Here is a 56,525-nt window from a genome sequence, read left to right on the forward strand (position 1 = left end):
GCGGTCTTCCTGATGCTGCTGATGATCCTCAACCGCACCCCGCTCGGCCTGCAAATGCGCGCCGTGACGCAGAACCGGCGCATGGCCTCGGCCATGGGCATCCGCACGCCAATGGTCGACGCGCTCACCTTCGGCCTGGGTTCAGGCATTGCCGGGCTCGCCGGCGTCGCGCTCAGCCAGATCGACAATGTCTCGCCCAATCTGGGTCAGGGCTACATCATCGATAGCTTCATGGTCGTGGTGTTCGGCGGGGTGGGCAATCTCTGGGGCACGCTGGTGGGCGCGCTCACCCTGGGCGTCGCCAACAAATTCCTCGAACCCTATGCCGGCGCCGTGCTCGGCAAAATCCTGATCCTGGTCATGATCATCCTCTTCATCCAGCGCCGGCCCCGCGGCCTGTTTGCCCTCAAGGGAAGGGCGATCGAGCAATGAGCGTGCAGCAAAAGAAAGCCCCCTCACCCGCCCTTCGGGCACCCTCTCCCACGAGGGGAGAGGGGTGGCTCCGGAGATACGGAAGCCACGGAGTTCCCTTCTCCCCTTGTGGGAGAAGGTGGCGCGCAGCGCCGGATGAGGGGTTCTCAGCGAGCCAGGGAGCAAAACAATGATCACACAAGCCCTGTTCCGCGCCCTCGACACCAAAGCCTGGTGGCTGATCGGCATTCTGCTTGCCGCAGCCATCCTCTTTCCGGCCGGCAATCTCCTGCTCTCGCCCGGCCAGTTCGGCTATGTGCCGACCTATCTGGTGTCGCTCTTCGGCAAATATCTCAGCTACGCCATGCTGGCGCTCGCGCTCGATCTGGTCTGGGGCTATTGCGGCATTCTTTCGCTGGGCCATGGCGCCTTCTTCGCGCTGGGCGGCTATGGCATGGGCATGTATCTGATGCGCCAGATCGGCCCGCGCGGCGTCTATGGCAATCCCACGCTGCCCGATTTCATGGTGTTCCTCAACTACAAGGAACTGCCCTGGTATTGGCTCGGCTTCGACAATTTCTGGTTCGCCATGCTGATGGTCGTGCTGGTGCCGGGCATCTTGGCCTTTGTCTTCGGCTTCCTCGCCTTCCGCAGCCGCGTCACCGGGGTCTATCTCTCCATCATCACCCAGGCCATGACCTTTGCCTTGCTGCTGGCCTTCTTCCGCAACGATATGGGCTTTGGCGGCAATAATGGCCTGACCGACTTCAAGGACATTCTGGGCCAGCCCATTGCCGCGCAAACCACACGCGTCTCGCTCTTCGCCGCGACCGCCATTGCACTGGCGCTGTCGGTCTTCGTCTGCTCGATGATCGTCAATTCCAAGCTGGGCAAGGTGATGGTCGCCATCCGCGACGCCGAAAGCCGCACGCGGTTCCTCGGCTATCGCGTGGAATATGTGAAGCTTTTCGCCTTCACCGCCTCGGCCATCATGGCGGGCATTGCCGGCGCGCTCTACGTGCCGCAGGTCGGCATCATCAACCCGTCCGAATTCGAGCCATCCAATTCCATCGAAGTGGTGATCTGGACGGCAGTGGGCGGTCGCGGCACCATTATCGGGCCGATCATCGGGGCCATCCTGGTCAATCTGGGCAAATCCTATTTCACCAGCGCCCTGCCCGAATTCTGGCTCTTTGCCCTGGGTGCGCTGTTCGTTTTCGTCACCCTGTTCATGCCCAAGGGCATTGTCGGGCTGATCGGCCAATGGCGCACCATGACCACCAAGCGCGAACAGGCCCCGCCCAATGCGGCACTCCAGCCAAGCTCGCCCGAGACCTCGCAAGCCGCCGAGCGCGGCGAAGACCCTGCGACCATGCTGGTCGAGGGTGCCCAACCCAAGCCCGCGGAGTAAGACCATGGCCAAGGCCAGCGACACCATGCTCTATCTCGACGGCGTCTCGGTCGCCTTCGATGGCTTCAAGGCGATCAACAATCTCTCGATCATCGTGCGCCCGGCCGAAATGCTGGCGATCATCGGCCCTAACGGCGCCGGCAAGACCACGATGATGGACATCATCACCGGCAAGACGCGTCCTGACTCGGGCGAAGTGCTGTTCGACGGACGCACCGACCTGACCAAGCTCGATGAAGCCGCCATCGCCAATCTGGGCATTGGCCGCAAATTCCAGAAACCCACCGTGTTCGAAAGCCAGACCGTGTGGGACAATATCGAAATGGCGCTGAAAAAGCCGCGCGGGGTCTTTGCCACCCTGTTCTATTCGGCCAGCGCCGACGACATCGCCCGCATTGATGAAATCCTCGACACCGTCCGTCTCTCAGCCCGCAAGCACGACTTCGCCGCCAATCTCAGCCACGGGCAGAAGCAATGGCTCGAAATCGGCATGCTATTGGCACAGGACCCTAAATTGCTGCTGGTCGATGAGCCGGTCGCCGGCATGACCGACAGCGAGACCGTGGAAACCGCCAAACTGCTCAAGCAAATCGCCACGGCCCGCTCGGTCGTGGTGGTCGAACACGACATGAGCTTCGTGCGCGACCTCGGCTCCCGCGTCACGTGCCTGGCCGAAGGGTCAGTCCTCGCCGAGGGGAGTCTCGAACAAGTCAGCGCCAATCCGGTGGTGATCGAACGCTATTTGGGACGCTGACATGACCGCTCTCGCAATCCAGTCCATCGACCTGCATTACGGCGCCGCCCAGGCGCTCAAGGCGGTGTCGCTTGAGTGCAAGCCCAATCGCATCACCGCCGTGCTCGGCCGCAATGGCGTGGGCAAATCATCGACGCTGCGCGCCATCACCGGCATCAATGCGATCTCGGCGGGCGACATCACCTTCGGCGATCAGGTGCTGAAAAAGTCCCCACCCTATCGGCGCGCGCGCATGGGCATTGGCTATGTGCCGCAGGGGCGCGAGATTTTCCCGCTGCTGACGGTCAAGGAAAACCTCGAAACCGGCTATGCCGGGCTCAAGCGGGCCGACCGCAACATTCCTACCTACATTTTCGAGCTGTTCCCCGTGCTCAAATCCATGTTGAGCCGGCGGGGCGGCGACCTCTCGGGTGGCCAGCAACAGCAATTGGCCATTGGCCGTGCGCTGGTCACCCGACCCAAGGTTCTGGTGCTGGATGAGCCCACCGAGGGTATCCAGCCCTCAATCATCAAGGATATCGGCCGCGCGCTGCAATTCCTGCGCGACGAAAAGGGCATGACCATCCTGCTGGTCGAGCAATTCCTCGATTTCTGCCGCGAAATCGCCGACGACATCTATGTGATGGATCGCGGCGAAATCCAGCATTCAGGCCCCGCCAGCGATCTCGATCTGCCGGAGGTGCGGCGGCATTTGATGGTCTAGAAACGCAAACGCCCGGCACAAGTGCCGGACGCCTCTTTTTCAGGGATGCAGAACTCTCGATTACATGGCAGATACCAGACCTGCCTCCACGCAGGCTTCGAGCGTCAAAGTGTCGAGGTCGACAGCAGTGGTGGCATTGGCAGCTTCATTGGGCTGCGGGGCATCCGGAGTGGCAGCATCACCGGCGTTTTCGGTGGTTTCATCACCGGCTTTGGGATCGGCCAGCGATGCGGTATCGTCAGCAGTCTTGAGTTCGTCGCAGCGTTGCTGCACGGCAGGAAGATCAGCTTCCGAAACGGCCGCTCCGTTGATCATGGTCTGGGCGAAAGCCGGACCCGTGAAAGCAAAAGCGGCGGTAAGCGCAACGGCCGAGAGAGTAGTTTTGAGGTTCATTTTTCTTTTCCTATCAAAATTATCTGAGGCAGAGCCTGTGCACCCACCAGAAACGCCGTCCCGTGCAAATCGTTGCCAATGACCCTGTGAAAATGCAGCGCGCGCGCGGCATTGGTCGGTTGACGACCAAGCTGCGCGACGACGCGACGCATCTGCAAACCCTCTATCAGGAGGGCTGCGCCAAGATCCGGCTGCCCCATACGCATGACCACAGTCTGGACGCCGTGCTGATCAATACGGCGGGCGGCCTGACCGGTGGCGACCACATGCGCTGGGAGGCATATATTGCCCCCGGCACCCGCACCACCATTACCACTCAGGCCTGCGAACGCATCTATCGCTCGACCGGCGCCACCGCGCATGTCGAAACCCAACTCACAGTCGGCGCCAGCGCGCATCTCGACTGGCTGCCGCAGGAAACCATCCTTTTTGCCCAAAGCCGCTTCGAACGCTCGATCAATATCGATCTGGCACCCGATGCCACGCTTACGGCCATCGAAGCCGTGCTGCTGGGCCGCGACGCCATGGGCGAGGACGCCCGTGACGCCCTGTTCCGCGACAATTGGCGTATCCGGCGCAATGGCAGGCTGGTGCATGCCGAAGCCACCCATATCGACGGCTCCGACCTCAGCCGCGACAATCCCGCGCTCCTTGCGGGCGCCCGCGCCTTTGCCACGATTTTGCATTTCGGCCCCGACCTGGCGCGCCGCCTCGAACAGGTCCGCGCACTGCTGCCGGAGGGGGCGACGGCCGCTGCCAGTGTCAGCGGTGAACGTCTCGTCATACGAGCCATGGCAAATTCCGGGCTTGCGCTTCGCCGCATGATCGTTCCAATTCTTGGCGCATTGGCTCGCGCCGGCACTCTGCCGCGTCTCTGGCATCTTTAGGACATCTCGATGAATCTCACTCCGCGCGAAAAAGACAAACTGCTGATCGCTATGGCGGCCATCGTGGCCCGCAAGCGGCTCGAGCGGGGCGTCAAGCTCAACCATCCCGAAGCGATCGCGCTGATCACCGATTTCGTGGTCGAAGGCGCTCGCGACGGCCGTCCGGTGGCCGAACTGATGGAGGCCGGCGCCCATGTCATCACCCGCGATCAGGTGATGGAGGGCATCCCCGAAATGATCCATGATATCCAGGTGGAGGCCACCTTCCCCGACGGCACCAAGCTCGTCACCGTCCACCAACCCATTCGCTAGGAGCCCGGCATGATCCCCGGTGAAGTCATTCCCCAGTCCGGCGATATCGAACTCAATGTCGGTGCGCCCCAGATCACCATCGAGGTGGCCAATACCGGCGACCGACCGATCCAGGTCGGCTCGCATTATCATTTCTACGAAACCAATGCCGGGCTGCGGTTTGACCGCGAGCAGGCGCGCGGCATGCGGCTCGATATCGCCGCAGGCACTGCAGTGCGCTTCGAACCGGGCCAGACCCGCGAAGTCCGGCTCGTGCCATTGAGCGGCAGCCGCACCGTTTACGGCTTCCGCCAGCAGATCATGGGACAACTCTGAGACAATGACTGAACAGACCAATACCGATACCCGCCTTGCCGACCTGCGCCAGCGCCTCGCCGCTGTATTGCGGGACCTGACCGAAGCCGGCGTCGACGATGGCGAAGCCATGTATCTGCTCGGCGGCTCGACCGTCGGCCTGATCGACCGGGGCGGCGCCAAGGATTGGCGCGGCTTCAAGACCGGCCTACCCGCTGCCGATTTTGCCCGTCTGCTCAAGCAGATCGAAAAGGAAGGCAACCAGCTGGTCGCCGATGGCAAGGACAAGGCAGCCTATGCGCTACAGGCGCTTGCCCTGTCTTTGGTCGCCAGCCGCCAGAACGACAAAATGCTGCACGAGGGCGAGCAATTGCTCGATACCGTCATCGCCGCCAGCGTCGCCCAATATCGCAAGCACGCCAAGCCCGCCGCGTCCAAGGCCCACTAAGCCGGAGTTACCATGCCAGCCCGCATTTCCCGCGCCACCTATGCCGACATGTACGGCCCGACCACCGGCGACAAGGTGCGCCTGGCCGATACCGAACTCTTCGTCGAAGTGGAAAAGGACTTCACCATCTATGGTGAGGAGGTCAAATTCGGCGGCGGCAAGGTGATCCGCGACGGCATGGGTCAAAGCCAGCGCACCCGGGCCGAGGGTGCGGTCGACACTGTCATCACCAATGCGCTGATCATCGACCATTCCGGCATCTACAAAGCCGATATCGGCCTCAAGAACGGCCTGATCGCCGCCATCGGCAAGGCCGGCAATCCCGATACCCAGCCGGGCGTCACCATCATTATCGGCCCCTCGACCGAAGTCATCGCCAGCGAAGGCCGCATCATCACGGCGGGCGGGTTCGACGCTCATATTCACTTCATCTGCCCCCAGCAGATCGAGGAAGCCCTGATGAGCGGGGTGACCACCATGCTCGGCGGTGGTTCGGGCCCGGCCCATGGCACGCTGGCCACCACCTGCACCGGCGCCTGGCATGCCCAACGCATGATCGAGAGCTTTGACGGCTTCCCGATGAACCTGGCGCTGGCCGGCAAGGGCAATGCCTCCCTGCCCGCGCCGCTGGCCGAAATGGTGCTGGCGGGGGTGTCCTCACTCAAGCTGCATGAGGATTGGGGCACCACCCCTGCCACCATCGACAATTGCCTGTCGGTCGCCGACGAATTCGACGTCCAGGTGATGATCCACACCGATACGCTCAACGAGAGCGGGTTCGTCGAAGACACGATCGCCGCCTTCAAGGGCCGGACCATCCATGCCTTCCACACCGAAGGCGCCGGCGGTGGCCATGCCCCCGATATTCTGCGGGTGGCGGGCCTGCCCAATGTCATCCCGTCCTCGACCAACCCGACCCGGCCCTATACGCAGAACACCATCGCCGAGCATCTCGACATGCTCATGGTGTGCCACCACCTGTCCTCGTCCATTCCCGAGGACGTGGCCTTTGCCGAAAGCCGCATCCGCAAGGAGACCATCGCGGCCGAGGATATCCTGCACGATATCGGCGCGCTCTCGATCATTTCCTCGGACAGCCAGGCCATGGGCCGCGTCGGCGAAGTGATGATCCGCACCTGGCAAACCGCCGACAAGATGAAGAAGCAGCGCGGTCGCCTGCCGGAGGAAACCGGCGAAAACGACAATTTCCGCGTCAAGCGCTACATTGCCAAATACACCATCAATCCGGCCATCACCCATGGCATGAGCCAGCATATCGGCTCGGTGGAAGTGGGCAAACGCGCCGATTTGGTGATGTGGAGCCCGGCTTTTTTCGGCGTGAAGCCGGAAATGGTGCTGCTGGGCGGCTCGATTGCGGCGGCGCCCATGGGCGACCCCAATGCCTCAATCCCCACGCCCCAGCCGATGCATTACCGGCCCATGTTCGCCTCGTTCGGCAAGCTGCGCACCAGCTCCTCGGTAACCTTCGTGTCCCAGGCCGCCTATGACGATGGCCTGCGCAACAAGCTGGGCGTCGAAAAGCATATGCTGCCCGTGGGCAATACGCGGGGCGGCATCGGTAAGTCCTCGATGATCCACAATTCGGCAACGCCCTTTATCGAGGTCGACCCCGAAACCTATGAAGTGCGCGCCGATGGCGTTTTGCTCACCTGCGAGCCGGCAACGGTGCTGCCGATGGCCCAGCGTTACTTCCTGTTCTAGGCGATTGCGCTTGGCGTAGAACGGGATAGTCTTGGCCTTGCGGCAATGGGTCCGCTCGGATTGGGGCATCCAGAATGATCTACGTCTTTGCACTGCTTATCGGGGTGGTTGCGGGTCTGCGGGCCATGACACCATTGGCCGCCATCAGTTGGGCGGCTTATCTGGGTTGGATCGACTTTGCCGGCACCCAGCTCAGCTTTATCGGCGCGCTGCCGACCGTCATCATCCTGACCATTCTGGCCATCGGCGAGCTGGTCACTGACCAATTGCCCAAGACGCCCAGCCGCAAGGTACCGGTCCAATTCGGTGCCCGCATCGTGCTCGGCGCCCTGTGTGGCGCGCTGCTGCCGGGCAATTGGATCATTGGCGCCATTCTCGGCGCGGTCGGTGCCGTCATCGGCACCTATGGCGGCGCCGAGGCGCGTTCCCGCCTGGCGGCGTCCTTCGGCAAGGACCAGCCAGCCGCATTGATCGAAGATGCGGTAGCCATCATCGCCGCGTTGCTGATCGTTTATCTCGTCTAAATCGCTCAGCCGATCCAATTTCCGCCGCCTGCATGGTCCAATCTTGGCGCTGGACAAGCGAGGAGTCAGCGCCAAAATGATCTTCATGAAGACGATTCTCACAGCATTGCTTCTGACCGGCGCGGTAACGGCCGCACACGGCGTCGAGGCGTCGTTGTCGCTCACCTTGGGCACCGATGCCTCGGCCGATATCCAAAAGCGCACCGTGCAATATGAATGTGGAACCGGCGTGCCGCTGACGGTCGATTACATCAATGCCTCGCCCAATTTCCTGGCGCTGGTCAATGTGCCCGAGGAAACCGAAAAGCTGGTCTTTGCCTCCGTCGTATCCGGCTCCGGCGTGCGCTATGTCTCGGGCCAATGGGCCTGGCTGACGGAAGGCGCCGAAGCGAGCCTGCATGACACGACACTGGGCGAGGACGCTCCGGCAGTCAGCTCCTGCTCCGAAGCCAGCAACGCACCCTGAGCCGATATGGACCCGCAGCCGATCCACCCAGAGCTGTTCCCCCATATCCGCATCGTCATGGGCATGGTTATCGGCCTTGGCATCACCCGCCTGCTGATGGGTGTTGCCGGGCTTATCCAGCATCCCAATCGCAACAGGCCTTCTACCGTCCACCTGCTCTGGGTGGGTTCGATCCTGGTGGAACTCGTGCTGTTCTGGTGGTGGGAATTTGCCCTGTTCCAGATCAATAGCTGGTCGTTCGGGCTGTTCTTCTTCCTCATTTTCTACGCCGTCACGCTGTTCCTGATGGCGGCTTTGCTCTTCCCCGACAACATCACCGAATATGCCGGCTATGAGGATTTCTTCCTCAAGCGGCGCAAATGGTTCTTCGGCCTATTGGCGGCGACCTTCGTGTTCGATTCCATCGATACGCTGATCAAGGGCGCCGAACATTGGGAACGCTTCGGGCCGGATTATTTCCTGCAAGTGCCGTTCGGCCTGGTGCTCTGCGCGCTGGGTATCTGGTCGGCCAGTCGGCGGCTGCATGTGGCCATACCGGCATTGCACATCGGCTATCAGCTCTATTGGATCATCAAGGTCTTCAATACCATGACCTGACGCGCTAGGGTGGACGCGGGCCGGGAAGCCTCGCTATCGTCGGAAAGTTCTTCATGCTTCGTGCCGTCTCCATCCTGCCGCCAGACCATGGGCAGGGCACCCCTTTCGACCTCGTTGTTCTCGAACATGACGAACGCCGCCTGCGGCGCAAATTGCTGCGCCTGCGCGGCGGCGCCGAGGTGATGGTGGACTTCCCCCAGACCATTACACTCGAGCACAAAAGTGCGCTTCTGCTCGATGATGGCCAGCTGGTGGAAATCATCGCCGCCGAAGAATTGCTCTATGAAGTGCGCGGCCGCGACACCGCCCATCTGGTGCGGCTCGCCTGGCATATCGGCAATCGCCACACTTCGGCGCAGCTCGAAGCGGACCGCATCCTGATCAAGCGCGACCACGTGCTCAAAACTATGCTCGAAGGCCTGGGCGCGACAGTGAGCAATGTCACCGAGCCCTTCTATGCCGAGCATGGCGCCTATCACAGCCATAGCGATGCCGGCCACGCGCTGCTGGCGCGATGAGCGATCTGCAAAAGCTGCTGACCTGGCTGTCGCCAGCCTTTCCCGTAGGCGCCTTCGCCTGGTCGGCGGGGCTCGAAGCCGCCATCGTCAAAGGCGTGGTGATTGACCGCGCAAGTACCCAGCAATGGATCGAGGGCATCCTCGCCCATGGCGGCCTGCGCACCGACGCCATCCTCTTCGCCCATGCCCATCGCGGCAGCACGCACGCCACAGCCCTGCACGACCTAGCCGATCTCTGCCTCGCTTTGACACCCGCCCGCGAGCGGCACGACGAAACTACCATAACCGGCGACGCCTTCGCGACGGCCGCAAAGGCCTGGCCGTCACCCGTGCTGGACATCCTGCCGCGCCCCTGTCCCTATCCCATCGCGGTCGGGGCCATCGCCGCCAGCCACGGCATCGAGCTGCAGGCGGCGCTCACGGCTTACCTCACCGCCACGGTGCATGCCCAGGTGTCGGTCGCCGTGCGACTGATCCCCATCGGCCAGTCCGATGGCCTTGCCATCATGGCCGCGCTGGAACGCCCCATTTCCGAAATGGCTGTGCTGTGCGAGCATGCGACGCTGGACGATATCGGCTCCATCGCCTATGCCGCTGATATCGCCCAAATGGCCCATGAAACCCTGACGACGAGAATTTTCCGCTCATGAGCATGCTGATTTCCGCATTCATGTTCATCGCCTTGCTGGCCGTGTCCTTTGCCCATCTGCTCTGGTCCTTCGGCCGCACCTGGCCCATTCGCGACGAGAAGCTGCTGGCCCAGACCGTAGTCGGCTTCCGCGACATCGAACGCATGCCGCCGCGCCTCGCCTCCTTCGCCGTGGCCGTGGCAACGCTGGCCGCCGGCATCCTGGCGCTGGCCCTGGCCGATCATGACAGCGGCGGCACGACGCTGACCCTGCTCGGCATTCCCGTCGCTGCCATATTCCTCGCCCGTGGCGTCATCGGCTACACGCCCTGGTGGGCCGGCAAGACGCCCGAGCCCAATTTCCGGCTGAATGACAGCCGCGTCTATTCCCCCCTCTGCCTGTTGCTCGGCGCAGGCTTTGTCGCACTCACCCTCATGAGGCTGCTATGAAATCGCTAAATGGTCCCCTGCGCATCGGCATTGGCGGCCCCGTCGGTTCGGGCAAGACGACGCTGTGCGAAATGCTGCTCAAGGCTTTGCGCGACCGCTATTCCATGGCCGTGGTCACCAATGACATCTATACCCGCGAGGACGCGCTGATCCTCGCCCGCGCGCAGGCCATTTCCGAAGACCGCATCGTCGGCGTCGAAACCGGCGGCTGCCCCCACACCGCCATCCGCGAAGACGCCTCGCTCAATCTCGCCGCCATCGACGATCTCAACCGCAAATTCCCCGATCTCGACATCATCCTGATCGAGAGTGGCGGCGACAATCTGGCCGCGACCTTCTCGCCGGACCTGGCGGATCTCACCATCTATGTGATCTCTGTCGCCCAGGGCGAAAAAATCCCCCGCAAGGGCGGCCCGGCCATTTCGCGCTCCGACCTGCTGGTCATCACCCATACCGATCTGGCGCAATATGTCGGCGCCAGCCTTGAGGTGATGGAAAGCGACAGCCAGAAAGTGCGCGAAGGGCGGCCCTATGTCTTCACCGACCTGCTGCGGCGCGAGAGCCTCGACCAGATCATCGGCTTCATCGAAAAGGCTGGCGGCTTCACCGATGCGGTAGCCGCCGAATAAAACGGCGCCGGACCCTGTGCAGCGGTCCGGCGCCATTATCAGCCCACAAGGGACGGTGCGGGCGACAGCCACAAGCTGCGCGCCCGCCGCGGCAAATGTTCGGGCAATTGATGGAATTGTCCGGGCGCAATTACGGCTTTGCGATGGTCAGCCCTGATACCGCGGCAGAGCGTATTTCACGCCCTGACCAGCGCCACCACGGAACGCGGCGTCAGCGTGGCCGTGCCCTCGGAAAAAGCTATCTCCGCACTGCTGTCCGACTGGATGCCAACCGCCCAGTTCCCTTCCGGCAGCCGCGCCACTACCGGTTCGGTGCGGCGATTGAACCAGACCAGCACCTGATCGTCCTTGTTGGTCAGCTGCATGCCCAGCACCGAGGCGGCTGAATCACGCCAGTCGCCCTCATTCATTTCGCGGCCATCGGGATGCAGCCAGGCCACGTCGCGCACGCCATTCTTGTCCTGGCCGGTGAGGAAATGGTCATGCGTCAGCGCCGAATGCGCCTTGCGGAAACCATTCACGGCAGCGACGAAATTCACCAGTTCGCCATCCGCCGCTTCCCAATCGAGCCAGGTGATTTCATTGTCCTGCGCATAGGCATTGTTATTGCCCTGCTGGGTGCGGAACATTTCGTCGCCCTGCTGCAGCAGCGGCGTGCCGCGCGACAGGAACAGCGTCGCCAGCAGCGCCCGCACATCGCGCTTGCGTGCCGCATTGATGGCGGGATCGTCCGTCTCGCCCTCGGCGCCGCAATTCCACGATTGATTGTGGTTGTGGCCGTCGCGATTGCCCTCGCCATTGGCGTCATTATGCTTGTCGCTATAGCTGACCAGGTCGCGCAGGGTGAACCCGTCATGCACGGCCAGCATATTGACGCCATTGCTGGGCTTGCGGCCCGCACTGTCAAAAATCTCGGCCGAGCCGGCAACCTTGCCGGCCAGCGCACCGATCTTGCCGTCTTCACCGCGCCAGAAGCCGCGGATTTCGTCGCGATAGGTGTCGTTGTGCTCTTTGAATTCCTTGCCGAACTGGCCAAGGTGATAGCCACCCGGACCCGGGTCCCATGGCTCGGCCACCAGGATGCACTGGCTCAAGACCGGATCGGCTTTGATCTTCTTGAGCATTTCGGCGTTCGGATTGAATCCCGGCTCGCGGCCCAGCACGGTGGCCAGGTCGAAGCGGAAGCCGGAAACCCCCATTTCCTCGACCCAATAGCGCAGGCTGTCGATCACCAGCCGCTGCGTCGCAGGATGATCGCAGCGTAGCGTATTGCCGGTGCCGGTATCGTTGACCAGATGCTGTTTGCCGTCGACTTCGACGAACCGGTAATAGGTCTTGGCGTCCAGCCCCATCAGGCTGAGCATGGGGCCGTCGGCATCACCCTCCCCGGTATGGTTATAGACCACGTCGAGGATCACCGAGATGCCGTTCTTGCGGTAGAGATCGGTCATGTTCCGCAATTCATGCGGCCCCCGCGGCGCCAGGCGCGGATCGATGGCTGAATAAACTACCGGATTATAGCCCCAGGCATTGGTCAACCCCAATGCCGGCAAATGTCCCTCGTCGATCCAAGCGGCCGTCGGCATCAATTGCAGTGTATCGACGCCAATGAATTTGAGATGGTCGATCACCCGCTGCGTGGTCAGCGCCGCCACGGTGCCGCGCAACGGCCCCTGCACGCTGGGATGGCGCATCGTATAGCCGCGCACATTCATTTCGTAGAACAGTCCCGGCGCCTTCTTGCGCGGCAGGATCAATTCGTCATTGGGCGTAACGACAATGGCCTTGGGCACCAGCGGCGCGGTATCCACCGCCTCGGCGCGATCCAGCCGCAGCCTGGGCGAGCGCACGAACACCCGGTCGAGCCGCTTGGCATAGGGATCGACCAGCAGTTTTTGCGGATCAAAGAACAGGCCCTGGTCGGGATTGTATTCGCCATCGGCCCGCAGCCCATAGCGCGTGCCAGCGCCCAGTCCGGTAACCAACCCGGCATGGATGTGGTCGCGATGCACGTCCAGCTCGAAGCGGTCGGTTTCCTCGTCCTGTTCGTTGTAGATCGATACCCAGATCGCCGAGGCGCTTTCGGAATAGACGGCGAAATTGACGCCGTCCGCCACAAGTGTTGCACCAAGTCGATCCGTCGTCCCGCCATTGGGGACCAGTTCTGGTTTCATGGGTCGTCCAGTATCAAGGCATGCCGCGAGCACCGAAACCGGTCCTCGCGGGATACATGCAACTATAAAAATCTAGAGCCGGCGATTTGATTTCGTCAATTCGCCGGCGAATGTCGTCATTTCGCCGCGGCGTTCAGGTGATGACGCTCGGCTGCTCGCGGCCGGTGCGCTGCTTGATCCCCGCCAGGGTCTCCGACAGCGCGATCAGCGGCTCCAGCGCCAGCTGGGTATCCAGGTCATGCCGTCCGTCGGCGGCTTCGTATCGTTCAAGGTAGAGCCGCAACGTCGCGCCGACCGTACCCGTTCCACTCAGCCGCAGAACAATGCGCGATCCATCAGTAAAACCGATACGGATACCCTGCTTGGCGCTGGTCGAACCATCCACCGGATCGTGATAGGTGAAGTCATCGGCATAGGCGACTTGCAGGTCTTCCCCGAAGGTCTTTCCCGCCAGCGCCGGCAATTGCGCACGCAAGTCATCGACCAGCTTGCCGGCAATGGAAGCATCGACCTCTTCATAATCGTGGCGGGTATAGTAGTTGCGGCCATAGGTGGCCCAATGCTCGCGCACGATCTGGTCGACGCCCTGCTTGCGCGCGGCAATGATGTTGAGCCAGAGCAGCACGGCCCAGAGCCCATCCTTCTCGCGCACATGGTTGGAGCCTGTGCCGGCACTTTCCTCGCCGCAAATGGTGACACGACCGGCGTCCAGCAGATTGCCAAAGAACTTCCAGCCGGTCGGGGTCTCATGCATCTCGATGCCCAGCTTCTCGGCCACGCGATCGGCCGCGGCGCTGGTCGGCATGGAGCGGGCAATGCCGGCAATGCCAGCCTTGTAGCCCGGCGCCAGATGCGCATTGGCGGCGAGCAGTGCCAAGGAATCCGAAGGCGTCACGAAGCGGTTCTTGCCGATGATCAGGTTCCGATCGCCATCGCCATCCGAGGCGGCGCCGAAATCGGGGCCTTCTGGCGTCATCAGCAGGTCGAACATGTCCTTGCAATAGACCAGGTTCGGGTCAGGATGGCCCTTGCCGAAATCGGGCGATGGCGTGCCGTTGACCACACTGCCCTTGGCCGCCCCGAGCTTGCCTTCGAGAATGGCATGGGCATAGGGGCCGGTAATGGCATGCATGGCGTCAAACGTCATGGTGAAGCCCGAGGCAAACAGCGCCCGGATCGCCGGAAAATCGAACAGCGTCTCCATCAGCGCCGCATAATCGGTCACCGGATCGATGACCTCGACCACCATGCCGCCCACTTGCTGGGTGCCGATCTGGCCCAGCGCGATATCGGGCGCATCAACGCTTTTGTAGCTGTCGATCACCTTGGTCCGCTCGAACACCGCATCGGTGATCTTCTCAGGCGCCGGCCCGCCATTGGAAATATTGTACTTGATACCGAAATCGCCATCCGGTCCGCCCGGATTGTGGCTGGCCGACAGAACCAGCCCGCCATACGCCTTGTTATGGCGGATGACGTGGCTGGCGGCCGGCGTGGACAGCAGGCCGTTCTGGCCGACCAACACCTTGCCGAAGCCATTGGCCGCAGCGATGCGGATGGCCTTCTGAATGGCCGCGTCATTGTAGAACCGGCCATCGCCGCCGATCACCAGCGTCTGCCCCTCAAAGCCCTCGAGGCTATCGAAGATGGCCTGGATATAGTTCTCGACGTAATTGGGCTGCTGCCACACAGTCACCCGCTTGCGCAGGCCCGATGTGCCAGGCTTCTGGTCACCAAATGGAGTGGTCTTAATCGTCTGAACTGTCATCTGTCTTCTGCCCGATAAGGGTGGCGTAGAGATCGGCATAGCGTGCTGCGCTGGTTTCCCAGGAGACGTCCGACTTCATTCCCCGCCGTTGGATTTTCTTCCAGAGCTTGTCATTGGCATAGAGCCGGACGGTGCGCCGGATGGCTTCATACAGCGCATGCGCGCTGCCGGCGTCGAACATGACGCCGGTTGCAACTTCGGCGGCAATTGCGGCCGGATTGGCATCGATCACCGTATCGGCCAGCCCGCCAATGCGGCTGACCACCGGCACGCAGCCATAGCGCAACCCATAAAGCTGGGTCAGCCCGCAGGGCTCGAACCGGGACGGGATCAGGATTGCGTCGCACCCTCCTTGCATCAGATGGGAGAGATCTTCGTTATAGCCGGTGATGATCGCGACCTTCCCCGGATGGCGGGCCGAGGCATAGCGGAAGCCGTCTTCCAGATACCCCTCGCCCGACCCCAGCACGGCGAGCCGCGCGCCCAGATCGACCATTCCGTCCACGATCTGCAACAGCAGGTCCATGCCCTTCTGGTCGGTCAGCCGGCTGACCACGCAGAACAGCGGGCCATCGACGCCATCAAGCCCGAAGCGATCGGCCACGGCCAGCTTGTTGGCGCGGCGCTGGTGGATCGTGTTGATGCCATAGGGTTGCACCAGCGCTTTATCCGTCGCCGGGTCCCAGGCGGTAATATCGATGCCGTTGAGAATGCCCAGCACCGTATCGGCCCGGCCATTGAGCAGGCCTTCCAGCCCCATACCGAATGCCGGAGTGCGGATTTCATCGGCATAATTGGGGCTGACGGTGGTGACATAGTCAGCGCATTCCATGCCCGATTTGAGATAGGAAATGCCGCCGTAATATTCGACGCCATTGACCCCATAGGCATGCGGCGGCAGCCGCAGCTGCGAGAAAATCTCGGGCCCGAAAAAGCCCTTGAACGCCATGTTATGCACCGTCATCACCGTTTTGACGCGGTCGGATGGACCATATTTGATATAGGCGGGGGCCAGCCCCGCCTGCCAGTCATGCGCATGGATGATCTGGGGCAAATAGCCCTCCACCAGCCCCTGCCCTAGCTCGGCCGCCACCCAGCTCAGGGCGGCAAAGCGCTTCCAATTGTCCGACCAGTCCCAGCCATCGGGGCTGACATAGGGATTGCCCGGCCGGTCATAAAGCGCGGGCGCTTCGATAACGATGATATCGAGGCCCGCCACCCGGCCGGCAATGAGCTTGGCCGGCACGCCGAACAGGTCGGCGATCTCAGCCACCACCCGCCCGCCAGTCAGCTTGCCCATCACCGCCGGATAGCCCGGCACCAGGGTGCGCATGGTAATGCCGCTTTGCGCCAAGGCACCGGGGAGCGCCCCGGTGACATCGGCCAGACCGCCGGTCTTGATCAGCGGATAGAGCTCGGAAGCAACCGAGAGGACTTCGATCATCGGCTCGCCAGATATTTGTTGATCATGGCCTGCGTGATCAGCGTCACCCCGTCATCGGTGCGCCTGAACCATTTGGCGTCGAATTCGGGATCGTCACCGACCACCAGTCCCTCGGGAATATTGACGCCGCGGTCGATCACCACCTTCTTGAGCCGCGCATTGCGTCCGATATCGCAATAGGGCAGCACCACCGCCTCATGCAGTTCCGAATAGGAATGCACGCGCGAACCGGTCGAGAGCAGCGTGCGCTGCAAATGCCCGCCCGAAATGATGCAATCGCCCGAGACCAGCGAATTGACCGCCGAGCCGCGCCGCCCATCAAAATCATGCACGAACTTGGCCGGCGGCGTGATCTCGGCATAGGTCCAGATCGGCCAGTCGCGATCGTAAAGATCGAGCTGCGGCTCGATATCGGTCAGATCGATCGAGGCCTTCCAATAGGCGTCGATCGTGCCGACATCGCGCCAATAGCTGACTTCTTCCTTGCTCGAGCGGACACAGGAGCGGTTGAAGCGATGCGCCCAGGCCGTGCCGTTCTTGACGATATAGGGAATGATATCCTTGCCGAAATCGCGGCTCGAGCCCTCCGTCGCGGCGTCGCGGCGCAATTGCTCCATCAGGAACCGCGTCTCGAACACATAAATGCCCATCGACGCCAAAGCCATGTTCGGATTGTCCGGAATACCCGGCGGGTCCTTGGGCTTTTCCACGAAATCGACCACCCGGTCGCGCCCGTCGACCGCCATCACGCCGAAGCCGGTAGCCTCCATGCGCGGCACTTCAAGGCACCCGATCGTTACATCGGCGCCGGTGTCCACATGCTGGCGCAGCATGATTTCATAGTCCATCTTGTAGATATGGTCGCCAGCCAGGATCACGATATAGCGGGCGCCGTAATCCTCGATAATGTCCATGTTCTGGTACACGGCGTCGGCCGTGCCGGCATACCACATGTCCTCGGCCACCCGCTGGCTGGCGGGCAGCACGTCGAAGCTTTCGTTACGTTCCTGGCGCAGGAAGTTCCAGCCGCGCGACAGGTGGCGGATCAGGCTGTGGGCCTGATATTGCGTCGCCACCGAAATCCGGCGAATGCCCGAATTGATCGCATTCGATAACGCAAAGTCGATGATGCGGGACTTGCCGCCAAAATACACCGCCGGCTTGGCGCGCCGGTCCGTCAGTTCCATGAGTCTCGTGCCGCGCCCCCCCGCAAGCACATAGGCCATGGCCTCGCGGGCCAATGGTGATGGAATTCTATAGTCTGCCATTTCTAACCCTCCACGCGTCGCCCGGATTGATCCGGGACGTATCCCTCACACCCGATCATTCGGGCTCGAATTTCAAGAACAGCGTCGATAACGGCGGCAGATATAGCTCTGCCTCCGCCGGCCAATGCCGCCCCTCAACGGCATGAGCCTCCACGGCACCCTGGTTGCCCGTGTTGGATCCCGAATACCAACCGGCATCGGTATTGATGCGCTCGATCCACTTGCCGACAAGCGGCATGGGCACTTTGTACCCATTGCGTGGCACTGGCGTGAAATTGGAGACGACCAAAACCGGATCGGCCCCCGGCGCCTTGCGCAGCCAGGCGAGCACCGAATTGGCGTGATCATTGCCGATCACCCATTCAAAACCGTCCGGCTCGCAATCGCGCTCATGCAAAGCGGGCAATTGGCGATAGGCCAGGTTCAGGTCCGCAATCAGCCGGCGCGTGCCTTCATGCATCCCGGCATCGAGCAGATACCAATCGAGCGATTTGCCATCGGCCCATTCCTCGCGCTGCGCGAATTCCTGGCCCATGAACAGCAGCTTCTTGCCCGGATGCCCCCACATGAAAGCGTAATAGGCCCGCAGATTGGCAAATTTCTGCCAATCATCGCCCGGCATTTTCTCCAGCAGCGAGCCCTTGCCATGCACCACTTCGTCGTGGCTCAGCGGCAGCACGAAGTTTTCCGAGAAGGCATAGACCGCGCCAAAGGTCATGTCGTTGTGGTGGAATTTGCGATGCACCGGCTCGCGGCTCATGAAGCGCAAAGTGTCGTTCATGAAGCCCATATTCCACTTGAAGCCAAAGCCCAGTCCACCGGTATAGGCCGGCTGGCTGACGCCGGGCCAGGCCGTGGATTCCTCGGCAATCATGAACGTGCCGGGATGCAGCCGATAGGCTTCCGTATTCACCCGGCGCAGGAATTCGACGGCTTCCAGATTCTCGTTGCCGCCATGCTGGTTGGGCACCCATTGGCCGGGTTTGCGCGAATAATCGAGATAGAGCATGGAAGCGACCGCATCGACGCGCAGGCCATCGATATGGAATTTTTCCAGCCAATAGAGCGCGTTGTTGACGAGGAAGCTCACCACTTCCTTGCGCCCGAAATTATAGATCGCGGTGTTCCAGTCGGGGTGATAGCCCTGCCGCGGATCGGCATGTTCGTAAAGCGCGGTACCATCGAAATGGGCCAGGCCATGCGCGTCGGTGGGGAAATGCGCCGGCACCCAATCGAGGATTATGCCCAGCCCCGCTTCATGGGCGGCATTGACGAAGCGGGCAAACGCCGCCGGATCGCCAAATCGCGCCGTGGGCGCATAAAGCCCGGTGGGCTGATAGCCCCAGCTCGGATCAAACGGGTGCTCGCTGATCGGCAGCAGCTCGATATGGGTGTAGCCCATGTCGGCCGCATAGGGCACCAGCTGCTCGGCCAGCTGATCATAGGTCAGGAACCCGCCATCGGGCCGGCGGCGCCAGCTGCCCAGATGCACCTCATAGATCGACATCGGCGTCCGCCGCCAATCGCGGGTCGCGCGTTCTTCGATATATTTGGCATCGCTCCAGGTGAACGGGGTCGGATCAGGCACGACCGAAGCCGTGCGCGGTCGCAATTCGGACTGCCGCGCAAAGGGATCGGCCTTGAGCGGCTGCACCACCCCGTCGGGCCCCACGATCTCGAATTTATAGAGCGTGCCGGTCCCCAGGATCGGCACGAACACTTCCCAGATGCCGGTCTCGAAGCGATTGCGCATCGGATTGCGCCGGCCATCCCATTCGTTGAACGGGCCGACCACGCTGACGCGTTGCGCATTGGGTGCCCAGACCGCGAAATGGGTGCCGTGGATGCCCTCGAATTCCATTTCGTGGGCGCCCAGCTTATCGAACAGCCTGAGATGGCTGCCCTCCCCGATAAAGTAATCGTCCATCGGCCCCAGCACGGGACCAAAGGAATAGGGATCATAAACATCCCATTCGCCACCCGCATTCTTGGCGCGGTAGCGGATCGGCTGGCGGCGGTCCACCGTCACCTTGCCTTCAAAAAACCCGCTCGGATGACGTGGGAACAAATGCCCCAGCTCGGTACCATCCAGCGTGAAGGCCGTCACCATTTCGGCATGGGGAATGAACGCGCGCAGCACCCAATTGCCCTCCACCTCCTGCAGCCCCAGAAAGGCGAAGGGGTTGGAATGGCGGCCATTGACGATTGCGTCGACGTCCCTGGTATCGGCTTGCCAGATTTCCTTGGTCACACGCACGTCCCCCCGTGAACCGCCTGCGGGCCGATGGCCCTGCGGGTTCTAAATCCAAACATCAAGCGAGCCCGATCTTGTCCGTCGGGTGCCTCGCGGCTCACAATCATGCCGGCGTCGCCCCGACGCCCCAAATATCCTTCGCATATTGCCGTATCGTGCGATCCGAGGAGAAGAACCCCACGCTCGCCGTGTTGCGGATGGCCACGGCGTTCCAGTGCCGCTTGTCATTCCACAGCGCATCCACCTCGGCCTGGGCCGCGACATAGGCATCGAAATCGCGCGCCACCATGAACCAGTCATGGTCATAGAGCCCGCCGATCAGATCGCGATAGCGGTTCGGATCATCGGGCGAGAACACGCCCGAGGAGATCGATTCCAGCGCTTCCTTGAGCCGTGGCGAGGCTTCGATAGCGTCCTTGGGCAGGTCGCCCTTGGCCCGCTTCTCATTCACCTCTTCGGTGGAGAGCCCGAAAATAACGATATTGTCGGCCCCCACTTCCTTGTGCATTTCCACATTGGCGCCGTCCATCGTCCCGATGGTGATGGCGCCATTGGCCATGAATTTCATATTGCCCGTGCCCGACGCTTCCATGCCCGCGGTCGAAATCTGTTCGGACAAATCAGCGGCGGGAACGATCACTTCGGCCAGGCTCACATTGTAATTGGGCAGGAACACCACCTTGAGCAGGCCACGCACCGCTGGATCGTGATTGATGACCTTGGCGACATCATTGATCAGCTTGATGATGAGCTTGGCGTTCCAATAGCCCGGAGCCGCCTTGCCTGCGAAAATCTTAACGCGCGGAACGTATTCGCGTTCCGGATGCGCACGAATTTCGTCATAGGCGGCAACGGCTTGAATGATGTTGAGCAGCTGGCGCTTATATTCGTGGATGCGCTTGATCTGCACGTCGAACAGCGCGTCCGACGACACAGTGATGCCCATCCGGTCCTTGATCAACTTGGCCAGGCGCTGCTTGTTGGCGGTTTTGACGGCAGCAAATTGCGCCTGAAATCCCGGGTCCTCGGCATGTGCCTTGAGGCCCTGTAGCAGGTCGATATCGTCGAGAAACCCCGTACCGATCCGCTCGCCAATCAGCTTGGTCAGCGCGGGATTGCACTGCATCAGCCAGCGGCGCGGCGTAATGCCATTGGTCTTGTTGTTGATGCGGTCGGGATAGAGCTTGTGCAGGTCGGAAAACACCGTCTGCTTCATCAATTCGGTATGCAGCGCCGACACGCCATTGATCGAGTGCGAGCCCACAAAGGCCAATTGCCCCATGCGCACCCGGCGGCCGCCAGCTTCGTCGATCAGCGACACATTGGCGATCTGCGCATCGTTGAACTTGGCGCGCTGCCGCGCCTCGGCCAGCACATCGGCATTGATCTGGTAGATGATCTGCATATGGCGTGGCAGCAGCCGCTCCAGCAGCGCCACCGGCCAGCTTTCCAGCGCCTCGGGCAACAGCGTGTGGTTGGTATAGCCAAACGTGCCGCGCGTCAGCTTCCAGGCATCGGCCCATTTGAGCCCATTGTCGTCGATCAGGATGCGCATCAGCTCGGCAATCGAGATCGAGGGATGCGTGTCATTGAGCTGGATGGCCACCTTGTCGGGGAGCGACCCCAGGTCGCCATATTGCTGCAGATGCCGCCGCACGATGTCCTGCAGCGAGGCCGAAGAGAAGAAAAACTCCTGGCGCAGCCGCAATTCCTGGCCGGCCGCCGTTGAATCGGCGGGGTAAAGCACCCGCGTAATCGCTTCAGCCCGCGCGCTTTCTTCCAGCGCGCCGATATGGTCGCCCGAATTGAACTTGTCGAGCAGGATGGGATCGATCGGCTGCGCGCTCCACAGCCGCAACGTATTCACCCGCGCCCCGCGCCAGCCCACAATGGGGGTGTCAAAAGCCACCGCCAGCAGATGGTCATTGGGCCGCCACTCCTGCCGCACGCTGCCATCGGGATCGGTGACCGGCTCGACATGACCGCCAAAACCGATCTCATAAGCGCTTTCGCGGCGCTCGAATTCCCAGGGATTGCCGTGCGCCAGCCATTCCTCGGGCAGTTCGACCTGCCAGCCTTCGCTCATTTCCTGGCGGAACAGGCCATGCACATAGCGGATGCCATAGCCATAGGCCGGGATTTTCACCGACGACATGGATTCGAGGAAACACGCGGCCAGCCGGCCGAGGCCACCATTGCCAAGCGCCGCATCAGGCTCGAGATTGATCAGGTCGCCCAGATCGACATTGAGGTTCTTGAGCGCTTCCTGCACCGGCTCCATCAGCCCGACATTGCTCATGGCATCGCGCATGAGCCGGCCGATCAGGAACTCGAGGCTGAGATAATACACCCGCTTGTTGGAGGTCCGCCACGTCTCGCGCGAGGACTCCATCCAGAGGTCCATCACCCGGTCGCGCACCGCCAGAATAGTTGCCGCCAGCCAATCATGTGGCCGCGCAACAATCGGGTCCTTGCCGACAGAATAGATCAGTCTTTCGAGGATCTCGCCCTGGATAGCCTCAACTGTTGCTGCAGGGCGTTCGGGGGTAGGCGCGTCGTAAACGATTGGCTTTTGCGGCATATCGCAATCCAGTTTTCATGACGAACAGTTCCCCTCTGTTGTGCTCAAGCATTGCACTTAATTTGGGCAGGCGGAAGCCCCCTCGCGCAGCCCTTCCATGTCTAGGACGCAGGCTGCGTGCTCTTGGCGATGGTGTCCTCCACCGCCTCCTCCGACAACACCACCCCGCCTTCGCGAGCCTGGTCGCGCGCATTGCTGAGCAGCAGGCGGCTGCCCTCCAGTTGATCGGCGCCCGCCAATTGCATTTCGAAGCGCTGCCGGTCGCGATCGCGCACGCCCTCCACCACTTCGGCGGCTTCTTCTTCGCTTGCGCCCAGCATCTTGATCACGTCGCCGCCGAAGGTCAGCGCGGATTCGAACATCTCGCGCAGCTGATATTCCACGCCGACCTTGATCAGTTCCATGGCATGGCCACGATCGAACGCCCGCGCCATCACCCGCACCAGCGGGAACTCATCGCGTAGCAATTCGGCGATACGGGTGGTCTGCTCCTTCTTGTCGGTGCAGATCAGGATCACGTCGGCCGTGCCGGCACCCGCCGCATGCAGGATATCGAGCCGCGTGCCATCGCCATAATAGACCTTGAAGCCGATCTGCGCGGCGACCCGCACCATCTCGGTATCATTGTCGATGATCGACACCGAATGGTGCATGGCCAGCAGCGGCTGGCTGGCGATCTGCCCAAAGCGCCCAAAGCCGATGATGAGGATTTTGCCCGACAGGCCATCGGCCTTTTCCACGCCCTCCATCGACTGCGTCTCCTCCTTGGGCAGCACATAGCGCAGCCCGATGATGAAGAATGGCGTCAGCACCATCGAGATGATGACGGTCGCGGTAAAGATCGCATTGGTCGGCCCGTCGATCAGCCCGGCGGTCGCGGCAGTAGTATAGAGCACGAAGGCGAATTCGCCGCCCTGCCCCATCAGCACCGCGCGCTCCAGCGCCTCGCCATGGCTCGACTTGAGGGCGCGCGCTATGGCATAGATCGCCCCTGCCTTGACCAGCATGTAGGCCGCCACGCTGACGGCGATAATGCCCCAGTTCTGCAGCACGATCGCCAGATCGAGCGACATGCCGACGGCAAGGAAAAACAGCCCCAGCAGGATGCCGCGGAACGGCTCGACATCGGCTTCGAGCTGGTGACGGAAGGTCGAAGTCGACAGCAGCACCCCGGCGAGGAACGCCCCCATGGCCATGGAGAGCCCGCTGACCTGGAACAGCAAGGCCGCCCCCAGCACCACCAGCAGCGCCGCCGCGGTCATCACCTCGCGCAGCTTGGTCGAAGCCAAGAGCGAAAAGAACGGATTCATGATGCGCCGGCCAAGGAAAATCAGCAGGCCGATGGCGCCCAGCGCGATGGCAATGCCGGTCAACCGGCTCACCAGCGTTTCTTCCCCGCCCGTCGGCGCCAGAATGGCGACCACAGCCAAAAGCGGCACGATGGCGAGGTCTTCGAGCAACAGGATGGAGACCATGCGCTGCCCGCTATCGCTCGACAGCTCGCCCCGCTCGCCCAGAATCTGCATGACGATGGCGGTCGAAGTCAGCACGAAACCCATGCCGAAGACGAAGGCCACGGCAGGCGCGAAGCCAAGCAGAATGCCCACCCCGGTCAGCAGCAGCCCGCAAACCGCCACCTGGATGACGCCGAGCCCAAGTATCTGCTTACGCAGCGACCACAGTCGCGATGGCTCCATTTCGAGCCCGATGATGAACAGGAACATCACCACGCCCAATTCGGCCAGATGCAGCACCGACGCCGGATCGTTGATGACTTCGAGACCCGATGGCCCCAGCAGCAGCCCCGCCGCCAGATAGCCCAGCACCGAGCCCAGCCCCAGCCGCTTGAACAGCGGCACGGCAATCACCCCGGCGGCCAGCAGCGCCACGACCGGCAACAGATCGATGCCATGCGATGCGGCTTCTGCCGCGTGTCCAACCGCTTCGCCTGCCACCATGCTCTCCCAATATGAACCAGGCTATGCAGTGTTCCGATCTGCCCCCGCGCGTCAAGCAGGGCGCGTGCAAACCAGCTTCACGCCGCCGGCTCCGCCCCGCTTGGCGCGGTGCCGTCTGGGGGCTGCATGCGCTCGTTCTTGCGCTTGCTTTCGGGCTTTTTCTGCTCCTCGGCCTGCTCGCGAATGGCCACCGCGGCATTGGCCAGCAACTCGTCGCGGTCGGTCATATTCCGCGTGCGCCGCACCGGGCGCTTGGGCATGACGGGCTTGCTCGGCACCGCATGACTGAGAATCGAATGCGCCATCAACAGCGTCGGCACGGCAACCAACCCGCCCACCGGCCCCCAGGCCCACAGCCAGAAAGTGATCGACAGAAAAATGATGAAGGGGTTGAGCGTCATGGTCCGCCCGATGAAATGCGGCGTCAGGATTTGCCCCTCGACAAAGTTGATCGCCACATAGCACCCCACCGGCAGCAGGATGTTTTCGAGCCCCGTCTGCGTACCCAGTCCCACGGCCAGCAGCACCAGGATCATCACACCCTGCCCCACATAGGGAATGTAATTGAGCACCGCCGCCATGGCGCCCCACAGGATCGGCGAGGGCATGCCAATGGCCCACATGGCCAGCGTTACCGCGCAGCCGACACAGAAATTGATGAAGGTGATCGACAGCAGAAACCGGCTGACCTTGGTTTCCACATCGAGAAACACATGTGCCGTGCGCCAGCGCATTCGCCGGCTGACACACAGCGACAGTACAGAGACACGGATATGGTCCCGCGTCGCCATGAAGAAATAAAGGCTGGCGAGAAAGATCAGCACCTGCGCCCCGATGGCCGGCGCCAACATGGCGAGGCCAATCACCTGTCCGCCATCCTCCACCGTCACCGCCATGGCCGAGGCGCTGCCGAACACCGAGGTCAATTGCTCCTGGAACGCGGCTACCGATTCCATCGGTTCGCGCAGCGCCGAAATCTCGTTTTGCAGCTTCTCCCAGATCGTCGGCGCCCGCGCCACCCATTCCGACAGCGGCACGGCAAACAGCGCCACCCCGCCGAAAATCACCGTCAGCAACAGCAGTACGACCACCCCGGCCGACAGTGCCGGCGGCACGCCGATAGCCTCAAGCCGATCCGCCACCGGGCCGAACATCAGCCCGATAATGATCGCCAGCGTGACCGGCGCCAGAATGACCCGCCCTTCCTGCAACACCACCAGCAGCACCGCAAAACCGACCAGGACAATAGCGATGCGGGCGGCATTGCCTAATATCCGCTCGAACTGGCTCTCATCCAGATCACTGCTTGCAACCGTTCGCGGCGAGCGGGCCATATAGCGTTCCAATAGCGGGGGAATTCCTGCCAACCACCAACGTTGGCTTGCCGCAAACGTTCCTTTGTACAACCCGCATATCCCCAGTCGACCGGCGCCATGACCGCCGCTACCATCGCGCCGGTTTTCAACGCGCCAAGGTTCCGACATGTCCCGCAAAATCATCATCGACACCGATCCCGGCCAGGACGATGCCGTCGCCATCCTTTTGGCGCTGGCCTCCCCGGATGAGCTCGATGTGCTGGGCGTGGTGGCAGTCGCCGGCAATGTCGGCGTCGCGCAAAACGCCATCAATGCCCGCAAGGTGGTTGAACTGGCCGGCCGCAGCGATATCCCGGTCTATGCCGGCTGCTCCCGCCCGCTGCGCCGGCACCTGGTCACCGCCGAGCACGTCCACGGCGAAACCGGCCTCGATGGCCCCAACCTGCCCGATCCGCAAATGCCACTGCAGACTCTGCATGGCGTCGACTACATCATCAATACCCTCATGGCGGCCGAGCCCAAGACCATCACGCTCTGCACCCTCGGCCCGCTGACCAATGTCGCCATGGCGCTGATCAAGCAGCCCGCCATTGCCGAGCGCATCGCCGAAATCGTCATGATGGGCGGCGCCTATTTCGAAGTGGGCAACATCACCCCCGCCGCCGAATTCAACATCTATGTCGATCCTGAAGCCGCCGACGTGGTGCTGCGCTCCGGCGTGCCCGTCACCATCCTGCCGCTCGACGTGACCCACCAGATCCAGTCGACGCCCGAGCGCCTCGCCGCCATCAAGGCCATCGGCAATGCGTCCGGCGCGGCGGTCCACGCCATGCTGACCTTCTCGGAAACCTTCGATCTCAAGAAATACGGCTGGACCGGCGCCCCCCTGCACGACCCCACCGTCATCGCCTATCTGCTGCAGCCCGACCTCTTCGAAGGCCGCCACTGCAACGTCGCCATCGAAACCGCGAGCGAGCTGACGGTCGGCATGACCGTGGTGGACTATTGGCACGTCACCGGCAGGGTCAAGAATGCGAATTATCTGCGCAACGGCAATGCTGACGGGTTTTACAAGCTGCTGACCGAACGGTTGGCTCGGCTGCCGTAAGCACCCCAGCGCCTACCCACAGCGTCATTCCCGTCCCCAGCGTCACCCCCTTCCCACAATGTCATTCCCGCGAAAGCGGGAACCTCTGTTTTCTTCTCCGACATCGCCAACAGAGGTTCCCGCTTTCGCGGGAATGACACCGTGGTTGTTGCCAGTTTGGTTGCGAAGCGTGAACACGGGAGCCCCATTGGCAACCCCCTTCCACAGGCGTAGTGTCCGCCTCCCATTCGCCGGATACCACCCATGGAACCCTTCACCCTCCTGACCTTCACCATCGCTTACGCCATCGCCGTGCTCGTGCCCGGTCCCGGCGTCGCGGCCGTTGTCGCCCGCGCCCTTGGCGGCGGGTTCAAGGGCGCCTTTCCCATGGTGTTGGGCATTCTAGCGGGTGATCTGGTCTATTTCGTCTTCGCAGTCTTCGGCCTCGCGGCCGTCGCCACCTGGTTCGGCCCGGTCTTCACCATCATCCGCTGGGCGGGCGCGGCCTATCTGCTCTATATCGCCTATAAATTCTGGACCGCGCGCCCCGGCTCCGAGCAGATGAAGCCCAAGAACGAAGATCCCTGGCGCACCTTCCTCGCCGGTTTCTCGCTCACCATGGGCAATCCCAAGACCATCGTCTTCTACCTGGCCATCCTGCCCACGGTGATCCCGCTCGACCAGATGACGCCAGTTGCCTTTGCCGAACTGACCGCCATCGTGGTCATCGTGCTGCTGATCATCGGCTGCGGCTACGCCTGGCTCGCCTCCGCCGCCCGCGAAATGTTCAAGAGCAGCAAGGCCCTCGGCCGTCTCAACAAGACAGCCGGCGTGATGATGGCAACGGCCGCCGGCCTGGTCGTCTGGCAGCACTAGGCGACACGGCAGTGTCATTCCCGCGAAAGCGGGAACCTCTGTTTTCTTCTCTAACATGCAACGGACGTTCCCGCTTCGCGGGAATGACACCCAGTTTGTTTGGGCTGTCGCTCCTAAATCGCCTTCTCCGTAGCCGGATCGAACAGATGCACATTGCCCGGCTCGATGCTGACCGAGATCGTATCGCCGGCCCTCACGCTGGTGCGCCCGGTATCGACCACCATGATCTCCGGATCATCGCCCAGCGTCAGATAGGTCATCGACCCGGTCGATTCCACCGCAGAAACCGGCAGCCGCAACACGGCCGGACCATTCCCGCCCACCTGCAAATGCTCCGGCCGCAGCCCGATCAGCACCGAGCGCCCTGCCCCCACCGAACGGCCCAGCGCAACCGAGCCAGCGCCCGGCAAATCCGGCTGCACCGATTGCCCATCCGCGCTCACTTTCCCAGGCACGAAATTCATCGCGGGCGAGCCGATAAAGCCCGCCACGAATTTGCTCGCCGGCGTGTCATAAAGCTCCAGCGGCGAACCCTGCTGCTCGATCACCCCATCGCGCATCACCACCACATGGTCGGCCATAGTCATGGCCTCGATCTGGTCATGCGTCACATAAACCGAAGTGGCGCCCAGCCGGTCATGCAGCGCGCGGATTTCCTTGCGCATATGCACCCGCAACGCCGCATCGAGATTGGACAGCGGTTCGTCGAACAAAAACGCCTTGGGATTGCGAATGATCGCCCTTCCCATCGCCACACGCTGCCGCTGCCCGCCCGACAATTCGCGCGGATAGCGCGCCAGTAGCGGCGTCAGCCCCGTCGTCTCCGCCACTTCACGCGCCGCCCGCGCTGCCTCGGCCTTGGGCACCCGCTTGAGCCGCAGCGAATAGGTCAGGTTCTGCTCCACCGTCATATGCGGATAAAGCGCATAGCTCTGGAACACCATGGCCACGTCGCGCTTGCGCGGTGGCACGCCATTCATCTGCTCCCCGGCGATTTTCATCGTGCCGCCCGAGATGGTTTCCAGCCCCGCCAGCGAGCGCAGCAAGGTGGATTTGCCACAGCCCGACGGCCCCACCAGCGCCACGAACGCCCCCTTGGGAATGGTCAGGTCGACATTCTTGAGCGCATGGAAGCTGCCATAATGCTTGTTGATGCCGACGAGTTCGATTTGCGGCTCTGCACTCATTTGAGAGCTCCCGAGGTAAGGCCGGAGACAATCCGGCGCTGCAGGATGACGAAGACGAGGAGGATCGGGGTCACATAAATGGCCGAATAGGCCATGATGCCGTTCCAGTCCGACGAATTGGGTCCCAGGAACCCGGAGAGGCCAACGCTGGCCGGTTGCAGATTGGGGCTCTGGATGATCGACTTGGAATAGATATATTCGCCAAACGAGCTCATGAAGGTGAGAATGGCGCAGACCAGAATGCCATTGCGCGCCAGCGGCAGCACGATGAAGAAAAACGCCCCCACCCGCGAATTGCCATCCACAAGCGCCGCCTCTTCCAGCTCGCGCGGCACGCTCATGAACGTGGCCCGCACCAGCACGACGAAGAACGGCATGGCCTTGGCGGCAGCCGCCAACACCACCGCGGTCCGTGGATAGTTCAGCAGCCCGATCTGGTTGAACCCCACAAACAGCGGCGTGATCATCACCGATGCCGGCAACACCTGCAGCATCAGAATGGCGAACAGCCCCAGATCGATCCAGGCGCTGCGATAGCGCGCCAGCACATAGGCGCAGCCCGTGCCCAGGATCACCGTGATCGCGGTAACGCCCGAGGCGATCACCACCGAGTTCCACAGGAAGGTGGACATGGTGCGCCGCGCCCAGACCTGCGGATAGATATCCGGGTTGGGCGCGAGCGGCCAGAAGGTCGGCGGATTGGCGAAGATTTCCGAGCCCGATTTGAGGCTGGTCACATACATCCAATAGAGCGGAAACAGATAGACTGCGGCCAATGCCAGCGCGATGGCGAGCAATGCCCAGGGCGTATAAGTCCGGGTCATCCGCGCACCTCATGCCGGGTCGAGCGCACATAAAGGATCGAGGCAAACAGCACGAGCACGAACATCATCACCGAAACCGTGGCGCCCTTGGCAAAATCATAAAGCTGGAAACTCAGCTGCCAGGACCAGTATCCCGCAACGTTCGAGGTATTGGCCGGGCCACCCTCGGTGAGCGCGGGGAACAGATCGAATTGCTGCAACGTGCCGATCAGCCCCAGCGACAGCACCGCCCCGATCGTCGAGCGCATCATGGGCAGGGTAATGGTCCAGAACCGCTGCCAGGCATTGGCGCCGTCAAGCTCGGCGGCCTCATAGAGATCGCGCGGAATGGCGGCCAGTCCCACCGAGAGCAGCAGCATGTTGAAGGCCAGGCCCAACCAGATATTGGCGATGATCACCGCCCAGATGGAAAAACTCGGATCCGATTTCCAGAAAATATTGGACTGGATGACGCCCAGGCCACGCAGCACGGAATTAAGCACGCCAAAATCGCCGGCCAGAATCCAGCTCCAGATCGCGCCCACCACCAGCCCCGGCATCACCCAGGACACGAGGAACAGCCCCCGAATGGTTGCCGCCCCCGGAAACTTCTGCGCGAAGAACACCGCCAGCGCAAAACCCAGCACGAATTGCCCGGTCATCGAGCCAACGACAAAGACCAGCGTATTGCGGGTCACCATCCAGAATTCGGGCTGCTGCACCACCGCCACGTAATTGGCAATGCCGGCAAAGGGGCGGATCAGCTGACCCAGGGTGAACATATCCACCTGCTGGAAACTCATCAGCACATTATAGACCAGCGGCAGGCCGGCCAGCGCCAGCAGGAACAGCATCGCCGCCCCCACCAGGATCAGGTCAAACCCGACCCCATCCCGCAAACTATTGAAAAACTTCGTCATCCGGCCGTCCCTTATACAAAAATCCCGGCCGGATCGCTCCGGCCGGGCGGGAGGTCATGCCTCAGCCGACAATGCCCTTGATCGTGGCTTCAGCCTGATCGAGCGCATCCTTGGCCGACATTTGGCCGGTCAGGGCCGCCTGCATGGCGTCATAGATGGCCTTGGAGATTTTCTGCCATTCCGGGTGCGGACCACGCGGCTGGGCATATTTCAGCTGTTCCTGGAACACCTTGAGTGCGGCATCCTTGAGCGCATTGCCCGATGCCGGCAGCGGAATGTCGCTGCGCGCCGGAATGCTGCCGAATTCGGCAAAGATCCGGTTGTCCTGGCTGGCGAAATATTCCAGCGCCCGGAACGCTTCGTCCGGATGCTTGGTGGTGGACATGATGCCCCAATCGAACCCGCCCAGGGCCGAGGAACGATCGCCACCCTCGGTCAGGGTCGGCAGCAGCGCCACGCCCCAATCGAACTTGGCGTCCTCGACCATGCGGTCCACTTCCCATGGGCCGGAAATGGCCATGGCGGCATTGCCCGAATTGAAGGTACCGGTGGAATCCCACTGGCCCAGGCTCAGCACGTCCTTGGAAGCCCAGCCATTGTCGATGATCTTCTTCCACAATTCGAGCGCACCAATCGCGCCGTCCGTGTTCACATCGGTATAGCTGCCGCCCGACATCTGGATCAGCGGCAGGAACTGGAACGTGCCCTCTTCGCCGGCACGCGCCGAGAAGGTCACGCCATAGACGTTATTGGCCGGATCGGTCAGCTTTTCGGCATATTCGGCCAGCTGTTCCCAGGTCGTCGGTGGCTCGGTTATGCCGGCCTTGGCAAACAGGTCCTTGTTATAGAACACGCCGATCGTGTCGGTATATTTCGGAATGCCGAAATACTTGCCTTCCCAGCTCACCGAGTTCAGCGGACCGGCGAAATAATTGTCGGCCTTGATCACGGTCGAAGCCGCGATGCGGTCGGTAATGTCGAGCATGGCCCCGCGCGAGGAGAACATCGCGAAATCGGGATTGTCGAACGAGACGATGTCAGGCGCATTGCCGGTGGCGAAGGCGCGCAGCGTCTCGTTCACCAGGTCATCGAACGGAATGGCGCGGTATTCCACCACGATGTCTTCATTCTGCTCGTCGAATTCCTTGGAAAACGTGTCGGCAATGCCCACGCGATCCACCCCGTCGATCGACCAGATCTTGAGCGTTACCTGCGCCATGGCGGGTCCCGCCGCCATCAGCGCGCCCAATGCAATACCGGCCGCAAGGCCGAGTTTAGTCAGCTTCATTTGTCTTCCTCCCTTTGGCGGCATGTGCCGCTTCCAAAGCCAAGCGGGGCCCTCCAGCCCCGCCCGGCAATCTAGCTGGCCATGGCGACGAATTCGCCACCACGGCAATTCTTGAGATAGTTGAGCCCGCGCACCTGCCCGGTCATTTCCAGCGCATCGCGATAGACTGGATCATGCCAGCCCTCGATATCGATCGAGCCTTCATAGCCGGCGAGCCGCAGCTCGGAGATCACGTCGGTCCAATTGGTATCGCCAAAGCCCGGCGTGCGCATGAACACGAACTTTTCCTTGCCGAAAATGCCGTGCTCCTTGATCACTTCCCAGCGGATGGTCGCGTCCTTGCCATGCACATGGAAGAATTTGTGCGCCCATTTGCGGATCTGCGGGATCGGATCAATCAGATAGACCAGCTGATGGCAGGGCTCCCATTCGAGCCCGATATTGTCGTCCGGTGTCTCGTTGAACATCAGCTCCCAGGCATCGGGATTATGCGCGATGTTCCAGTCGCCACTGGCCCAATTGCCGTCCATGGCGCAGTTTTCAAACGCGATTTTGACGCCCTTGTCCGCCGCCCGCTTGGCCAGCTCCGACCAGACTTCCTTGTAGCGCGGCAGGCTATCCGTCAGCGGCTTGTTGCGAATGCGGCCGGTGAAGCCCGCAACCGTCGTCGCGCCGAAATGGTGCGCATTGTCGATGCAATCCTTCCAGCCCTGCAGGGTCTGGCGATCCATTTCCTGGTCTTCCAGCGGATTGCCGAACATGCCGATAGTGGAAATGGTGATGTCGCGATTGCCGATGGCGTCGAGGCTTCGCTTGCCCAGCTCGGCCAGGTTCTGCCCATTGGTGGTCTGCCAGAAAAACGGCTCGAAACTTTCGAATCCCAGATCGGCAATGGCCGCAATGTTCTCGGCGGCCTTGCCGGCCGTGCCCTGGATCATGGTGCCGATACGGATGGTCTTGGCTGGATCGCTCACGTGCTCTGTTCCTAAACTGCAATGGTGACGCGCTGCTTGGTCTTGGCGCTCTCGATCGCCGCAAAGACCATGGCAAGGCTTTTGATATTGTCGTTGCCGGCGGTTTCCGGCTGGCGGTTTTCGTCGATGGCGGCCAGGAATTCGGCAATGACGCTGGCATGGCCATGCGTCTGGGCAGCGTCAGCCAGCTCCGGCACGTCGATGGACTTCAGATCGCGCAGGAACCCGCTGTCCCCCGCCACCACCTTGGCCTCGAAGCTGTCTTCGCCGTCCCACAACAGCGTGCCCTTGGTGCCGACAAAGCGCCACGCACTTTCCCAGCTGGTATTGGCGCCCTCGGCCGCCCAACTCCCGCGATAGGTGAACACCACATCGTCGGAAAATTCAAAGATCGCATTGGCCGCTGCGCCATGGCTGTACCAGGAGCCGCGCGGGTTGTTTTCGAGGCAATAGACCGCCAGCGGCACCTTGCCGGCCATGAACCGGGCTGCATCCAGCGTGTGGATCGCCATATCCAGCAGCAGCACATTTTCCATCTGCTCGCGGAAACCGCCAAAATGCGCGCCGATGAAGAAATCGCAATGCAGCGCCGTCAATTCCCCCAGCGCACCGCTCTCGATCAGCCGGCGGATGCGCCGCACGCCCGAAATAAACCGCCGGTTCTGCACCACTGCATGCACCCGCCCGGCAGTTTTCGCCTTCGCGATCAGGTCCTGCCCCGCCGCCAGCGACGTCGCCATCGGCTTCTCGCTCAACACGTGACAGCCGTGCTTGAGGCCCGTCGCCACCACATCATGGCGCGCCACCGGCACCACCACGTCAAACAGCAGATCCGGCTTGACCTTGGCCAGCATGGCATCGAGGTCGGTGCCGATCACAGCGCCACTCAACCCGAATTCATCGGCCCGCGCCTGCGCCACCGCCGGGTCCAGATCGACCAGGCCGACGACCTCGACCCGGCCCGCCACCTCCGGCGCTTCCAGAATGGCTTTCAGCCATCCCTTGGACATAGCTCCGCACCCGGCCAGAACGGCTGTTTTCGTCAAACTGATATCCTCCATACGGAAACCATGGCCCGGGGGTTCCTCCTCCGCAAGCCAATTCCGTAAACGTTTACGAGGCTATATAAACCGGCTATTCCATGTCAATAGGGGTTGAAGGGAGCCGTGCAAAACCGGTCTCCTGCCACCGGGGGGAGCTGCCAGAAAAATGATCGGTATCAAGCGTTTGGCCGAGCACCTCAACGTGTCGATCGGCACTGTATCGCGCGCCCTCAATGGCAAGCCCGATGTCAACGAAGCCACCCGCAAGCGCGTATTTGAGGCCGCGGCCGAGCTTGGCTATGTCCCCAACCAGGCCGGCCGCGCCCTGCGCAAGGGCTCCACCGGCGTCGTCGGCTTCATGATGCAGACTGGTTCGCAGATCACCGGCGAGGGCGATGTGTTCTTCATGAGCGTCTTTGATGGCGTGCAAACCGTCTTTGCGCGCCATCAGCTCGATCTGGTCGCCCTGCTCTGCTCATCCGAGGAAGACCCCGACGCCTATCTGCAGCGCGTTGTCGCCCGCGGCTTTGCCGATGCCCTGATCATCTCGGCCACCAAGCGGCAGGATCACCGCATCGATTATCTGGCCGAAAACGGCATTCCCTTCGTCGCCCTCGGTCGCAGCCTGACCGATGCGGGCCAGCCCTGGCTCGATCTCGATTTCGAAGGCATGGCCGAAACCGGCGTCAATCGCCTCGTCGCCAAGGGCCATCGCCGCATCGGCGTCTTTGCCCCGATAGACGATACCAATCTGGGCTTCGTCTTTGTCGACAATTATCGCAAGACGCTGGAGCGCCACGGCGTCGCATTCGACCCCGACCTGGTCTTCCGCACCCATCCCAATGAGCGCGGCGGCCACCAGATTGCCCGCGCCATCGCCGCCATGCCGACAGACAAACGCCCCACCGGCTTTGTGCTGATCAATGAGAAGCTCTCCGTCGGCCTTTATGGCGGGCTGCACGAGGCGGGCCTGACACCCGGGCGCGACATCGCCGTCATCGGCCGCGACAGCCCGCACGCCCATTACCTCACGCCCAAGCTCACCTGTTTCCGCCTCTCGCTGCGCGAGCTGGGCATTAGCCTGGCCGAAGCCCTGCTTGCCACCATGCCCGCCTATGCCGCCCAATATCCGCTGGGCGTCGTCCGCAAGGTTCTGCCCATGGAATTGATCGAAGGCGACAGCGACAACGCCCTCCCCCTTTGACACGCGCCACGACCCTGCTATGAGGCTGCCAAGGGCCTATAGCTCAATGGTTAGAGCCGACCGCTCATAACGGTCTGGTTCCAGGTTCGAGTCCTGGTGGGCCCACCACCACCCTTTATGAATCAATGGCTTAGAAGCCCATTTCTGGGCCGCTTAGAAACACATTGATTATCTTTTTGCAGAACCAAGCTTGGCCATACCGGAAGCTGCCATCTTAATTTGCGCCGCCGACCGGGTGTATCGCTCGACTTCTGAAATATCTTTGTGTCCGGTGATCGACATAATTTCATTCGCCGTACATCCAGCCTCTGCCAGCCGCCGAGCTGCCGCCTTGCGGAGTCCGTGAGCGTTGTAGCCCTTCGGCAAACCGGCCCGACGGCACATGTCACCGAACCAATTGCCAAAGCCTGCGCGAGAGTAAGCCTTGCCCTTATCCGTTACGATAAAGGCCGGAATATCATGGGTGACGTGAGAAAGGATTTCGGCCAAGTCGGGATGAATTGGCACTTCTAGAGAAGTGCCGGTTTTTTCCTGCACAAGCTCGATAGCCGTTCCATTACGAACGATATGCTTCCGGCTCATCAGGATCACGTCGCTGCGGCGCTGACCCGTATAAAGCGCTAGGGCCATTGCCAGACGCGGTTTCGATCCGATGGGGAAAGCCGCCTCAAACTTTGCAATGTCGTCGTCAGTCCACGCTATGAAGCCGTCGCCGGGAACTTTCAGCTTGTCGACTCCCGCCGTAGGGTCGAAGTCCCGCATTTTACATTTTACTGCATATTTCATCAGCATACGGACGGTGCGCAGCAGCTTGTTTGCCGCACCGGGCGTGTCAGCCTTTTTGGCCATTAATGCCTCAACAGTTTCCCAATCGAGATCGACCACGGACTCATGACCGTGTGCCTTCCGCAGTTTCTCAATCTCGTTTCGATAGCCCTGCTGTGTGAGCTTGGAGAGATTAAGAAATTTGGGGCTGGCGTAATAGCGGGCGATCAGGTCGGCAAAGCTGCCCTCGACCACCTTGCCTCTAACCGGCTGGCTGGTGCCTTTGTTGGAAGCATCCTTGGCAGCGTTGTATGCCGCCAGCCATGCAGGGGACAAAGGATCACCGGGCAGCTTCGCTGCGGGAAAGCCGCGCCGATTAAAGTAATAATATGTGCGCCCGGCGACCTTGTAGGACTTGAGGTAAGGCAGGTCGATCTTAGCCATTCTTTCCATCCCTAGTTCACGGTCCAGCCAGTTTTCTTCTGGCCTTGTCCCGTCTCGCCCTCGCGAGGCAATTCCCAAAAAGCCGCGTCTAGCTCTTCAATGTCCCAAAGCTTTGATCCAACCACTATGCGTGGTCGCGGCATTACTTCTGCCTTGACCATGGTCGCAAATTTGCTAGCACCCATGCCCAAATAAATGGCCGCTTCCGCCTGATTAAGTGCCCGTCGCATCGGGAAGCGAGCCGCGACTTCCGCCTTTGCGAGCGCCATCATGCGACCGCCTTCCGGCGACGGCGAGGCTTGGGCAAATACCAATCTATCCAGCCATCTTGCACCGAACTAAACGTCTGGACATATGGACTACCAGACCGCCAACGTTCTGGAATCTTCGCCACACTCTCTGGTGAAATCCAGATAAAGCCTTGGTCCTCGATGCCAAAAAACCAAACACCGTCAGCCAGACATTCTGTGCTCTGGACGATCTGGCCGTCCATATCGTCACCAGCTTGAAAGGGAGGTGGAGTCATCTCCCCATCGATATGACGTGGGCTATCATTCTCAATATTCATTTCAGTTCCATCCATTCTAAGTTTTCAAATCGGCTCTCCATTTCTGTTTGGCCGGGCTGCCTCAAACAAATTCTGCCGGAGGATGAAATAACCCTATCAGATAGAATCTGATTCCGCAATAGGAGTCATTATTAGAATTTAATACTGATATTTTCAATTTATTGCCAGCAAGTGATTGAGCCTGTTGGACGAATTTCGGCTCCGGGGTTGCGACGAACCTTTAGGCGCGAAGAAATTGTGTCGCATGGTGGATTGGCAACCGCTGACAGTTGGCAAGCTATTATTCACTGCTAAATATTGTGGGTAGTAGCTGCAAATGCTGTTGAGATAAGTGCAGATCACTTAGACTGCCGTTCAGAAAGAGGGGTATCATGACCAAATGCGGACCTGATGACGAAGTTTCCTTTGGAATTGAAGTCACCCCAAATTCGGTAACCGGCAAAGCTAAGTCGCGTGCACTATCTGTCTTTCATCGGTGGTTTGGCTCAGCAATGGCCATTTCTATTGCCAAAAACAACCGAGCAGCAGCGCGGGAACGGCTCCTTGGATCACTTGAGCAAGAGGCATTTAAAGAAGTTGGAGCACAGGCCATTGCCCAGCTTAAATCAAACCCAGACGCCGTAGACGCAGTCATCGAGGCAATCGCTCCGCAGGGTTGGACGCGAAAAATCGAAAATACGAGCGCTGTTTTTGAGAAAGCGGCAGAGGATTTGCGTTTGAATCCTCCTACTGAAACGCAATCCGTCGCAGGGGACGAGACGATGACCCCTGAGATCGCCGATAGGCTAGAGCAATATGCTGCGGGAGCTACCACGGACGAAGTGAGGGAAAGGTGGGGCCGCGTACTCGCGGCAGAAATCAGACAGCCCGGTACTTTTTCTCTAAAAGTTCTCCGAATTATCGATGAACTTGATGATCGCTTGCCTGCGGTGTTTGAACGCTTAGCGGGCGATAGGCTCCACAGCGACTGTGTACCTCGGTGTTTGTCAGGCGAACTCAACTATACCGATCAGATTGATCTGATCGACGCGGGGCTTTTGCACGACCCTGGATCAGGAGGTGCGTATCAGTTCCGGATGTTCGCCGAAGGATCGGAGAACACTACCGGTCAGCGAGAATCCACTGAGGTGTGGGTTTTTCAGACAGACACCGGAACGATTACGGTTCCGCGATCAGGCTCTTACTCTGTGGCTTCTGGAGCACAGGAACCAATCAACTCGAACGATGGTCGCCCGGGGCTACCCTCGTATCTCCTCACAAGCGCTGGAGAAGCGATTACTAGTATCCTACCGCCGGTTGACAACGCCAAGCGTTATCTCGCCGCGCTAAGGGTCAAAGTGCCAAACGCGAAGCTATGGATTCAATCTGGCACGCAATGGCATCAGCATGACCCAGTACCCGATGAATTAAGCGAAGTTGGCGACCAGCCTTCTCATTAAGTCGGGGGGCTTAGGGGATCTAATTTTGCCGTCATGATGGACCGGCGGGGGTCCCACAACTTTGAGTCCCGGTGACTTTTTGAGGAAAAAATGCTCGGTTTTTGGAGCAAAAACCTAGTGCGAACCTGCCATTTTCCTGCGGCTCTCCGCGATCTCCTCGGGTGTCATCCCGAATTCCCAAGGCTTTTCCTTGGTTTCAACCGTCTTTTGCCCGCCCCTGTATCCGACCGTGGCGCTGGGAGTGGCCTTTAGCTTCACCAGTAGGGTCGTCATTGTCGAGGTGCTGGTCGCTTGCGCCCTCATGAACTTCAAAAGCTCGCCCGACTTGCTGGGGTCAAGTTTTAGCTCTTCAATGCGCTCGCTGAGATAGTCGCTGTTCAGCTTCTCCCTGACAAAATTTACCAAAAGTGGCTCTACCGTTTTTGTCATGGCGTGGGCGCTTGGGTTGTCGAGATAAAAAGTCCGGTAGAGGCTCTTTTCCCGCTCACTCGTTAGTTCGAGCGGAATATCAACGTGGATATAATCACTCAAATCCTTGAGGCGGGCTGTTACGTCATCAGCCATTAGGGCTGACATTTCTATCTCGGCCTTACTTTTCGGGCCTGACTTTCTATGCATTAATTTTCTCCAATGTGTAATTCTCAAATAAATCGGGTCCGAGCTGGACAGCTATTTTGTATCTGTAGGGTCGAGTCTGCTTGACCGGCTTGCGTGACTTGACCGGCCTGTATGGGTCGTCTCGGTCTGCCAAGTCGGCCCGCTCTCTGTCAGGGTTTTCGTCACCTATCGAGCGACGAAAGAAATATGTGGCCGGTTCCGTAGTGGCGCGGACCACATGCGGGTTCCAGACAGGCAATAGGCCAGCCAAAAGGTAGGGCAAATGGTCTTTATACCTCACGTCGCCAAACCATTTGCCGGTGCGTTGATCTCGGACTTGGCCCCCTGCATTGGCCTCTAGCCAAGTGCCAGGAATTTCCATCCACTCGCCAATCGGGGAGGCAATGAATTGATAGATTTCTGGCGTCATGGGTCACGCCGCTTCTGCGCGGCGGCGATCCGCCCACAGTACGCCCGGATTATTGGTGCGCTGGATCACGCCTTTCAGTTCAACAGGCGTATGGCCCTCAACTAGGCCTAGCAAATCGGCCTGATAAATAACCCTGCCATACCAGCCAGAGCCGTCTGCATAGCGGATGCGCAAGAAGTTGGAGATTTCCAATTCAGGGTTGTTTGGCAGCGGACGAAAGACTTCGCTCGCTGATTCAAAAAATTCTTTGATTTCCATTTTAAATATCCTTTGTGATTATTATTCTGTCCCGCCTGTCCCTCTCGTTTGTCCCCGCCCAAGGGACACGAAAACTTCAGGATTTGCGGGCTTTTTTGTCTGTGTCCCTCCTGTCCCCCCTAAATATAGATAGAGTACAAAAGGGAAGCTGGATGGGAGAGCCGGATAAAGGAGACTATATCCCTCTAGGCGATTGCCTTGGGACACGAGGGACAGGGGGGACTCGCCGTTCAAAAGGCCCGGAAAATAAGGGAATTTTGAGTCCCCGCCCTATGTCCCCCTCTGTAGCTTTGTCCCCCGCCCTAGAAAGGTCTTTCAGCGTTAATTACGTGCTGGCTTTCGCCACGCTGGTAAGCCCAACTAGTATTTGTTCCAAAGCGCATTTTCTTCCGTTGGAAGCCAAGTTGCTTCATCACAGAGCCTAGACGGGCATTTTGTTCCTGAGTTCGCTTTTCGACCTCGACGCCCAAAGCGCTCCACAAGTCCAATGTGCTGATCTTGCCTTCCTGATCACCTAGTCGGTCTTGCAGAACCTCAACGAATGGATCGTCTATTCGCCGTTCTTCCTGCTCTGCCGCTGCGGCGTCCCAAAGCGTCTTGTCGAGGCGAATGCTTTCGCCTGCCGCCTCTCGGGTGGATGCTTCGGCCCATAGCTGGTCAACGTCGCGGGCAAGAGCCGCTAAGTCGAACTGCTCTATCCTGACGGGCCAGATGCGGCGATTGCCGGTGCTGTCTCTGAGATAGTTGCCGGAATTGTCAGTGCCGATGAAAACACACTGGCGGGGATGCTCTAGCGGAACTCTGCCATATGCCATTCTTGCCCGGTCGATGCGCCGGGACAGAAATGACTTCATGTGTTCCACTTCGCCTTTCCGCATGCCTGCCAATTCGGCAGCTTCCACGATCCAGCGCCCGGCGATACGCTCGATGACTTTCTGACTGTCAGCGTTCAACGGCAAGTCGTCAGAGAACCAATCTTCACGCTTTGCGAGAATGGCTAGAGCGCTCGACTTGTTTTTGCCCTGGTCGCTTTCCAGCACCAGCATTTCATCAAACTTGCATCCCGGCTGACGGATGCGGCGAACTGCGGCGATCAGAACCAAAGCGCCAATGGCCTTTGTGTAGTCATCATCCTTCGCGCCGCCATATCGGTGCAACCAACCATCTAGGCGTGGCACTCCGTCCCATTGAAGCGAGTCCAGATAATCCCTTACCGGGTGGAAGCTGTTCTGGTGCGCAATGTCGAAAACGACATCGGTGAAGAAATCTTTAGCCGCTGACAGGTGCCATTTCTCATCGATCTGCATACGCATACGATTGAGCGCCGCATCGGATAGGGCCGGGCCGAAGCCCTCTAGCCCGTCGATTAGAAGCCTGTCTTGAAACTCATCCCGGCTGAGGCGAACCCCGAGCAGTCCGAGTGCCAATTTGATGTTGCGCTGACTGGCAATCACCTTGCCGTTTTTGTCCCGCTCAATCTCATCTGGCCGATAGGCGGGGCCGATCCTCGCGATCAACTCGTCTAGTGTGCCGCCAGCTTGAATAAAATCCGTGGCGTCGGACTTCTCCGCCATGTCTTCAAATCGGATAACGTTGATACTTTTCGCAAATTTTCCGATACTGAACCTTATATCAGCGGTTCGCTTTCGGCTGGCGTCATCATTGTCTTCTACGATGATGCATTTTCTGCCTTTGAAGAACTCGGCAAAATCATCGCTCCAACCTTCGAAACCATTGGGGTTAGTCGTGGCCACCAGACCAAGTGCCACCAGCGTTTCCACGTCCTTTTCCCCTTCGGGAATCCAAACGTATTCTTCATTGGAAGCGGCGATCAGTTGCGGCAGTCGGTATAGAAGTCGCCCGGAAGGGCCAAACCCCTTTTCCCAACCATCGCCGCCCGGCTCTGCATTACCAAACCCGACGAAATGCCGTGTATCCCAAGCCTTGTCGTCGCCAGTGCCCCACTTCTTAACCACATAGGCCGTGATGCCGGGCTCTGTCTCGTAGTTGTAAGTCTCGTCTGGCTCCGTATTCGGTGGTGGCCTTTTCGCCATCCTTTTGTATGATTTAATTACTTTGGTAGTCATTATGGTCTGCCATAGAACCTTTCTTTGTTTTTATTGATGTGTTTTCCATTTGGGGTCTGAGGCCGTAGCCTCAGACTGTCGCGACCTTTACCGGCTTGGCTCTGGTCGTCTTCTTGATTTGGGATTTTTCGATCACCCCATTTGAGCGCTCGACAATTAGCGAGTCGCCCTCGATCTTGACCGATTCAACGCCGTTGAGAACGGTTCGCCATCGCGTCCCGGTCCACTGCATGAGGCCCCCACCGCCAATGCTTGCAAGCTGGTTTTTCCGGTAGTCGGTGCGGTCTGGATCGAAGCCATTGATAATCTCAACGCCGGTTTCGGCCTTCAGGTCATCAAAGCTCTTTTCGATTTTCGAAATGACCTTTTCCAGTGAGCTAACAAGCTCTTCGGTGATCATCATTGAGGTCTGCTCGTTAAATGGCATCTTCTAAATTCCTTAGTCTGTTCAATAGGTTGAAATACTTATTTACGTCTGTTTCGTCTGGCGCTTCCGGCTTTTCCGTAGCCGCTCCGTTACCGAACGGGTCGTCCTGCGCATCGCGCTTGGCGAGAGCTTCCAAACTGAAATTTTGTTGCTGGATGAAGACCGTGTTCCCACCTGTCAGCGGCTTGCGGTTCAAAATTTTCCGCATTTCGTTGACGGTTAACTTGCCCGATGCCTTGTCGAGCCATTCCATCTGGGCAAGTTGGTCAAGGCGTAGGAGTCCATCTAGATCGAACTCAACTGCCAGATTCGGGCCTAGGCCCAATCCTTCGGTCAGACAAAGTTCAATCTGCTCAATGATCGACTGAAGGCATTGTGTGAAAAACTGGGTCTGTAGAGCTTCGACGTTCTCAGAAGCGGGCATGTCGCCGCTGATCATGTAATACGGAACATGGAAAACCGACGCGACGACGCGAGCGGACCATTCTAATTGCTGAACTACCTGATTGCTTTCGGCAGTCTGAACATCAAAGGACTTATAAGTTAAACCGTCTGCCAAAACTGCTACGCGACCTGCATTATTTCCTGTATAATTATCTGACCAATACTTTCGTAGTTGTTCAGCGGTCGAATCAGATATTGCACCCTGTGCTTCAAGCACACCCCCAGGTCGGGCATTGTTCTGGAAGAATGCCGCGCTGTTCTTTTGGATTTCGATCCCTTGCAGGACCGGCAGCGCTGCCGCGTAGATCGGTGAAAGTCCCACGAGAGGCGAATAGAATGTATTTATCCGATGCGCGATTATCTCAGAGCTTGGCACCCTAACAGGCTCTTCCAAGCCCGCCGTTGAATCCGCTTGAAGCTCATACACGACCTGACCTGATGGACTGACAAGCGTCGTCACCCGATTTGGATCGAGGACAAACATTTCCTTCACGACGCGTCTAGCATCCCTCTTTACGAGGATGAGCGCCTGACCCGAAGCAAGTACCGATTGAACCCAAGACTGATAGAATTGGATGCGGTTCTGTGTGGCGTTAGGGCGTCTTAAGACAGGGGAATACGCGCTGCTCTCATATTCGCTCCAAATGGAGTCTGCATCCTTGCGGACAAGGCGAACATTCATTTTAGAAATCGACGCGGAAATCAGCGAAATGCATGCGTAGATCGCATGGAAGGAAAGCATGTCTTCCTTCGTGGTTTCTAGGTTACGAGCCCAAGCGCCAGAAAAGGGCTCACGCACCAGATTAGTGTGTGTCCTGCCACGCCCTCCGCCCCAAACGGGGCTAAAGAGCTTGGCGGCAAAATCTTTGAAGGAGGCCATTAGCTTGCGCCTCCCTCATCACCCCACGCCACGCCGGTCATTACTGCAACGGCGTTGGGTCTGCGCTTTTTCCAATTTATGTATCTTTCGGCGCGCACGAACACGAGGTTGTTTTGGAATGCCGAAACGAGCATTGCACCCTGGCCCGTAGTTCCATCGCTGGTGGGCGAGTCCGTCATCTCGACGCTGGCTTCTGAACTTGCGTCCACCATCACCTGACCATCGTCGGCCAAGTAGATTTCGCGGCTATTGGCGAGGATAATCATGCCTTCCGGCACATAGTCAGAGACCACCGTTGGGAGGCCGTAAAAAGTGCCTCCGGTCATTGAAATATCTGGGAAGGCCCGCTGACCAAGGACGTTCTTCATCAGCGAAAGCGAGAATGCTGTTGTCGCCCGCATGATAACGACGGTGCCGGTGATCGACATATTCGCCGCTAGGTAGATCGCAATGAGCGCCTTTATATCCCGGTCTACTGCCTCAATGTCGGTTCCGCTCGAAATCAGCGGAGTCACGCCGTTTGTAATCGAGGCAGGGGAAACATTGGAGACCTCAGCCTTGGCCGGGTCCACGAAGTCGGTATCGAGGCGGGAAATTAGAGCCTGCGCAAGGGCGTCACGAACGATTAGTTCGGCGTCCGGGTTACTGAAACGGATAAGCTCGTCAGTTAGCCCGGCGATATTTGCGACCTTGGCAAATCCCAAATTCACTTCACCGAAGTCGAACTTGGTTACCGGCTTTGCCTTGCCTTCGCCTACCCAATAGCCTTCGCCACCTGAAACTTGAGTTGGAATCTTGACATTGAAAGGGATGCGACGAAGGCTAGGAATCCCATTCCTGCCATTTAACTTCCCGATAATGGTCTGTGGCCGTAGGTACTCCACAAAGTCCCCAGCGAACCGCTGATAGCTGTCAACAAGCGGGGCGGCCCAGGTTGGGTTTGAAGTTGTTCCGGCACCCATAGCCGCCTTGAGCGAGGTAATTACACGCTGTTCATTGGGATAACGGTGCTTCGCAATTTCATGGGCGTTGACAGGGTCGCCACCGGCAGCGGCTAGGGAGATGGCGAACCGGGCAAACTCTAGGCCGGGTTCTGGCTTCTCTCGAATTGAAACGCCAGCCTTGGGCGTCTTTGAGGCATGGGCCTCAGCAAAATTGCTGCCCTTTGCTTCAACGAAATTTTTGAATGAGGGGTCGTGAAATGTCATTAAATAAAATCCTTAAGTAATTTTTGGTCAGTAGCGGCCTCCTGTTTTGTGAGCCGGTTGTGATCTTGAGATTGGTTTTGACCGCTGTCAGGGGACAGCGAATAGGGGCACGACGACTATATTATCGACGGTGCAATTAGAGGGGGCTAAGTCACGAAAACGAAGGTCGTGAACTGCCTTGTCGTAATTCTCGTCAATGAAGGTCTTTGCCACCATTTCAGAGAGCAGAACCCGCTTGCACTGGCCGTCTACGGTTATCGACAGATACGGCCCACGTGACTTGCGATAAGGCCTTGCGCCAGTGCTCATGTAGAGGGGTTTAAGGTGGTTTTCCGGTCGTCTTCTTCCGGCAGTGTCGGTGTAGGGGAGCCGCTTAACGCGTCCCAATGAGCTAACGTAATAGGGCGGGTAGCCAACCGCTTTTTTCCATAGTTCTTCGGTCATCAGATGCTTGTCTGGTCCTTTCTATAATTGTGATGGTTAGAGGCGTAAAATTCGCGCTTAGATCGGACCAGCTGAGGAAACCAAACCGGCCCGGTCAAAACGCAAAATCGCCCCCGCAAAGGCCCAATGGGCATTTTTCGCGAGGGCGTGGAAAAACACTGTCATCATAGAAGAGCTTCAGGAAGCCCCTCAATAAATAATCAATAAAAACAAATAACAGAAAACTGCTATACTTATATAGCTACCACACTTTGAGCAAAATGTCAAGCTTTATTTGTGTTTTGACGCAATAATATTCTACATTACCAGTCTAGGTGGGGGTTAGGGTTGGTTGCGCTATGGGTAGATCGCCAAGAGGTCACGCCGACAGATGTGACTTGTTCTCTTTTCGTTCTTATTCTATGACTTGCCTCAATGGAGGCGGTCATGGGGAATTCTCCCAGCACACATCAGAGCGCCCTGCCTTTTCTCGGCAAGCTCGCAGAGGTCGGCATGATCGTTGAATGCGGCTGTTATGGTTGCAGACGGCGACAAACGTACCTAGCCGCCGATCTAGCCGCCTATATCGGCCCGCAAGCCGTGGTGGGTGAACTATGGTCAGCGTGCCCGCATTGCGGAACCGGCGCAAACTGGTGGGAGCGCTATCGGCACCCGTCTAATGCTGACGTGGTCAATGGGACAATCATACGCAAGCTGGTGGGGTTTAGGAGTACCGCTGTCTGGCGTGATGAGCCCTACAGCGCACCGGGACCGAAACCTGATCCCGACGCGCCGAAACAGTGGAGAGGGCTGCTGTAGCCCTCGGATGACTCATCCAATCCTTAGAAACAGCGCCCCTAAGTGTTTGGTTTCATTTGGGTCATCTTGGTGGGGTTTCCCTTGCAACTAAATTCTAAGTCTTTGTATTATATAGAGAATAGTCGTCCTGGTGGGCCCACCATTCCTTTTCAGATGCGCCATGCCTAGTGCCCGCTCGGGCCGATCAGCCTTGAGCGGATAACGGTGGAGATATTGTCGAACAGGAACACCACGATCAGGATCAGCAGCACCATATAGGCCACCTTGTCCCAGTCCGAATTGGTGCCCATCGCCTCGAGCAGTTTGAGCCCGATACCCCCTGCCCCAACCGCGCCGATAATGGTGGCCGAGCGCGTATTGCTCTCCCAGAAATACAGCGACTGCGACACGAACACCGGCAGCACCTGCGGCACCACGCCATAGCGATTGACCGCCGCCGGGCTCGCGCCCACCGACTTCATGCCCTCGCGCTGCTTGTCATCCACATTCTCCAGCGCCTCGGCATAGACCTTGCCCAGCGCGCCCGTGTCGGTGAAGAAAATGGCTGCAATACCGGGGATCGGACCGGGGCCGAAGCCGCGGGTGAAAAACAGCGCCCAGATCAGCATGTCGATGGAGCGCAGGAAATCAAAGCTGCGCTTCATCAGCCAATTGGCGGTGCGATTGGGCGTGATATTGCGGGCAGCGATAAAGGCGAAGGGAAACGCCACCAGCGTTGCGAACAGCGTGCCGACAAAGGCCATGACCAGCGTCTGCATCAGCTTGGCCAAAATATCGCCATGCTGCCAGGCGCGGTTGCCCAGCCATTCGTCCAGCACCAATTGCGCATTGGACTTGTCGGGATTGACCCGATCGCCGCTGAACATCAGCCCGACGGTGCTGAACAGGTCATTGCCCCAAAGTGGCGATTTGGGATCGAACAGGAAATTGGCCCAGCCCAGGAAGCGGCGCTGCACATAGACCTGATTGTTGCGGATTTCCGCCTGCCCGGCAAAACCGAAATCGACCAGCACCTTGTCGCCCGACTGCACCATGGCAGCGGGCGCCCCGGCCGGCGCCAATGCGGCGCTGGACGTGATAGCAACGGGATAAGCCACGCCACCGAGATAGACATCGACCTGGGCCGTGGAAATCTCCAGCCGGTCCCCGCCAAAGCTCGCAGTCATGCTGCCATCTTCATGCGGCACCAGCCAGTCGATATCGGCGCCCGCCTTGTATTGCCCACGGCTGGACCATTGCGGCGCCACCTTGCCATCCTCAAACCGCAGCCGCGGCGTGGCCCGCCAGGAATACCAATCCTGAACATAGATCGCCGCCCGCTCCCATTTCCCATTCTGCAGCGCCGGTCCGACATTGAACAGCAGCCAGCAGAACAGCAGGTAGAGCACAGTCACGCCCAGGCCCGCCAACAGGCCCCAGCGCTGGAAAAAACTCTGCTTGAACACTTCGGGATATTTGTTTGCGAGGCGGCTGCGCTCGGCCTGGCTGATGGCACTCATCACGCTTCTCCCCGGCCCAGTTCGAACGATTGCCGGCCCACCAGCTTGTGCCGCAGCCAGCTCGAAAACTGGTCGATGCAGACGATGGTGATCAGCAGCAGGATGATGATGGCATAGGTCTTGGCCGCATGGTCGCGCCCGATGGACAGCCGAAACACTTCGCCAATGCCGCCCCCGCCCACCGCCCCGATAATGGTGGACGCCCGCACATTGATCTCGGTGCGCAGCAGCGCATAGCTGACGAAATTGGGCATGACCTGCGGCACGATGGCGTAGCGCACCCGCTCCAGCCAATTGGCACCCACCGAGCGCAACCCTTCTTCGGGCTTCATATCGGCATTCTCGACCACTTCGAAGAACAGCTTGCCCAGCGCCCCGATCGTATGCAGCGACACCGCCGCAATGGCCGCGATCGGCCCGATCGACAGTACAGCGGTCAAAAGCCCCGCAATGACGATTTCAGGAAACGCCCGGAACACTTCCATGATGCGCCGCACCACCCAGCGCACCGGCCCCGCGCCAACCAGATTGGTGGCCGCGAAAAAGCACAGGAAAAACGCCAGCCCGCCCCCGATAATCGTCGACACGATGGCGATGTTTACGGTGATGATCAGCTGGTAGATGAAATTGGGAATGTAGAAACTGCCCAGCACATAATGCCGGTCCGAGACATAGTCGAACTTCAGCGACCCATCGGCATAGGGCGAGGGCAGGTCGAACATGGCGCGGAAGATCTCGAAGGGATCATTCGGCACGAAGTTCTTGAGAAAATCGAACATATAGGGGATGCGGTCAAAGAACTTGCCCGAGTTCGCCGCATTGGCAAAATTCATCGCCGCCAGCAGCGCCACCAGCACCAGCACCACGCCAATGGCCGAATAGATGCGCCGGACGAACACCTGGCTCCGGTAATGCCGCAGCAGCGTCGCCGAAGACGTGCTCAAGCCAGTCGATTGGGAAAGGTCGGCCATTCTATGCCCCCATGTGGCAACGGCGGCGCCTGCAAGCGCCGCCGTCTGGTTCAGTCCGCGAAATCAGCCGCCGATGATCGACTTACGAGCATCGATAATGGTCTGGTACATTTCCTGGTTGGCATCCACGAAGTTGGTGTAGCCGCCAGCGGTGAAGGCGTCGAAGCATTCAAAGTCGGTTTCCGGCAGGGCCTTGAAGAAGGCGGTGACCTTGGTCTTGAGATCAGCCGGCAGCTTGTTGGACACCATCAGCGGGCCATTGGGGATGATCGGCGACTGCCAGACTTCCACCAGATCGTCCATGTCGAGCAGGCCCTTGTCGACCATGATGCGCAGATTGCCCGAAGTGTAACCCTCGGAGAATTCGCCCTGGCCCGAACCAAAGGTGGTGCCGACATCCCAGGTGCCGTCGAGCACGCCCAGAACCAGGTTTTCGTGACCGCCGCCAAAGCCGGTTTCGCTGTAGAATTCAGCAATCGGCGCACCGATGTCAGCCGGCAGCGCTACGTTGGGAACCAGATACCCAGAGGTCGAATCCGGGTCGGCAAAGCCGAGCTTCTTGCCCTTGGTCGAAGCCAGATCGGTAATCCCCGAATCCTTGCGCGCCACCATGATCGAGTGATAGCCGGTCGAGCCATCAGCCTGCTGGGTGGTCAGCACCGGGTCGACGGCTTCGGGATCCGCAATGTAGATCTTGGCATAGGACGACGCGCCCATGATGGCGATGTCGATCGTGCCGCCAAGCAGGCCCTGGATCACGCCATTATAGTCCGGCGAGGGGAAGAACTGCACTTCGGACACGCCCGTTGCGGCCTTCAGCGGCTCGGCAACGCATTCCGACCGGCGCAGCTGATCGCTCTCGTTTTCGCCGCCATCAAGGCCGATGCGCAGCACGGTGACGTCCTGGGCGAAGGCAGCGGTCGACATGGTCAAGGCCACGGAGGCCAGCAGGATTTTACGGATCGCGGACATGGATGTTTTTCCTTTGGTGTCGCTCATGTGTCGGCATGCCGGAAGTCCGGCAGCGGAACGTCGTTACGGCGCCGGTTGGGCGCTGGATGTCTTGAGGGTCAGCGGGGTGATCGAGGTCGAGGTCAGCGCTTCGGAAAACGCCTCCTTGAGCCCATCGGCCCCGTAAATGGTGCGGGCAACATCGGTGGTCAGCTCGTCCGGCGCGCCATCGAACACCACCTTGCCCGCCGCCATGCCGACAATGCGCTCGCAATAAGCGCGCGCCGTATCGAGCGTGTGCAGATTGGTGATGACGGTGATCTTGCCCTCGGCATTGATGTCGCGCAGGCTATCCATGACGATCTGGGCGTTGCGCGGATCAAGGCTGGCAATCGGCTCATCGGCCAGGATCATCTTTGGCCCCTGCATCAGGGCCCGGGCGATGGCGACGCGCTGCTGCTGCCCCCCCGACAGGGTCTGCGCCCATTGCGTGGCGGTCTGGGCAATGTCCAGCCGCTCCAGCGCCTTGAGAGCGGCAAACTGCTCGTCGGCAGAAAACACCTGCAGCAGATTGAGCAGCGGGTTGCGCCCATTGAGCCGCCCCAGCATCACATTGGTGATGACATCGAGCCGCGGCACCAGGTTGAACTGCTGGAAGATCATGGCGCAATCGCGCTGCCAGCCACGCAGCGCCTGCCCCTTCAGCTCCGAAACCCGGCTGCCTTCATAGTCGATATAGCCGCTCGACACGTCCGACAGGCGATTGATCATGCGCAGCAGGGTCGACTTGCCGGCGCCGGAGCGGCCGATAATCCCGACCATCTGGCCCTGCGGGATCTCCAGCGTCACATCGTCGACGGCAAGCTTGTTACCGAACCGTCGCGAAACGTGAGAGATCTTCAGCATGCAGCCTGCCCCGCCAATAAACTGCGGGCACACCTAGGGCCGCTGATTGACGCGACCATGTATGTTTGATGAAGCTTGTGTGACGCTGCACAGGATCAAAACAAAAAGCCCCGCCAGTATGCGGGGCTTCTTTGTTAGTGTTCGTGCTGCACTGCCGGGGGAATTTCCAGGCCGGTTTCGGCATATTCCCTCAACTTGTTCCGCATCGTCCTGATCGAGATACCCAGGACATTGGCGGCGTGGGTACGGTTTCCTTCTGTCTGCCGCAACGTCGCCAGGATCAGATCTCTTTCGACATCTGCTACCGGCAGGCCAACCAGGGCCTCGGTGGCGCTGGCATCGGGTGCGAAGTCATACATAGGTTGTCGCTTTCTGAGCCCCCAAAACCAAGTTACTCAGAATGCCCTAAGGGTGCCCCCTTATGGTTAACCAAAGGTTAACCTCAGGCGGGCTTTGCCGCCGCATCCAGTGCTATCGCCTCGCTCGCCCTATGCCCCTCGCGTTGCGCGATCACCGCACAGACAAACAGCTGGATCTGGTGAAAAATCATCAGCGGCAGCACGATCAGGCTCACCGTCTGCCCGGCAAACAGGATATTGGCCATCGGCAATCCGCTGGCGAGACTCTTCTTGGAGCCGCAGAACAGCAACACCAGCCGATCCTCCCGCGCCAGGCCGGTCACCCGCCCGACAAAGCTCGTCCCCACCATGATGATGGCGAGCAGCACGATGTCGGCTGTGATCATGATGGCCAGCGTGGACAGATCCACCTGCTGCCAGATCCCCGCCACCATGCCGGCGCTGAAGGCCGAATAGACGATCAGCAGGATCGAGCCGCGATCCACCACCTGCGTCAGCTTGGCATGGCGCTGGATGAACTTGCCGACCAGCGGCCGCGCCAATTGCCCCACGATGAACGGCAGCAAAATCTGCACCCCGATATCGACCATCGAGCCCAGGTCAAATCCGCCCTCCCCGCTGGTATGCAGCAGCAGCGCCGCAAAGATCGGCGTGATGAACACCCCGAGCAGGTTGGAAATCGACGCCGCACAAACCGCCGCCGGCACATTGCCACGCGCAATCGAAGTAAAGGCGATGGAGGACTGTACCGTCGACGGCAGCACCGCCAGATAGAGCAGCCCGATGACGATTTCCGGCCGCAGCCAGGGCGACAGCGCGCTCGATAGCGCAAATCCGACTAGGGGAAAGGCAATGAACGTGCTGGCAAAAACCAGCGCCTGCAGCCGCCAATTGCTCAGCCCTGCCACGATCGCCGAGGTATTCAGCTTGGCCCCATAGAGGAAAAACAGCAGCGCCACGGCGAAATACACTACCCGCGACAGCACCTCCGCCGCCACGCCCTGCGCCGGCAATAGACTCGCCAAAACCACCGCGCCCAGCAGCAACAGGAGATAAAGGTCAAAGCCGCTGCGTTTCAGTCTGCTGCTCAGGGACATCGAGGACACTCATTGATATTGCCTCTCCGGCCTAATCCAAACCGGCCACACTGAAAAGCGCGATCACCCCCGATTTCGTCCATCGCCATCACGATTTCGCGCCGATTTACTCGCCACCCCGCTTCGCCTAGGCTTGCCGCAAACACCAGCATAGAGCCCGCAATGCCGATCCATATCCGGCCCGCCCGCCCCGCCGACCGCGCCGACCTCTTCCGAATCTGCCTGCTCACCGCCGATTCCGGCACCGATGCCAGCGCACTGTTTTCCGATCCGGATTATCCGGGCCTCGTCTGGTCCGTGCCCTATCTCGACTTCGAGCCCGCCCATGCCTTCGTGGCCGACGATGACGGCGAAGTGGTTGGCTACATCGTCGGCACGCCCGATACCAACGCCTTCGAAGCCAGGCTGGACCGCCAATGGTGGCCCAAACTGGCCCAGCTTTATGCCGGCCGCACCGCCACAGCTCCCTTCGACGCCAAGGTGCTCGATCGCATCGCCAGCCCGGTCCACAGCCATGCCGGCGTCGCCGCCAGCCACCCCGCGCATCTGCATATCAATCTCCTGCCACCCGCCCAGTCGGGCGGCTGGGGCCGCAAGCTGATCGAGGCCGAACTGGCCTCGCTGCGCGAAGCCGGCGCCAAGGCCGTCCATCTGGGCGTCAGCCCCACCAATGCCCGCGCCATCGGCTTTTATCACCATCTCGGCTTTGTCGAGATCGAGCGCAGCGCGGGTCTCCATCTCGGCAAGGCCCTGTAGGCTAATCGAAGGAACCGCCCGCCTTGCGGGCCGTTTACCGGTGCAGCTGTTTACCACGCCATATTGATCGGGCAGAGCCGGCATCCTATCGTGGCCTTGGCGGCAGCTGAAATCGGAGGGGCGCGACACTTGCGTTACTGGCGCTCGACCAAGCCGTGTCCTATGGGTTTGCGCGCCAATGCATCTGACGCATCGGCCTGCATGACATTGCGCCTCAGGCGCCAAGAAGGAGTATTCAACGTGAAGATTTTCGGTATCCTCGCCTTCGCGGCCGTTACCGCTGTCTCGACCATGTCGCTCTCCGCGGCCGAGTTCGAAGTTCACATGCTCAACAAGGACGCGGCCGGCAACACTATGGTGTTCGAGCCAGCCTTCCTGCAGATCGCCCCCGGCGACACCGTCACCTTCATTCCCACCGACAAGGGCCACAATGCCGAGACCATCAAGGGCATGTTCCCCGAAGGCGGCAATGAGTTCAAAGGCAAGGTCAACGAGCAGTTCAGCGTCACCTTCGACGTGGCCGGTGCCTATGGCTACAAATGCGCACCGCACTTTGCCATGGGCATGGTTGGTCTGATCGTCGTTGGCGAAGACCCGGCCAACCTGGCAGACCTGCAGGCCGCCCGCGTGCCGCCCAAGGCCAAGGCCAAGTTCGACGAACTCGTCGCCCAGATCGGCCAGTAATCAACTCGCTGCAACGGGGGCAGACGGGCCGGCTGTCCGGCCGCCGCCTGCCCCGTTGGGAACCATCCGACATCAACTCGGGCCGGGAAGCGAAACACAATTTTCGCGCACCCGGCCGGAGTGTATTTGAGGCCTTGAAAGCGTGTTCCGCGCCGCGCTGGCCGCTGCCGATGAACACGAACAGCGCGGCATCACCCGCACGCCAAGGTCGCCGCCCATGAAAATCGCAGTCTATCGCCTGCTCTTTCTCGCCGCCCTCATTGGCTTGTGGTGGCTGGCCTCGACCCAAGTGGCCCGCAATCTCATCCCCTCCCCGCTCGCGACGCTTGAGGCCGCCCAGCGCCTCATTGCCGAAGGCCGGCTGGGCACGGCCTTGTTCGATAGCCTCTCGATTTATCTGGGCGGTTACGCCGTCGCCATTCTCGTCGGCGTGCCGCTCGGCCTGCTCATGGGCACCATCCGCCCGCTCGGCAAGACGCTCGAAATCTTCGTCTATGCGCTCTCGGCCACGCCCCGCGTCGCCTTCATTCCGCTGATCATCGTCTTTCTAGGCCTCGGCCCCCAGGCCAAGATTCTCATCATCTTTTTGGGCGCCGTCATGCCCATCCTGATCAATACCTATGCCGGCGCGCTCAACTCCGATCAGGAACTGGTCGAAATGGCCCGTTCCGTCGGCGCCAGACGCCAGCGCATCTTTACCCAGATCGTACTGCCCGGCGCCGTGCCCTTCATCATCGTGGGCCTGCGCGTTGGCGCCACCATCGGGCTGATCAACACCGTCGTCGCCGAACTCTATACCGCGGTCAAAGGCCTGGGCGGTCTGCTCGCCATTTATGGCAACACCTTCCGCATGGCCGAATATTTCGTTGTCGTACTTACCCTGGCCTTTGTCGGCGTCATCGTCACCGAGGCGCTGCGTTTTGTTGAAATTCGGCTGGGACGCTGGCGCCGAAGTGAAGTAATCGTCTGACAACAATTTTCGCGCGTCCAGGAGTCATCCCCGTGAACCTCAAACTGCTCGGCGGCCTCGCTGCTGCTTTCCTGCTGTCCACCCTGGCCGCCCAGGCCCAGCCCTTCCGCCTGATCGTCACGGATCTGGAAACCCCGCTCGTGCCCAATTCGGTGATGGATCTGGCCCAGCAGGAAGGCTATTTCGAGCGCGAAGGCGTCGAGGTCGAACTGGTTCGCGTGCAGCAGACCCCCTCCGCCCTGGCGGCGCTCCAGGCTGGTGAAGGCGAAATGGCCAATATCGGCACCGATGCCCTGCTGCTGCTGGTCGCCGGCGGCGCAACCGATCTGCGCGCCGTCGTCTCGCCCAATAAATCCCTGCCCTTCCTGATCGCCGCCAAGGATTCCATCGCCACCCCTGCCGACCTGGCCGGCAAGAGCTTCGGCATCGGCCGCCCCGGCAGCCTCGATCAATCCCTCAGCACCCGGGTGCTGCAGGCCGCCGATGTGGATACCGACACGCTCGAATTCGTCGCCCTGGGCCAGCCCAATGTCCGCGCCCAGGCGCTCGTCGCCGGCCAGGTCGATGCCACTACCATGTCGATCGGCACCTGGAGCGCCATGGCCGACACCACGGGCCTGCATGTCCTGATCGATCAGGATGCCTATTACGCAGCGGCTCCCGTGGTCAGCAAGGTCAACATCGTCACCCAGAAAGTGCTCGATGAGCGCGCCGAAGACGTCAAGAAAGTGATCACTGCCCTGGTCAAGGCCTCGCGCGATTTCGCCGCCGATCCCGCCGTCTGGGCCGCCGCCATGCACAAGGCCCGCCCCGATATCGACCTGGCGACCCTGCAAGCCCTCGGCACCAGCTTCGCCAAGAGCTGGAGCGTCAATGGCGGGCTCAACAAGGACGAACTCAACTACACCACCACCGCCCTCTATCAGGGCGAAGACTTCGCGACCGTGCGTAAGGTCGAACTGGCCGAATGGACCGATTTCTCCATTCTCGACGCGGTGCTGGCCGAACTCGGCCCCGACTCCACCATGGATAACGTGACGCGATGATCGGCGACGCCCCCCAGCACACCGGCTCAGCTGATGCCGCGGCCCCAGCGCCGCGCATCCTGCTGCGGGGCGTTTCCAAAACCTTCGGCAACCACAACAATGGCGGCGGCACGCTCGCCCTCGCCAATGTCGATCTCACCGTGCGCGACGGCGCCTTCGTTTCCCTGCTCGGCCCCTCCGGCTGCGGCAAGACCACCATATTGCGCATGGTCAACGGCCTCATCGCGCCCGACACCGGCACCATTACCGTTTCCGGCCAGACGCCCAGACCCGGCCCCGACATGGGCTTCGTGTTCCAGTCCTTCCGGCTCATTCCCTGGTCGAGCGTGCGCGGCAATGTCGAATTCGCCCTGGTCGAAACCATTCCCGACAAGGCCGAACGCCGCGCCCGCGCCGATCGCTATATCGAGCTGGTGGGCCTCACCCGCTTTGCCGATGCCTATCCCAGCGAACTTTCCGGCGGCATGAAGCAGCGCGTCGCCCTGGCTCGCGCCCTCGCCTCCGAACCCGCCATCCTGCTGCTCGACGAACCCTTTGCCAGCATCGACGCGCAGACCCGCGAACTGATGCAGATCGAACTGATGCGCCTCTGGACCCTGCGCAAATCGGTGGCCCTCTTCGTCACCCATAGCGTCGACGAAGCGATCCTGCTCTCCGACCAGATCGTGCTCATGGGTCCCCGTCCCGGCCGCGTCCTCGAAGTCATCGATGTCGGCCTCGACCGCCCCCGCTGGACCTATGACGTCCGCGCCGAGCCCCGTTTCATCGAATTGCGCAGCTATCTATGGGACCGGATCCGCACCCTCGTGCTGACCGATCCGCAATCGGACTTCTACGGCCGCGACCTCAGCGCGAATATCTAGCGCCCCGAGTGCGCAATGCGCTATCTGTTCGCCTGCCGAACAAGAGGAGCCGGCCATGCGCGAGGGCGATATCATCAACGGCCTGGTCAAGGGGTTGTCCGTCATCGAATGCTTCGACGAAGGCCATGCCAGCCAGTCGATCACCGACGTCGCCAATCGCACCGGCCTGGAACGTGCCACCGCCCGCCGGTGCCTCTTGACCCTCACCAGCCTTGGCTATGCCAGCTATGATGGCAAATTCTTCCGCCTCACCCCGCGCGTGCTCAATCTGGGCCATTCCTACCTGGCCGCCACCCCACTCCCGCGCCTCATCCAGCCCTTCCTCGAGGAACTCTCCACCGC

The 56,525-nt window shown here is 60.3% G+C and carries 55 protein-coding genes, 1 tRNA gene and 1 pseudogene (2 of these 57 only partly in view); 27 read left to right on the plus strand and 30 right to left on the minus strand.

Translation table 11 applies throughout. The features are described 5' to 3' along the window. The 4 genes from urtB to urtE form a co-directional block, all read left to right on the plus strand. Positions 1–432, plus strand: the final stretch of a protein-coding gene (urtB, locus tag ACI3KW_RS05510; RefSeq protein WP_404847252.1) for an urea ABC transporter permease subunit UrtB. Its footprint begins 1,197 nt before the window's first position; only the last 432 of its 1,629 coding nucleotides appear in the window; its start codon lies off the left edge, out of view; its stop codon occupies positions 430–432. A gap of 169 nt (positions 433–601) precedes the next feature. Further along, complete coding sequence (urtC, locus tag ACI3KW_RS05515) at positions 602–1,822, plus strand: urea ABC transporter permease subunit UrtC (RefSeq protein ID WP_404847253.1); 1,221 nt, start codon at positions 602–604, stop codon at positions 1,820–1,822. Between the two features lie 4 nt (positions 1,823–1,826). Beyond that, on the plus strand, positions 1,827–2,576 hold the full coding sequence (gene urtD, locus ACI3KW_RS05520; protein WP_404847254.1) for an urea ABC transporter ATP-binding protein UrtD: 750 nt from the start codon (positions 1,827–1,829) through the stop codon (positions 2,574–2,576). Position 2,577: 1 nt separating this feature from the next. Beyond that, positions 2,578–3,279, plus strand: coding sequence for an urea ABC transporter ATP-binding subunit UrtE (gene urtE, locus ACI3KW_RS05525; protein WP_404847255.1), 702 nt, complete (start codon positions 2,578–2,580; stop codon positions 3,277–3,279). A 60-nt stretch (positions 3,280–3,339) separates the two neighbouring features. Here the strand turns inward: urtE and ACI3KW_RS05530 are convergent, their stop codons facing one another. Beyond that, complete coding sequence (locus tag ACI3KW_RS05530; protein ID WP_404847256.1) at positions 3,340–3,672, minus strand: hypothetical protein; 333 nt, start codon at positions 3,670–3,672, stop codon at positions 3,340–3,342. Positions 3,673–3,764: 92 nt separating this feature from the next. On the opposite strand from ACI3KW_RS05530, the gene ACI3KW_RS05535 reads away from it, so the two are divergent. The 12 genes from ACI3KW_RS05535 (at position 3,765) to ureG (ending at position 11,147) form a co-directional block, all read left to right on the plus strand. Then, entirely contained in the window at positions 3,765–4,559 is a 795-nt protein-coding gene (locus ACI3KW_RS05535) for an urease accessory protein UreD (RefSeq protein WP_404847257.1), read from the plus strand. Positions 4,560–4,568: 9 nt separating this feature from the next. Then, a complete protein-coding gene (locus ACI3KW_RS05540; protein ID WP_404847258.1) occupies positions 4,569–4,871 on the plus strand; it encodes an urease subunit gamma in 303 nt (100 codons plus the stop codon). Positions 4,872–4,880: 9 nt separating this feature from the next. Further along, complete coding sequence (locus ACI3KW_RS05545; protein ID WP_113121840.1) at positions 4,881–5,186, plus strand: urease subunit beta; 306 nt, start codon at positions 4,881–4,883, stop codon at positions 5,184–5,186. Positions 5,187–5,190: 4 nt separating this feature from the next. Further along, a complete protein-coding gene (locus ACI3KW_RS05550; RefSeq protein WP_404847259.1) occupies positions 5,191–5,613 on the plus strand; it encodes a hypothetical protein in 423 nt (140 codons plus the stop codon). A gap of 12 nt (positions 5,614–5,625) precedes the next feature. After that, complete coding sequence (gene ureC / locus ACI3KW_RS05555) at positions 5,626–7,335, plus strand: urease subunit alpha (RefSeq protein WP_404847260.1); 1,710 nt, start codon at positions 5,626–5,628, stop codon at positions 7,333–7,335. A 74-nt stretch (positions 7,336–7,409) separates the two neighbouring features. Further along, positions 7,410–7,859, plus strand: coding sequence for a DUF4126 family protein (locus ACI3KW_RS05560; protein ID WP_113121843.1), 450 nt, complete (start codon positions 7,410–7,412; stop codon positions 7,857–7,859). Positions 7,860–7,944: 85 nt separating this feature from the next. After that, the gene (locus tag ACI3KW_RS05565; RefSeq protein WP_404847261.1) at positions 7,945–8,325 is read left to right on the plus strand and encodes an MliC family protein; all 381 of its coding nucleotides are present in this window, start codon (positions 7,945–7,947) and stop codon (positions 8,323–8,325) included. Positions 8,326–8,331: 6 nt separating this feature from the next. Then, the gene (locus ACI3KW_RS05570) at positions 8,332–8,922 is read left to right on the plus strand and encodes a hypothetical protein (protein WP_404847262.1); all 591 of its coding nucleotides are present in this window, start codon (positions 8,332–8,334) and stop codon (positions 8,920–8,922) included. A gap of 53 nt (positions 8,923–8,975) precedes the next feature. Beyond that, positions 8,976–9,440 (plus strand): urease accessory protein UreE, encoded by a 465-nt coding sequence (locus ACI3KW_RS05575; protein WP_404847263.1) that lies wholly within the window; start codon positions 8,976–8,978, stop codon positions 9,438–9,440. After that, positions 9,437–10,090 carry an urease accessory protein UreF gene (locus tag ACI3KW_RS05580; protein ID WP_404847264.1) on the plus strand — a complete coding sequence of 218 codons (654 nt, stop codon included), beginning with the start codon at positions 9,437–9,439 and terminating at the stop codon, positions 10,088–10,090. Before ACI3KW_RS05575 ends, ACI3KW_RS05580 begins: the two co-directional genes overlap by 4 nt. Then, positions 10,087–10,518: a DUF3995 domain-containing protein gene (locus ACI3KW_RS05585; protein ID WP_404847265.1), complete on the plus strand. Its 432-nt coding sequence runs from the start codon at positions 10,087–10,089 to the stop codon at positions 10,516–10,518. The genes ACI3KW_RS05580 and ACI3KW_RS05585 overlap by 4 nt, the downstream gene beginning before the upstream one ends. Further along, a complete protein-coding gene (gene ureG, locus ACI3KW_RS05590) occupies positions 10,515–11,147 on the plus strand; it encodes an urease accessory protein UreG (protein ID WP_404847266.1) in 633 nt (210 codons plus the stop codon). Before ACI3KW_RS05585 ends, ureG begins: the two co-directional genes overlap by 4 nt. Before the next feature lie 176 nt (positions 11,148–11,323). Here ureG and glgX read toward each other — a convergent pair whose 3' ends face one another. The 8 genes from glgX to ACI3KW_RS05630 form a co-directional block, all read right to left on the minus strand. Further along, a complete protein-coding gene (glgX, locus tag ACI3KW_RS05595) occupies positions 11,324–13,321 on the minus strand; it encodes a glycogen debranching protein GlgX (protein ID WP_404847267.1) in 1,998 nt (665 codons plus the stop codon). Between the two features lie 133 nt (positions 13,322–13,454). Further along, on the minus strand, positions 13,455–15,089 hold the full coding sequence (locus ACI3KW_RS05600; RefSeq protein WP_404847268.1) for an alpha-D-glucose phosphate-specific phosphoglucomutase: 1,635 nt from the start codon (positions 15,087–15,089) through the stop codon (positions 13,455–13,457). Next, a complete protein-coding gene (gene glgA, locus ACI3KW_RS05605) occupies positions 15,070–16,530 on the minus strand; it encodes a glycogen synthase GlgA (RefSeq protein WP_404847302.1) in 1,461 nt (486 codons plus the stop codon). The genes ACI3KW_RS05600 and glgA overlap by 20 nt, the downstream gene beginning before the upstream one ends. Further along, complete coding sequence (glgC, locus tag ACI3KW_RS05610) at positions 16,530–17,801, minus strand: glucose-1-phosphate adenylyltransferase (protein WP_113121852.1); 1,272 nt, start codon at positions 17,799–17,801, stop codon at positions 16,530–16,532. Before glgC ends, glgA begins: the two co-directional genes overlap by 1 nt. Before the next feature lie 55 nt (positions 17,802–17,856). Then, a complete protein-coding gene (gene glgB, locus ACI3KW_RS05615) occupies positions 17,857–20,052 on the minus strand; it encodes a 1,4-alpha-glucan branching protein GlgB (protein WP_404847269.1) in 2,196 nt (731 codons plus the stop codon). A gap of 106 nt (positions 20,053–20,158) precedes the next feature. Next, a complete protein-coding gene (locus ACI3KW_RS05620) occupies positions 20,159–22,636 on the minus strand; it encodes a glycogen/starch/alpha-glucan phosphorylase (protein ID WP_404847270.1) in 2,478 nt (825 codons plus the stop codon). A gap of 101 nt (positions 22,637–22,737) precedes the next feature. After that, positions 22,738–24,591, minus strand: coding sequence for a monovalent cation:proton antiporter-2 (CPA2) family protein (locus ACI3KW_RS05625; RefSeq protein ID WP_404847271.1), 1,854 nt, complete (start codon positions 24,589–24,591; stop codon positions 22,738–22,740). 80 nt (positions 24,592–24,671) lie between these two features. Beyond that, the gene (locus ACI3KW_RS05630; RefSeq protein ID WP_404847272.1) at positions 24,672–25,928 is read right to left on the minus strand and encodes an AI-2E family transporter; all 1,257 of its coding nucleotides are present in this window, start codon (positions 25,926–25,928) and stop codon (positions 24,672–24,674) included. A gap of 148 nt (positions 25,929–26,076) precedes the next feature. Here ACI3KW_RS05630 and ACI3KW_RS05635 point away from each other — a divergent pair, with 148 nt between their 5' ends. Both ACI3KW_RS05635 and ACI3KW_RS05640 read left to right on the plus strand, forming a co-directional pair. After that, positions 26,077–27,018, plus strand: coding sequence for a nucleoside hydrolase (locus tag ACI3KW_RS05635; protein ID WP_404847273.1), 942 nt, complete (start codon positions 26,077–26,079; stop codon positions 27,016–27,018). A 243-nt stretch (positions 27,019–27,261) separates the two neighbouring features. Continuing rightward, on the plus strand, positions 27,262–27,873 hold the full coding sequence (locus ACI3KW_RS05640) for a LysE family translocator (protein WP_262166654.1): 612 nt from the start codon (positions 27,262–27,264) through the stop codon (positions 27,871–27,873). Between the two features lie 113 nt (positions 27,874–27,986). On the opposite strand, the gene ACI3KW_RS05645 is transcribed toward ACI3KW_RS05640, so the two are convergent. The 6 genes from ACI3KW_RS05645 to ACI3KW_RS05670 all read right to left on the minus strand — a co-directional run bounded on the left by ACI3KW_RS05645 (position 27,987) and on the right by ACI3KW_RS05670 (position 34,106). Beyond that, on the minus strand, positions 27,987–29,060 hold the full coding sequence (locus ACI3KW_RS05645) for a sn-glycerol-3-phosphate ABC transporter ATP-binding protein UgpC (RefSeq protein WP_113121859.1): 1,074 nt from the start codon (positions 29,058–29,060) through the stop codon (positions 27,987–27,989). Beyond that, positions 29,057–29,884 (minus strand): carbohydrate ABC transporter permease, encoded by an 828-nt coding sequence (locus ACI3KW_RS05650; RefSeq protein WP_262166652.1) that lies wholly within the window; start codon positions 29,882–29,884, stop codon positions 29,057–29,059. Before ACI3KW_RS05650 ends, ACI3KW_RS05645 begins: the two co-directional genes overlap by 4 nt. Then, positions 29,881–30,783, minus strand: a complete 903-nt coding sequence (locus tag ACI3KW_RS05655) for a carbohydrate ABC transporter permease (RefSeq protein ID WP_404847274.1) — start codon at positions 30,781–30,783, stop codon at positions 29,881–29,883. The genes ACI3KW_RS05650 and ACI3KW_RS05655 overlap by 4 nt, the downstream gene beginning before the upstream one ends. A 61-nt stretch (positions 30,784–30,844) precedes the next feature. Next, complete coding sequence (locus ACI3KW_RS05660) at positions 30,845–32,071, minus strand: ABC transporter substrate-binding protein (RefSeq protein ID WP_404847275.1); 1,227 nt, start codon at positions 32,069–32,071, stop codon at positions 30,845–30,847. 71 nt (positions 32,072–32,142) lie between these two features. Next, a complete protein-coding gene (locus ACI3KW_RS05665) occupies positions 32,143–33,045 on the minus strand; it encodes a sugar phosphate isomerase/epimerase family protein (protein ID WP_404847276.1) in 903 nt (300 codons plus the stop codon). 11 nt (positions 33,046–33,056) lie between these two features. Next, positions 33,057–34,106 (minus strand): Gfo/Idh/MocA family protein, encoded by a 1,050-nt coding sequence (locus ACI3KW_RS05670; protein WP_404847277.1) that lies wholly within the window; start codon positions 34,104–34,106, stop codon positions 33,057–33,059. Between the two features lie 148 nt (positions 34,107–34,254). Between ACI3KW_RS05670 and ACI3KW_RS05675 the strand changes: the two genes are divergently transcribed. Further along, positions 34,255–35,292 (plus strand): LacI family DNA-binding transcriptional regulator, encoded by a 1,038-nt coding sequence (locus ACI3KW_RS05675; RefSeq protein WP_404847278.1) that lies wholly within the window; start codon positions 34,255–34,257, stop codon positions 35,290–35,292. 32 nt (positions 35,293–35,324) lie between these two features. Then, a tRNA-Ile gene (locus ACI3KW_RS05680) sits at positions 35,325–35,400 on the plus strand. Positions 35,401–35,460: 60 nt separating this feature from the next. On the opposite strand, the gene ACI3KW_RS05685 is transcribed toward ACI3KW_RS05680, so the two are convergent. The 3 genes from ACI3KW_RS05685 to ACI3KW_RS05695 are packed head-to-tail and all read right to left on the minus strand — an operon-like array spanning position 35,461 to position 37,069. Next, positions 35,461–36,501 (minus strand): tyrosine-type recombinase/integrase, encoded by a 1,041-nt coding sequence (locus ACI3KW_RS05685; RefSeq protein ID WP_404847279.1) that lies wholly within the window; start codon positions 36,499–36,501, stop codon positions 35,461–35,463. Positions 36,502–36,512: 11 nt separating this feature from the next. Next, positions 36,513–36,773 carry a hypothetical protein gene (locus ACI3KW_RS05690; RefSeq protein WP_404847280.1) on the minus strand — a complete coding sequence of 87 codons (261 nt, stop codon included), beginning with the start codon at positions 36,771–36,773 and terminating at the stop codon, positions 36,513–36,515. Beyond that, positions 36,770–37,069, minus strand: a complete 300-nt coding sequence (locus tag ACI3KW_RS05695) for a hypothetical protein (protein ID WP_404847281.1) — start codon at positions 37,067–37,069, stop codon at positions 36,770–36,772. The genes ACI3KW_RS05690 and ACI3KW_RS05695 overlap by 4 nt, the downstream gene beginning before the upstream one ends. Before the next feature lie 371 nt (positions 37,070–37,440). Here ACI3KW_RS05695 and ACI3KW_RS05700 point away from each other — a divergent pair, with 371 nt between their 5' ends. Next, on the plus strand, positions 37,441–38,508 hold the full coding sequence (locus ACI3KW_RS05700) for a DUF2806 domain-containing protein (protein WP_404847282.1): 1,068 nt from the start codon (positions 37,441–37,443) through the stop codon (positions 38,506–38,508). A gap of 114 nt (positions 38,509–38,622) precedes the next feature. Here the strand turns inward: ACI3KW_RS05700 and ACI3KW_RS05705 are convergent, their stop codons facing one another. The 12 genes and pseudogenes from ACI3KW_RS05705 to ACI3KW_RS05760 form a co-directional block, all read right to left on the minus strand. After that, complete coding sequence (locus tag ACI3KW_RS05705) at positions 38,623–39,072, minus strand: hypothetical protein (RefSeq protein WP_404847283.1); 450 nt, start codon at positions 39,070–39,072, stop codon at positions 38,623–38,625. Positions 39,073–39,538: 466 nt separating this feature from the next. After that, on the minus strand, positions 39,539–39,793 hold the full coding sequence (locus tag ACI3KW_RS05710) for a hypothetical protein (protein ID WP_404847284.1): 255 nt from the start codon (positions 39,791–39,793) through the stop codon (positions 39,539–39,541). Positions 39,794–40,095: 302 nt separating this feature from the next. Then, positions 40,096–41,880, minus strand: a complete 1,785-nt coding sequence (locus ACI3KW_RS05715) for a VapE domain-containing protein (protein WP_404847285.1) — start codon at positions 41,878–41,880, stop codon at positions 40,096–40,098. Between the two features lie 70 nt (positions 41,881–41,950). Further along, positions 41,951–42,283 (minus strand): hypothetical protein, encoded by a 333-nt coding sequence (locus ACI3KW_RS05720; RefSeq protein WP_404847286.1) that lies wholly within the window; start codon positions 42,281–42,283, stop codon positions 41,951–41,953. A gap of 13 nt (positions 42,284–42,296) precedes the next feature. Then, positions 42,297–43,631 carry a phage portal protein gene (locus tag ACI3KW_RS05725; RefSeq protein ID WP_404847287.1) on the minus strand — a complete coding sequence of 445 codons (1,335 nt, stop codon included), beginning with the start codon at positions 43,629–43,631 and terminating at the stop codon, positions 42,297–42,299. Further along, the gene (locus tag ACI3KW_RS05730) at positions 43,631–44,839 is read right to left on the minus strand and encodes a phage major capsid protein (protein ID WP_404847288.1); all 1,209 of its coding nucleotides are present in this window, start codon (positions 44,837–44,839) and stop codon (positions 43,631–43,633) included. The genes ACI3KW_RS05725 and ACI3KW_RS05730 overlap by 1 nt, the downstream gene beginning before the upstream one ends. Positions 44,840–46,245: 1,406 nt before the next feature. After that, complete coding sequence (gene phnE, locus ACI3KW_RS05735; RefSeq protein ID WP_404847289.1) at positions 46,246–47,580, minus strand: phosphonate ABC transporter, permease protein PhnE; 1,335 nt, start codon at positions 47,578–47,580, stop codon at positions 46,246–46,248. Further along, on the minus strand, positions 47,580–48,551 hold the full coding sequence (phnE, locus tag ACI3KW_RS05740) for a phosphonate ABC transporter, permease protein PhnE (RefSeq protein ID WP_404847290.1): 972 nt from the start codon (positions 48,549–48,551) through the stop codon (positions 47,580–47,582). The genes phnE (ACI3KW_RS05735) and phnE (ACI3KW_RS05740) overlap by 1 nt, the downstream gene beginning before the upstream one ends. A 63-nt stretch (positions 48,552–48,614) precedes the next feature. After that, complete coding sequence (gene phnD / locus ACI3KW_RS05745) at positions 48,615–49,523, minus strand: phosphonate ABC transporter substrate-binding protein (protein WP_113121868.1); 909 nt, start codon at positions 49,521–49,523, stop codon at positions 48,615–48,617. Positions 49,524–49,586: 63 nt separating this feature from the next. After that, positions 49,587–50,408, minus strand: a complete 822-nt coding sequence (gene phnC / locus ACI3KW_RS05750; protein ID WP_404847291.1) for a phosphonate ABC transporter ATP-binding protein — start codon at positions 50,406–50,408, stop codon at positions 49,587–49,589. A gap of 134 nt (positions 50,409–50,542) precedes the next feature. Then, positions 50,543–50,737: pseudogene (locus tag ACI3KW_RS05755) on the minus strand (helix-turn-helix domain-containing protein); the annotation flags it as partial. A gap of 113 nt (positions 50,738–50,850) precedes the next feature. Continuing rightward, the gene (locus tag ACI3KW_RS05760; RefSeq protein WP_404847292.1) at positions 50,851–51,864 is read right to left on the minus strand and encodes a bile acid:sodium symporter family protein; all 1,014 of its coding nucleotides are present in this window, start codon (positions 51,862–51,864) and stop codon (positions 50,851–50,853) included. 162 nt (positions 51,865–52,026) lie between these two features. Between ACI3KW_RS05760 and ACI3KW_RS05765 the strand changes: the two genes are divergently transcribed. From ACI3KW_RS05765 to ACI3KW_RS05790, 6 genes are all read left to right on the plus strand, one after another. Beyond that, positions 52,027–52,620 (plus strand): GNAT family N-acetyltransferase, encoded by a 594-nt coding sequence (locus ACI3KW_RS05765; protein ID WP_404847293.1) that lies wholly within the window; start codon positions 52,027–52,029, stop codon positions 52,618–52,620. A gap of 291 nt (positions 52,621–52,911) precedes the next feature. Continuing rightward, positions 52,912–53,304, plus strand: a complete 393-nt coding sequence (locus ACI3KW_RS05770; RefSeq protein WP_262172018.1) for a pseudoazurin — start codon at positions 52,912–52,914, stop codon at positions 53,302–53,304. A gap of 142 nt (positions 53,305–53,446) precedes the next feature. Further along, a complete protein-coding gene (locus tag ACI3KW_RS05775; RefSeq protein ID WP_404847294.1) occupies positions 53,447–54,274 on the plus strand; it encodes an ABC transporter permease in 828 nt (275 codons plus the stop codon). 32 nt (positions 54,275–54,306) lie between these two features. Further along, positions 54,307–55,320, plus strand: a complete 1,014-nt coding sequence (locus tag ACI3KW_RS05780) for an ABC transporter substrate-binding protein (protein ID WP_404847295.1) — start codon at positions 54,307–54,309, stop codon at positions 55,318–55,320. Beyond that, entirely contained in the window at positions 55,317–56,183 is an 867-nt protein-coding gene (locus ACI3KW_RS05785; protein WP_404847296.1) for an ABC transporter ATP-binding protein, read from the plus strand. The genes ACI3KW_RS05780 and ACI3KW_RS05785 overlap by 4 nt, the downstream gene beginning before the upstream one ends. Positions 56,184–56,238: 55 nt before the next feature. Next, positions 56,239–56,525 carry the start of an IclR family transcriptional regulator C-terminal domain-containing protein gene (locus ACI3KW_RS05790; RefSeq protein WP_404847297.1) on the plus strand. The gene runs 469 nt beyond the window's last position, so the window shows 287 of its 756 coding nt (coding positions 1–287); the start codon lies at positions 56,239–56,241; its stop codon lies beyond the right edge, outside the window.

Origin of the sequence: Devosia sp. ZW T5_3 (genome assembly GCF_044987315.1) — a bacterium.
Taxonomy (GTDB): domain Bacteria; phylum Pseudomonadota; class Alphaproteobacteria; order Rhizobiales; family Devosiaceae; genus Devosia.

What these genes read in the sequence shown, in the direction of transcription:
- urtC (WP_404847253.1), top strand. Translation starts at nt 602, where the DNA reads ATGATCACACAAGCCCTGTTCCGCGCCCTCGACACCAAAGCCTGGTGG.
- urtD (WP_404847254.1), top strand. Translation starts at nt 1,827, where the DNA reads ATGGCCAAGGCCAGCGACACCATGCTCTATCTCGACGGCGTCTCGGTC.
- urtE (WP_404847255.1), top strand. Translation starts at nt 2,578, where the DNA reads ATGACCGCTCTCGCAATCCAGTCCATCGACCTGCATTACGGCGCCGCC.
- ACI3KW_RS05530 (WP_404847256.1), bottom strand. Translation starts at nt 3,672, where the DNA reads ATGAACCTCAAAACTACTCTCTCGGCCGTTGCGCTTACCGCCGCTTTT.
- ACI3KW_RS05535 (WP_404847257.1), top strand. Translation starts at nt 3,765, where the DNA reads ATGCAGCGCGCGCGCGGCATTGGTCGGTTGACGACCAAGCTGCGCGAC.
- ACI3KW_RS05540 (WP_404847258.1), top strand. Translation starts at nt 4,569, where the DNA reads ATGAATCTCACTCCGCGCGAAAAAGACAAACTGCTGATCGCTATGGCG.
- ACI3KW_RS05545 (WP_113121840.1), top strand. Translation starts at nt 4,881, where the DNA reads ATGATCCCCGGTGAAGTCATTCCCCAGTCCGGCGATATCGAACTCAAT.
- ACI3KW_RS05550 (WP_404847259.1), top strand. Translation starts at nt 5,191, where the DNA reads ATGACTGAACAGACCAATACCGATACCCGCCTTGCCGACCTGCGCCAG.
- ureC (WP_404847260.1), top strand. Translation starts at nt 5,626, where the DNA reads ATGCCAGCCCGCATTTCCCGCGCCACCTATGCCGACATGTACGGCCCG.
- ACI3KW_RS05560 (WP_113121843.1), top strand. Translation starts at nt 7,410, where the DNA reads ATGATCTACGTCTTTGCACTGCTTATCGGGGTGGTTGCGGGTCTGCGG.
- ACI3KW_RS05565 (WP_404847261.1), top strand. Translation starts at nt 7,945, where the DNA reads ATGAAGACGATTCTCACAGCATTGCTTCTGACCGGCGCGGTAACGGCC.
- ACI3KW_RS05570 (WP_404847262.1), top strand. Translation starts at nt 8,332, where the DNA reads ATGGACCCGCAGCCGATCCACCCAGAGCTGTTCCCCCATATCCGCATC.
- ACI3KW_RS05575 (WP_404847263.1), top strand. Translation starts at nt 8,976, where the DNA reads ATGCTTCGTGCCGTCTCCATCCTGCCGCCAGACCATGGGCAGGGCACC.
- ACI3KW_RS05580 (WP_404847264.1), top strand. Translation starts at nt 9,437, where the DNA reads ATGAGCGATCTGCAAAAGCTGCTGACCTGGCTGTCGCCAGCCTTTCCC.
- ACI3KW_RS05585 (WP_404847265.1), top strand. Translation starts at nt 10,087, where the DNA reads ATGAGCATGCTGATTTCCGCATTCATGTTCATCGCCTTGCTGGCCGTG.
- ureG (WP_404847266.1), top strand. Translation starts at nt 10,515, where the DNA reads ATGAAATCGCTAAATGGTCCCCTGCGCATCGGCATTGGCGGCCCCGTC.
- glgX (WP_404847267.1), bottom strand. Translation starts at nt 13,321, where the DNA reads ATGAAACCAGAACTGGTCCCCAATGGCGGGACGACGGATCGACTTGGT.
- ACI3KW_RS05600 (WP_404847268.1), bottom strand. Translation starts at nt 15,089, where the DNA reads ATGACAGTTCAGACGATTAAGACCACTCCATTTGGTGACCAGAAGCCT.
- glgC (WP_113121852.1), bottom strand. Translation starts at nt 17,801, where the DNA reads ATGGCAGACTATAGAATTCCATCACCATTGGCCCGCGAGGCCATGGCC.
- ACI3KW_RS05620 (WP_404847270.1), bottom strand. Translation starts at nt 22,636, where the DNA reads ATGCCGCAAAAGCCAATCGTTTACGACGCGCCTACCCCCGAACGCCCT.
- ACI3KW_RS05630 (WP_404847272.1), bottom strand. Translation starts at nt 25,928, where the DNA reads ATGGCCCGCTCGCCGCGAACGGTTGCAAGCAGTGATCTGGATGAGAGC.
- ACI3KW_RS05635 (WP_404847273.1), top strand. Translation starts at nt 26,077, where the DNA reads ATGTCCCGCAAAATCATCATCGACACCGATCCCGGCCAGGACGATGCC.
- ACI3KW_RS05640 (WP_262166654.1), top strand. Translation starts at nt 27,262, where the DNA reads ATGGAACCCTTCACCCTCCTGACCTTCACCATCGCTTACGCCATCGCC.
- ACI3KW_RS05645 (WP_113121859.1), bottom strand. Translation starts at nt 29,060, where the DNA reads ATGAGTGCAGAGCCGCAAATCGAACTCGTCGGCATCAACAAGCATTAT.
- ACI3KW_RS05650 (WP_262166652.1), bottom strand. Translation starts at nt 29,884, where the DNA reads ATGACCCGGACTTATACGCCCTGGGCATTGCTCGCCATCGCGCTGGCA.
- ACI3KW_RS05655 (WP_404847274.1), bottom strand. Translation starts at nt 30,783, where the DNA reads ATGACGAAGTTTTTCAATAGTTTGCGGGATGGGGTCGGGTTTGACCTG.
- ACI3KW_RS05660 (WP_404847275.1), bottom strand. Translation starts at nt 32,071, where the DNA reads ATGAAGCTGACTAAACTCGGCCTTGCGGCCGGTATTGCATTGGGCGCG.
- ACI3KW_RS05670 (WP_404847277.1), bottom strand. Translation starts at nt 34,106, where the DNA reads ATGGAGGATATCAGTTTGACGAAAACAGCCGTTCTGGCCGGGTGCGGA.
- ACI3KW_RS05675 (WP_404847278.1), top strand. Translation starts at nt 34,255, where the DNA reads ATGATCGGTATCAAGCGTTTGGCCGAGCACCTCAACGTGTCGATCGGC.
- ACI3KW_RS05685 (WP_404847279.1), bottom strand. Translation starts at nt 36,501, where the DNA reads ATGGCTAAGATCGACCTGCCTTACCTCAAGTCCTACAAGGTCGCCGGG.
- ACI3KW_RS05690 (WP_404847280.1), bottom strand. Translation starts at nt 36,773, where the DNA reads ATGATGGCGCTCGCAAAGGCGGAAGTCGCGGCTCGCTTCCCGATGCGA.
- ACI3KW_RS05695 (WP_404847281.1), bottom strand. Translation starts at nt 37,069, where the DNA reads ATGAATATTGAGAATGATAGCCCACGTCATATCGATGGGGAGATGACT.
- ACI3KW_RS05700 (WP_404847282.1), top strand. Translation starts at nt 37,441, where the DNA reads ATGACCAAATGCGGACCTGATGACGAAGTTTCCTTTGGAATTGAAGTC.
- ACI3KW_RS05705 (WP_404847283.1), bottom strand. Translation starts at nt 39,072, where the DNA reads ATGGCTGATGACGTAACAGCCCGCCTCAAGGATTTGAGTGATTATATC.
- ACI3KW_RS05710 (WP_404847284.1), bottom strand. Translation starts at nt 39,793, where the DNA reads ATGGAAATCAAAGAATTTTTTGAATCAGCGAGCGAAGTCTTTCGTCCG.
- ACI3KW_RS05715 (WP_404847285.1), bottom strand. Translation starts at nt 41,880, where the DNA reads ATGACTACCAAAGTAATTAAATCATACAAAAGGATGGCGAAAAGGCCA.
- ACI3KW_RS05720 (WP_404847286.1), bottom strand. Translation starts at nt 42,283, where the DNA reads ATGATGATCACCGAAGAGCTTGTTAGCTCACTGGAAAAGGTCATTTCG.
- ACI3KW_RS05725 (WP_404847287.1), bottom strand. Translation starts at nt 43,631, where the DNA reads ATGGCCTCCTTCAAAGATTTTGCCGCCAAGCTCTTTAGCCCCGTTTGG.
- ACI3KW_RS05730 (WP_404847288.1), bottom strand. Translation starts at nt 44,839, where the DNA reads ATGACATTTCACGACCCCTCATTCAAAAATTTCGTTGAAGCAAAGGGC.
- phnE (WP_404847289.1), bottom strand. Translation starts at nt 47,580, where the DNA reads ATGAGTGCCATCAGCCAGGCCGAGCGCAGCCGCCTCGCAAACAAATAT.
- phnE (WP_404847290.1), bottom strand. Translation starts at nt 48,551, where the DNA reads ATGGCCGACCTTTCCCAATCGACTGGCTTGAGCACGTCTTCGGCGACG.
- phnD (WP_113121868.1), bottom strand. Translation starts at nt 49,523, where the DNA reads ATGTCCGCGATCCGTAAAATCCTGCTGGCCTCCGTGGCCTTGACCATG.
- phnC (WP_404847291.1), bottom strand. Translation starts at nt 50,408, where the DNA reads ATGCTGAAGATCTCTCACGTTTCGCGACGGTTCGGTAACAAGCTTGCC.
- ACI3KW_RS05760 (WP_404847292.1), bottom strand. Translation starts at nt 51,864, where the DNA reads ATGTCCCTGAGCAGCAGACTGAAACGCAGCGGCTTTGACCTTTATCTC.
- ACI3KW_RS05765 (WP_404847293.1), top strand. Translation starts at nt 52,027, where the DNA reads ATGCCGATCCATATCCGGCCCGCCCGCCCCGCCGACCGCGCCGACCTC.
- ACI3KW_RS05770 (WP_262172018.1), top strand. Translation starts at nt 52,912, where the DNA reads ATGTCGCTCTCCGCGGCCGAGTTCGAAGTTCACATGCTCAACAAGGAC.
- ACI3KW_RS05785 (WP_404847296.1), top strand. Translation starts at nt 55,317, where the DNA reads ATGATCGGCGACGCCCCCCAGCACACCGGCTCAGCTGATGCCGCGGCC.